At 70.5% G+C, this 53,600-nt stretch carries 59 protein-coding genes, 1 rRNA gene and 1 pseudogene (1 of these 61 running past the window's edge); 22 read left to right on the forward strand and 39 right to left on the reverse strand.

What is annotated here, in order from left to right; all coding sequences use genetic code 11:
- Positions 1-159 precede the first annotated feature (159 nt).
- Positions 160-276, forward strand: a 5S ribosomal RNA gene (gene rrf / locus ACWDEN_RS01930).
- Positions 277-323: 47 nt separating this feature from the next.
- Here rrf and ACWDEN_RS01935 read toward each other — a convergent pair.
- Positions 324-875 (reverse strand): cysteine hydrolase family protein, encoded by a 552-nt coding sequence (locus ACWDEN_RS01935; protein WP_351615014.1) that lies wholly within the window; start codon positions 873-875, stop codon positions 324-326.
- A 54-nt stretch (positions 876-929) separates the two neighbouring features.
- On the opposite strand from ACWDEN_RS01935, the gene ACWDEN_RS01940 reads away from it, so the two are divergent.
- Complete coding sequence (locus tag ACWDEN_RS01940; protein ID WP_351615017.1) at positions 930-1,496, forward strand: GNAT family N-acetyltransferase; 567 nt, start codon at positions 930-932, stop codon at positions 1,494-1,496.
- A 33-nt stretch (positions 1,497-1,529) separates the two neighbouring features.
- Here ACWDEN_RS01940 and ACWDEN_RS01945 read toward each other — a convergent pair whose 3' ends face one another.
- The 8 genes from ACWDEN_RS01945 to ACWDEN_RS01980 form a co-directional block, all read right to left on the reverse strand.
- Positions 1,530-3,038 (reverse strand): type IV secretory system conjugative DNA transfer family protein, encoded by a 1,509-nt coding sequence (locus tag ACWDEN_RS01945; protein ID WP_351615020.1) that lies wholly within the window; start codon positions 3,036-3,038, stop codon positions 1,530-1,532.
- Between the two features lie 41 nt (positions 3,039-3,079).
- Positions 3,080-4,492 carry an ATP-binding protein gene (locus tag ACWDEN_RS01950; RefSeq protein ID WP_228626652.1) on the reverse strand — a complete coding sequence of 471 codons (1,413 nt, stop codon included), beginning with the start codon at positions 4,490-4,492 and terminating at the stop codon, positions 3,080-3,082.
- A 14-nt stretch (positions 4,493-4,506) separates the two neighbouring features.
- Complete coding sequence (locus tag ACWDEN_RS01955) at positions 4,507-6,066, reverse strand: SCO6880 family protein (RefSeq protein WP_351615022.1); 1,560 nt, start codon at positions 6,064-6,066, stop codon at positions 4,507-4,509.
- On the reverse strand, positions 6,063-7,397 hold the full coding sequence (locus tag ACWDEN_RS01960; protein WP_351615025.1) for a hypothetical protein: 1,335 nt from the start codon (positions 7,395-7,397) through the stop codon (positions 6,063-6,065). Before ACWDEN_RS01960 ends, ACWDEN_RS01955 begins: the two co-directional genes overlap by 4 nt.
- Complete coding sequence (locus tag ACWDEN_RS01965) at positions 7,387-8,214, reverse strand: hypothetical protein (protein WP_351615028.1); 828 nt, start codon at positions 8,212-8,214, stop codon at positions 7,387-7,389. Before ACWDEN_RS01965 ends, ACWDEN_RS01960 begins: the two co-directional genes overlap by 11 nt.
- Before the next feature lie 108 nt (positions 8,215-8,322).
- Positions 8,323-8,631 (reverse strand): hypothetical protein, encoded by a 309-nt coding sequence (locus ACWDEN_RS01970; RefSeq protein ID WP_351213614.1) that lies wholly within the window; start codon positions 8,629-8,631, stop codon positions 8,323-8,325.
- A 736-nt stretch (positions 8,632-9,367) separates the two neighbouring features.
- On the reverse strand, positions 9,368-10,729 hold the full coding sequence (locus tag ACWDEN_RS01975) for a S53 family peptidase (RefSeq protein WP_351615031.1): 1,362 nt from the start codon (positions 10,727-10,729) through the stop codon (positions 9,368-9,370).
- A gap of 261 nt (positions 10,730-10,990) precedes the next feature.
- Positions 10,991-11,605, reverse strand: coding sequence for a TetR/AcrR family transcriptional regulator (locus tag ACWDEN_RS01980; protein ID WP_351615034.1), 615 nt, complete (start codon positions 11,603-11,605; stop codon positions 10,991-10,993).
- A gap of 62 nt (positions 11,606-11,667) precedes the next feature.
- Between ACWDEN_RS01980 and ACWDEN_RS01985 the strand changes: the two genes are divergently transcribed.
- From ACWDEN_RS01985 to ACWDEN_RS02000, 4 genes are all read left to right on the forward strand, one after another.
- Positions 11,668-12,570, forward strand: a complete 903-nt coding sequence (locus ACWDEN_RS01985; protein WP_450856709.1) for an oxidoreductase — start codon at positions 11,668-11,670, stop codon at positions 12,568-12,570.
- A gap of 247 nt (positions 12,571-12,817) precedes the next feature.
- Entirely contained in the window at positions 12,818-13,588 is a 771-nt protein-coding gene (locus ACWDEN_RS01990) for a trypsin-like serine peptidase (RefSeq protein ID WP_351615040.1), read from the forward strand.
- A 711-nt stretch (positions 13,589-14,299) separates the two neighbouring features.
- On the forward strand, positions 14,300-15,256 hold the full coding sequence (locus ACWDEN_RS01995; RefSeq protein ID WP_351615114.1) for a bifunctional lytic transglycosylase/C40 family peptidase: 957 nt from the start codon (positions 14,300-14,302) through the stop codon (positions 15,254-15,256).
- A 246-nt stretch (positions 15,257-15,502) separates the two neighbouring features.
- Positions 15,503-16,207: a phosphatase PAP2 family protein gene (locus ACWDEN_RS02000; protein WP_351615042.1), complete on the forward strand. Its 705-nt coding sequence runs from the start codon at positions 15,503-15,505 to the stop codon at positions 16,205-16,207.
- Between the two features lie 30 nt (positions 16,208-16,237).
- Here ACWDEN_RS02000 and ACWDEN_RS02005 read toward each other — a convergent pair whose 3' ends face one another.
- Positions 16,238-17,794 carry an FAD-binding oxidoreductase gene (locus ACWDEN_RS02005; protein WP_450856712.1) on the reverse strand — a complete coding sequence of 519 codons (1,557 nt, stop codon included), beginning with the start codon at positions 17,792-17,794 and terminating at the stop codon, positions 16,238-16,240.
- 352 nt (positions 17,795-18,146) lie between these two features.
- Here ACWDEN_RS02005 and pstS point away from each other — a divergent pair, with 352 nt between their 5' ends.
- The 4 genes from pstS (at position 18,147) to pstB (ending at position 22,319) form a co-directional block, all read left to right on the forward strand.
- Positions 18,147-19,280 carry a phosphate ABC transporter substrate-binding protein PstS gene (gene pstS, locus ACWDEN_RS02010; RefSeq protein ID WP_351615117.1) on the forward strand — a complete coding sequence of 378 codons (1,134 nt, stop codon included), beginning with the start codon at positions 18,147-18,149 and terminating at the stop codon, positions 19,278-19,280.
- A gap of 116 nt (positions 19,281-19,396) precedes the next feature.
- Positions 19,397-20,407: a phosphate ABC transporter permease subunit PstC gene (gene pstC, locus ACWDEN_RS02015; RefSeq protein ID WP_351615047.1), complete on the forward strand. Its 1,011-nt coding sequence runs from the start codon at positions 19,397-19,399 to the stop codon at positions 20,405-20,407.
- On the forward strand, positions 20,404-21,465 hold the full coding sequence (pstA, locus tag ACWDEN_RS02020; protein WP_351615050.1) for a phosphate ABC transporter permease PstA: 1,062 nt from the start codon (positions 20,404-20,406) through the stop codon (positions 21,463-21,465). The genes pstC and pstA overlap by 4 nt, the downstream gene beginning before the upstream one ends.
- Before the next feature lie 77 nt (positions 21,466-21,542).
- Positions 21,543-22,319, forward strand: a complete 777-nt coding sequence (gene pstB / locus ACWDEN_RS02025) for a phosphate ABC transporter ATP-binding protein PstB (RefSeq protein WP_351615054.1) — start codon at positions 21,543-21,545, stop codon at positions 22,317-22,319.
- 133 nt (positions 22,320-22,452) lie between these two features.
- Here pstB and ACWDEN_RS02030 read toward each other — a convergent pair.
- The 4 genes and pseudogenes from ACWDEN_RS02030 to ACWDEN_RS02045 form a co-directional block, all read right to left on the reverse strand.
- Positions 22,453-22,755: pseudogene (locus ACWDEN_RS02030) on the reverse strand (hypothetical protein); the annotation flags it as partial.
- Positions 22,752-23,006, reverse strand: coding sequence for a hypothetical protein (locus tag ACWDEN_RS02035; protein ID WP_450856715.1), 255 nt, complete (start codon positions 23,004-23,006; stop codon positions 22,752-22,754). The pseudogene ACWDEN_RS02030 and the gene ACWDEN_RS02035, both read right to left, overlap by 4 nt.
- A 55-nt stretch (positions 23,007-23,061) precedes the next feature.
- The gene (locus ACWDEN_RS02040) at positions 23,062-24,060 is read right to left on the reverse strand and encodes an inorganic phosphate transporter (RefSeq protein WP_351615059.1); all 999 of its coding nucleotides are present in this window, start codon (positions 24,058-24,060) and stop codon (positions 23,062-23,064) included.
- Between the two features lie 7 nt (positions 24,061-24,067).
- Positions 24,068-24,688: a DUF47 domain-containing protein gene (locus tag ACWDEN_RS02045; protein ID WP_351615062.1), complete on the reverse strand. Its 621-nt coding sequence runs from the start codon at positions 24,686-24,688 to the stop codon at positions 24,068-24,070.
- A 229-nt stretch (positions 24,689-24,917) separates the two neighbouring features.
- On the opposite strand from ACWDEN_RS02045, the gene ACWDEN_RS02050 reads away from it, so the two are divergent.
- Positions 24,918-25,223, forward strand: a complete 306-nt coding sequence (locus tag ACWDEN_RS02050) for a metal-sensitive transcriptional regulator (RefSeq protein ID WP_020940900.1) — start codon at positions 24,918-24,920, stop codon at positions 25,221-25,223.
- 77 nt (positions 25,224-25,300) lie between these two features.
- Here the strand turns inward: ACWDEN_RS02050 and ACWDEN_RS02055 are convergent, their stop codons facing one another.
- The 9 genes from ACWDEN_RS02055 to mshD form a co-directional block, all read right to left on the reverse strand.
- The gene (locus ACWDEN_RS02055) at positions 25,301-25,462 is read right to left on the reverse strand and encodes a hypothetical protein (protein ID WP_351615119.1); all 162 of its coding nucleotides are present in this window, start codon (positions 25,460-25,462) and stop codon (positions 25,301-25,303) included.
- Positions 25,463-25,563: 101 nt separating this feature from the next.
- The gene (locus tag ACWDEN_RS02060) at positions 25,564-26,412 is read right to left on the reverse strand and encodes a hypothetical protein (protein ID WP_450856718.1); all 849 of its coding nucleotides are present in this window, start codon (positions 26,410-26,412) and stop codon (positions 25,564-25,566) included.
- A 300-nt stretch (positions 26,413-26,712) separates the two neighbouring features.
- The gene (locus ACWDEN_RS02065; protein ID WP_351615067.1) at positions 26,713-27,120 is read right to left on the reverse strand and encodes an NUDIX hydrolase; all 408 of its coding nucleotides are present in this window, start codon (positions 27,118-27,120) and stop codon (positions 26,713-26,715) included.
- A 19-nt stretch (positions 27,121-27,139) separates the two neighbouring features.
- On the reverse strand, positions 27,140-28,366 hold the full coding sequence (locus tag ACWDEN_RS02070) for a CHAD domain-containing protein (protein WP_450856720.1): 1,227 nt from the start codon (positions 28,364-28,366) through the stop codon (positions 27,140-27,142).
- Positions 28,347-30,701: an RNA degradosome polyphosphate kinase gene (locus tag ACWDEN_RS02075; RefSeq protein WP_450856722.1), complete on the reverse strand. Its 2,355-nt coding sequence runs from the start codon at positions 30,699-30,701 to the stop codon at positions 28,347-28,349. Before ACWDEN_RS02075 ends, ACWDEN_RS02070 begins: the two co-directional genes overlap by 20 nt.
- A 128-nt stretch (positions 30,702-30,829) precedes the next feature.
- Positions 30,830-31,846: an ABC transporter permease gene (locus tag ACWDEN_RS02080; RefSeq protein ID WP_450856724.1), complete on the reverse strand. Its 1,017-nt coding sequence runs from the start codon at positions 31,844-31,846 to the stop codon at positions 30,830-30,832.
- Positions 31,843-32,739 carry an ABC transporter ATP-binding protein gene (locus tag ACWDEN_RS02085; protein ID WP_450856726.1) on the reverse strand — a complete coding sequence of 299 codons (897 nt, stop codon included), beginning with the start codon at positions 32,737-32,739 and terminating at the stop codon, positions 31,843-31,845. Before ACWDEN_RS02085 ends, ACWDEN_RS02080 begins: the two co-directional genes overlap by 4 nt.
- Positions 32,736-33,122, reverse strand: a complete 387-nt coding sequence (locus ACWDEN_RS02090; RefSeq protein WP_351615081.1) for a GntR family transcriptional regulator — start codon at positions 33,120-33,122, stop codon at positions 32,736-32,738. The genes ACWDEN_RS02085 and ACWDEN_RS02090 overlap by 4 nt, the downstream gene beginning before the upstream one ends.
- Positions 33,123-33,214: 92 nt before the next feature.
- A complete protein-coding gene (mshD, locus tag ACWDEN_RS02095) occupies positions 33,215-34,141 on the reverse strand; it encodes a mycothiol synthase (protein ID WP_351615084.1) in 927 nt (308 codons plus the stop codon).
- A gap of 261 nt (positions 34,142-34,402) precedes the next feature.
- Between mshD and ACWDEN_RS02100 the strand changes: the two genes are divergently transcribed.
- On the forward strand, positions 34,403-34,795 hold the full coding sequence (locus tag ACWDEN_RS02100; RefSeq protein WP_450856729.1) for a hypothetical protein: 393 nt from the start codon (positions 34,403-34,405) through the stop codon (positions 34,793-34,795).
- Here ACWDEN_RS02100 and ACWDEN_RS02105 read toward each other — a convergent pair.
- Together ACWDEN_RS02105 and ACWDEN_RS02110 are read right to left on the reverse strand one after the other, a co-directional pair.
- Complete coding sequence (locus tag ACWDEN_RS02105; RefSeq protein ID WP_351615087.1) at positions 34,792-35,505, reverse strand: PH domain-containing protein; 714 nt, start codon at positions 35,503-35,505, stop codon at positions 34,792-34,794. The genes ACWDEN_RS02100 and ACWDEN_RS02105 overlap by 4 nt on opposite strands.
- Positions 35,506-35,656: 151 nt before the next feature.
- The gene (locus ACWDEN_RS02110) at positions 35,657-36,547 is read right to left on the reverse strand and encodes an NmrA/HSCARG family protein (protein ID WP_450856731.1); all 891 of its coding nucleotides are present in this window, start codon (positions 36,545-36,547) and stop codon (positions 35,657-35,659) included.
- A 130-nt stretch (positions 36,548-36,677) separates the two neighbouring features.
- Here ACWDEN_RS02110 and ACWDEN_RS02115 point away from each other — a divergent pair, with 130 nt between their 5' ends.
- On the forward strand, positions 36,678-37,166 hold the full coding sequence (locus ACWDEN_RS02115; RefSeq protein WP_450856733.1) for a MarR family winged helix-turn-helix transcriptional regulator: 489 nt from the start codon (positions 36,678-36,680) through the stop codon (positions 37,164-37,166).
- Positions 37,167-37,203: 37 nt separating this feature from the next.
- Here ACWDEN_RS02115 and ACWDEN_RS02120 read toward each other — a convergent pair whose 3' ends face one another.
- The 6 genes from ACWDEN_RS02120 to ACWDEN_RS02145 all read right to left on the reverse strand — a co-directional run bounded on the left by ACWDEN_RS02120 (position 37,204) and on the right by ACWDEN_RS02145 (position 43,125).
- Positions 37,204-38,700, reverse strand: a complete 1,497-nt coding sequence (locus tag ACWDEN_RS02120; RefSeq protein WP_450856735.1) for a sensor histidine kinase — start codon at positions 38,698-38,700, stop codon at positions 37,204-37,206.
- Positions 38,697-39,431: a response regulator transcription factor gene (locus ACWDEN_RS02125; RefSeq protein WP_351615098.1), complete on the reverse strand. Its 735-nt coding sequence runs from the start codon at positions 39,429-39,431 to the stop codon at positions 38,697-38,699. Before ACWDEN_RS02125 ends, ACWDEN_RS02120 begins: the two co-directional genes overlap by 4 nt.
- 356 nt (positions 39,432-39,787) lie before the next feature.
- The gene (locus ACWDEN_RS02130; RefSeq protein WP_351615101.1) at positions 39,788-40,027 is read right to left on the reverse strand and encodes a hypothetical protein; all 240 of its coding nucleotides are present in this window, start codon (positions 40,025-40,027) and stop codon (positions 39,788-39,790) included.
- 48 nt (positions 40,028-40,075) lie between these two features.
- Positions 40,076-41,074, reverse strand: a complete 999-nt coding sequence (locus tag ACWDEN_RS02135; protein WP_351615104.1) for a S1C family serine protease — start codon at positions 41,072-41,074, stop codon at positions 40,076-40,078.
- Between the two features lie 108 nt (positions 41,075-41,182).
- On the reverse strand, positions 41,183-42,208 hold the full coding sequence (locus ACWDEN_RS02140; protein WP_351615106.1) for a LacI family DNA-binding transcriptional regulator: 1,026 nt from the start codon (positions 42,206-42,208) through the stop codon (positions 41,183-41,185).
- A gap of 128 nt (positions 42,209-42,336) precedes the next feature.
- A complete protein-coding gene (locus ACWDEN_RS02145; protein ID WP_351615109.1) occupies positions 42,337-43,125 on the reverse strand; it encodes a response regulator transcription factor in 789 nt (262 codons plus the stop codon).
- 195 nt (positions 43,126-43,320) lie between these two features.
- On the opposite strand from ACWDEN_RS02145, the gene ACWDEN_RS02150 reads away from it, so the two are divergent.
- From ACWDEN_RS02150 to ACWDEN_RS02160, 3 genes are read left to right on the forward strand one after another with little or no spacing between them, the layout of a single operon-like run.
- A complete protein-coding gene (locus ACWDEN_RS02150) occupies positions 43,321-44,181 on the forward strand; it encodes an alpha/beta hydrolase family protein (RefSeq protein WP_351615110.1) in 861 nt (286 codons plus the stop codon).
- A gap of 47 nt (positions 44,182-44,228) precedes the next feature.
- Positions 44,229-44,483: a MoaD/ThiS family protein gene (locus ACWDEN_RS02155; RefSeq protein WP_351615112.1), complete on the forward strand. Its 255-nt coding sequence runs from the start codon at positions 44,229-44,231 to the stop codon at positions 44,481-44,483.
- 1 nt (position 44,484) lies between these two features.
- A complete protein-coding gene (locus ACWDEN_RS02160; RefSeq protein ID WP_450856740.1) occupies positions 44,485-45,654 on the forward strand; it encodes a hypothetical protein in 1,170 nt (389 codons plus the stop codon).
- Positions 45,655-45,734: 80 nt separating this feature from the next.
- On the opposite strand, the gene ACWDEN_RS02165 is transcribed toward ACWDEN_RS02160, so the two are convergent.
- From ACWDEN_RS02165 to ACWDEN_RS02185, 5 genes are all read right to left on the reverse strand, one after another.
- Positions 45,735-46,421, reverse strand: a complete 687-nt coding sequence (locus tag ACWDEN_RS02165; RefSeq protein ID WP_450856742.1) for a hypothetical protein — start codon at positions 46,419-46,421, stop codon at positions 45,735-45,737.
- 389 nt (positions 46,422-46,810) lie between these two features.
- Positions 46,811-47,101: a DUF1416 domain-containing protein gene (locus tag ACWDEN_RS02170; protein ID WP_004000115.1), complete on the reverse strand. Its 291-nt coding sequence runs from the start codon at positions 47,099-47,101 to the stop codon at positions 46,811-46,813.
- A gap of 57 nt (positions 47,102-47,158) precedes the next feature.
- The gene (locus ACWDEN_RS02175) at positions 47,159-48,004 is read right to left on the reverse strand and encodes a sulfurtransferase (protein ID WP_351601815.1); all 846 of its coding nucleotides are present in this window, start codon (positions 48,002-48,004) and stop codon (positions 47,159-47,161) included.
- Positions 48,005-48,133: 129 nt separating this feature from the next.
- A complete protein-coding gene (locus ACWDEN_RS02180; protein WP_350751515.1) occupies positions 48,134-48,214 on the reverse strand; it encodes an Ms5788A family Cys-rich leader peptide in 81 nt (26 codons plus the stop codon).
- A gap of 198 nt (positions 48,215-48,412) precedes the next feature.
- Entirely contained in the window at positions 48,413-49,156 is a 744-nt protein-coding gene (locus ACWDEN_RS02185) for an LmeA family phospholipid-binding protein (protein WP_351601812.1), read from the reverse strand.
- A gap of 119 nt (positions 49,157-49,275) precedes the next feature.
- On the opposite strand from ACWDEN_RS02185, the gene ACWDEN_RS02190 reads away from it, so the two are divergent.
- Complete coding sequence (locus ACWDEN_RS02190) at positions 49,276-49,539, forward strand: DUF3099 domain-containing protein (RefSeq protein WP_351601810.1); 264 nt, start codon at positions 49,276-49,278, stop codon at positions 49,537-49,539.
- Between the two features lie 4 nt (positions 49,540-49,543).
- Here ACWDEN_RS02190 and ACWDEN_RS02195 read toward each other — a convergent pair whose 3' ends face one another.
- The 3 genes from ACWDEN_RS02195 to ACWDEN_RS02205 are packed head-to-tail and all read right to left on the reverse strand — an operon-like array spanning position 49,544 to position 50,405.
- On the reverse strand, positions 49,544-49,906 hold the full coding sequence (locus tag ACWDEN_RS02195; protein ID WP_450856745.1) for a DsrE family protein: 363 nt from the start codon (positions 49,904-49,906) through the stop codon (positions 49,544-49,546).
- Complete coding sequence (locus ACWDEN_RS02200) at positions 49,903-50,151, reverse strand: hypothetical protein (protein WP_351601805.1); 249 nt, start codon at positions 50,149-50,151, stop codon at positions 49,903-49,905. Before ACWDEN_RS02200 ends, ACWDEN_RS02195 begins: the two co-directional genes overlap by 4 nt.
- On the reverse strand, positions 50,148-50,405 hold the full coding sequence (locus ACWDEN_RS02205) for a hypothetical protein (protein WP_450856747.1): 258 nt from the start codon (positions 50,403-50,405) through the stop codon (positions 50,148-50,150). The genes ACWDEN_RS02200 and ACWDEN_RS02205 overlap by 4 nt, the downstream gene beginning before the upstream one ends.
- Before the next feature lie 174 nt (positions 50,406-50,579).
- On the opposite strand from ACWDEN_RS02205, the gene ACWDEN_RS02210 reads away from it, so the two are divergent.
- The 5 genes from ACWDEN_RS02210 to ACWDEN_RS02230 form a co-directional block, all read left to right on the forward strand.
- Positions 50,580-51,422 carry a helix-turn-helix domain-containing protein gene (locus ACWDEN_RS02210; protein WP_450856749.1) on the forward strand — a complete coding sequence of 281 codons (843 nt, stop codon included), beginning with the start codon at positions 50,580-50,582 and terminating at the stop codon, positions 51,420-51,422.
- Positions 51,404-51,676 (forward strand): DUF397 domain-containing protein, encoded by a 273-nt coding sequence (locus ACWDEN_RS02215; RefSeq protein ID WP_450856751.1) that lies wholly within the window; start codon positions 51,404-51,406, stop codon positions 51,674-51,676. The genes ACWDEN_RS02210 and ACWDEN_RS02215 overlap by 19 nt, the downstream gene beginning before the upstream one ends.
- A gap of 70 nt (positions 51,677-51,746) precedes the next feature.
- Positions 51,747-52,481, forward strand: a complete 735-nt coding sequence (locus tag ACWDEN_RS02220) for a hypothetical protein (protein ID WP_450856753.1) — start codon at positions 51,747-51,749, stop codon at positions 52,479-52,481.
- Positions 52,478-53,305, forward strand: a complete 828-nt coding sequence (locus ACWDEN_RS02225) for a hypothetical protein (protein WP_450856755.1) — start codon at positions 52,478-52,480, stop codon at positions 53,303-53,305. The genes ACWDEN_RS02220 and ACWDEN_RS02225 overlap by 4 nt, the downstream gene beginning before the upstream one ends.
- A protein-coding gene (locus ACWDEN_RS02230) for a hypothetical protein (protein WP_450856757.1) crosses the window boundary here: on the forward strand, positions 53,302-53,600 show its 5' end (the start). It continues 586 nt past the right edge of the window; the window shows 299 of its 885 coding nt (coding positions 1-299); its start codon is at positions 53,302-53,304; its stop codon lies beyond the right edge, outside the window. Before ACWDEN_RS02225 ends, ACWDEN_RS02230 begins: the two co-directional genes overlap by 4 nt.

Below are 53,600 nucleotides of genomic sequence, written 5' to 3' on the forward strand. Positions count from 1 at the left end.
GTTGATAGGCCGGATCTGGAAGCCAGGTAACTGGTGGAGGTGACCGGTACTAATAGGCCGAGGGCTTGTCCTCAGTTGCTCGCGTCCACTGTGTTGGTTCTGAAACCACGAACAGCCCCGCCCGGTGAGGGTGGTGCGGCGTTCACAGTTTCATAGTGTTTCGGTGGTCATAGCGTGAGGGAAACGCCCGGTTACATTCCGAACCCGGAAGCTAAGCCTCACAGCGCCGATGGTACTGCAGGGGGGACCCTGTGGGAGAGTAGGACACCGCCGAACAATTCTTGGGAAAGGCCCACGCCGGAAGGCGTGGGCCTTTCTGCATTTCAGAAGGTGACTTCGGCTGTTTTGACGATTCCGCCCCGGCGGCCGGGTGCATTCTGGCCGCTCCAGTAGAGGTTGGTGTGGGCGATGACCTGTTCCGGGGCCGGCGCCCCGTACTCGGTGAGGTCCTCCGTGGTGTGCGCGTCGGCGACCAGCGTGGCGTCGTAGCCCCGCACGAGGGCGCCGTGCAGGGTGGAGCGGATACAGAAGTCGCTCTGGGCCCCCGTGACGACAAGGCGGCCCACTCCGCGCTGTGCGAGGACGGACTCCAGGTCGGTGTCCTCGAAGGAGTCCCTGTAGCTCTTGGCGACGAGGGGCTCGGAATCGAGGCGCTTCAGTTGCGGGACGTACTCCCAGCTCTCGGTACCCGGCGCCAGGTCCTCGTCCTGGTGCTGCACCCAGATCACCGGGACGCCCGCCGCGCGGGCCCTGTCGACGAGGGTGCTGATGTTGGCGATGACGCCGTCGCGGTGCGGTGAGCTCGGCACCATCACGCCGTTCTGGACGTCGATGACGAGCAGGGCGGTGTGCGGGCGTTGGGACAGTGTTGTCATGACTGGCACAATATGGGATGCCGCTGACAACGGGCCGGCACTACGGTGGCCCCCATGAGCACCTCGACCATCGGTGACTACGTCATCCGAGCCATACGACCCGACGACTGGCCCCGAGTGAAGCAGCTGCGGCTGGAAGCCCTGCGGGACCCGGTCGCGCACCTCGCCTTCCTGGAGACCTACGAGGAGGGCGCCGCCAAGGCGGACTCCTTCTGGCAGGACCGGGCCGTCGGTTCCGGTGAGGGGTCCACGGCGGCGCGGCAGTTCATCGCCGAGGCCTCCGACGGGACCTGGGCCGGCTCGGTCACCGTACTCATCGAGGAGGCCGGGACGAAGGACTGGGCCGGGCTTGCCGTCGAGCGCCGGCAGGGGCATGTGGTCGGGGTGTACGTCCGGCCCGAGCACCGGGGGAACGGGCTGATCAAGGCCCTGCTCGACGCCGGTGTGGAGTGGGCGCGGGAGCGGGGCTCGGAGCGCGTACGGCTGCTGGTGCACGAGGACAACGACCGGGCCCAGAGCGCCTACCGCAAGGCGGGGTTCGTGCCGAGCGGGGTGATCGTGCCGTTCGTGCGGGACCAGGTGCAGCACGAGGTGGAGTTCGTGCTGGAGTGGCGGTCCTAAGACCTGTCCTGGGAAACCCGTCCTGGACCTGTCCTAGACCGGTAGTTCCTGGTGCGGCCAGCGGGAGCGGGCCTGTTCGCGGGAGCGGAGCAGGGCGAGGGCGGGCAGGCCCTGGTCGGTGCCGGTGGCCAGCAGCTCGGGGAGCTGCGGGATGGGGGCCACGGCCGCGATGTCGTCCAGCACGAGGGTGAGTGGTGGGTCGAGCCGACCGGAGGATGACCGTTCGGCCATGCGCCGGCCGCGCTCGACCACGCTGGAGACGAGGGCCGTCAGGAGCGGCATCGCGCCGGGGTTGCTCCGGGGGTCCTCGATGGATTCACCGACCACATAAAGCGTGCCCCCTTCGTGGACGAAGGAATCCAAGGCGAGCGCATCAGTTCGGCTGGGGGTGCAGGCCTCGCGGATGTTGACGGTGAACAGGGCCGAGAGGGCTCGGCTGGTCAGCTCCTGGGCGATGTCGCGGCGTTCGGGGTGTGCGGTGAGCGCGGCCTCGAGTTCGCCGGCGGCGCCGGGGGCGGCCTTGGGGTGGGTACGGAGGGTCCGTACGGCGTCCTGGACCTGGTTGCCCTGGGACCAGCGGTGGACGTGGCGGATGGTGCGGTTCTCCAGGGCGGCGGCGTGGAGGTAGCTCCGCAGGAGCGTCACTGCGGTGTCGGCCACGGCCTGGTCGATCCTGGCCGTCGGCTGTACGGGTCCGAGGAGGGCGGTGGCTCTGCTCAGCGCGGTCTGTTTGTCCTCGCAGCCGGTGGTGGGGGACCAGTGGAGGCGGGCCGGGGTGTCGCAGAGGTGGGTGGGGTCGTAGAGGAGGGTGGGGCCGAGTTTGGCTCTGGCGTCCTTCGTCTCGGACCAGAGGGCGGGGTTGGAGGTGACGACCAGGGCGGGGCCTTCCGCGTCGCGTACGGCTTGCGCGGCGGCCGTGCGGCGGGCCGCGGGTGGGGCGTAGAGCACCGGGCCTTCGGGGCGAGTGGTTTCCCAGCCGTCCACCCTTTCACCGTCGGCTTCACCGTCGGCCGAGAGGGGGGCCAGGGGCTTCTGCGGTGCCGGGTCCGGCGGGGTCGCCCTGGGCTGCGGGGCCGGGAGGGCCTGCGTCGGCTCCGGCTCCGAACGCGGTACCGGCACCTCGTACCGCCGTTCCGGAGCCGTCGGCATCGCCTTCTGGGCCCGCGCCCGCGCTCTGCCCGCCCGCCATCTCGCCACCGCTCCCATCACGAACACGGTGAGGACGAACAGGACCATCAGCTGGCCGATGAACAGGCCCCAGAACAGGCCCCAGCCGGAGAGCCGGGCGGCGGGGGTGTCGGGCCAGGCGCCGGTGATGTCGTGAGGTGCGCCGATGAGGTGGCGCATGGCGAGGGGGGTGCGGGTGAAGGTGACGCCGTGCGGCCAGGCGCCCTTGGCGAAGAGGGCGGCGAGGCCCGTGGCCGTCCACACCAGCACGGTCATGCCGAGGAGGAAGGCGAGTACGCCGACCAGCAGGCCGTCGGGGATGCCGCCCTGGCCCTCCCGGCGATCCTCGCGGCGGTCGCGAGCGTCCGGTCTCACCCGTTCCTCCCCTGCCTCTGCCCCGGCTCCGGCCCCTGCGCCTACGCCACCGTCGACTCGGAGTCGCCCAGGTGCTGTTCCACGAAGGCCGCCGCCCGCTGCTCGGCCTCCAGTTCGGCGGCGCGCAGCGCGTCGTCGGCCGTGAGGTCGCTGGAGGACTCGGTCATCGCGCGGTCGGTGAAGACCAGCGGGCGTTCCGTCTCCGTGACCAGGTGTTTGACCACCTGGACATTGCCGTTGACGTCCCATACGGCGATGCCGGGCGTCAGTGTCGGGATGATTTCCACGGCCCACCTCGGCAAACCCAGCACCCGGCCGGTGGCCCGGGCCTCGTCGGCCTTCTGGGCGTAGATGGTCCTGGTGGAGGCCATCTTCAGGATCGCCGCCGCCTCCTTGGCCGCGGCGCCGTCCACGACGTCGGACAGGTGGTGCACCACCGCCACGAAGGAGAGACCCAGCCGGCGGCCGAACTTCAGCAGGCGCTGGAACAGCTGGGCCACGAACGGGCTGTTGATGATGTGCCAGGCCTCCTCGACCAGGAAGATGCGCTTCTTGCGGTCGGGGCGGATCCAGGTGTGCTCCAGCCACACGCCGACGATCGCCATGAGGATGGGCATGGCGATGGAGTTGCGGTCGATGTGGGAGAGGTCGAAGACGATCAGCGGGGCGTCCAGGTCGATCCCCACGGTCGTCGGGCCGTCGAACATGCCGCGCAGGTCACCGTCGACCAGGCGGTCCAGGACCAGGGCGACGTCCAGGCCCCAGGCCCGTACGTCGTCTATGGCGACGTTCATCGCCTCGGCCGACTCCGGCTCGGGGTGCCGTAGCTGCTCGACGATGTCGGAGAGGACCGGCTGGCGGTCGAGGATCGACTCGTTGACGTAGGAGTGGGCGACCTTGAGGGCGAAGCCGGCACGTTCGTCCAGGCCGTGGCCCATCGCGACCTCGATGATGGTCCGCAGCAGCGCGAGCTGGCCGGTGGTCGTGATCGCCGGGTCCAGGGGGTTGAGCCGGATTCCGTGGTTCAGGGCGGCCGTGGGGTCGAGCCGGATGGGAGTTATCCCCAGCTCCTCCGCGATCAGGTTCCATTCGCCGACCCCGTCCTCGCCCTGGGCGTCCAGGACGACGACCTGGCGGTCCCTGAAGCGCAGCTGGCGCAGGACGTAGGTCTTCTCCAGGGCCGACTTGCCGTTGCCGGACTCGCCGAGGACCAGCCAGTGCGGGGCGGGGAGCTGCTGGCCGTAGAGCTGGAAGGGGTCGTAGATGTAGCCCTTGCCGGAGTACACCTCGCGGCCGATGATGACGCCGGAGTCGCCGAGGCCGGGCGCGGCCGTGGGCAGATAGACGGCCTGGGCCTGGCCCGTGGAGGTGCGCACCGGCGGCCGGGTCGTCTCGACCTTCCCGAAGAGGAAGGAGGTGAAGGCGTCGGTGAGGACGGACAGCGGATCCCGCATCGGTGAATCAGCCCCTACCTTCGGATGCCGGTGGCGAAGGGAAGTGTGTTCACGAAGGCGCGGTGGTGCTCTCGGTCGCACCACTCCAGCTTGAGGTACGACTTGCCGGCGGAAGCTCTTATCGTGCGCTTGTCGCGGTTGAGGGCCTCCGGGGTACGGGCGGAGACGGTGATGTAGCCGACGAGGTTGACGCCGGCGGCGCCGCTGGCGAGGTCCTCGCCGCGCTGGTCGATGCGGTTGTGCGCGGCGACGTCGCGCGGGTCGACGGTGCGGTTCATCTTGGCGGCGCGGGAGGCTTCGGCCTCGTCGTTGGTCTTCTCGGTCAGCATGCGTTCGATGGCTACCTCGGTGGGTTCGAGATCCATCGTCACCGCGACCGTCCGGATGACGTCCGGGGTGTGGACGAGGAGGGGTGCGAGGAAGTTGACGCCCACCGGGGTCATCGGCCACTCCTTCACCCAGGCCGTGGCGTGGCACCAGGGCGCGCGGGTGGCGGACTCCCTCGTCTTCGCCTGGAGATAGGTGGGCTCCATGGCGTCGAGCTCGGCCGGCCAGGCGTTGCGCTTGGTCATCGCCTGGATGTGGTCGATGGGGTGGTCCGGGTCGTACATGGAGTGGATGAGGGAGGCGAGCCGGCCCTGGCCCAGCGGCTGGCGGACCCGGATGTCGGCCTCCTGGAGGCGGGAGCAGATGTCGGTCAGCTCACGGGCCATGACCACCGCGAGCCCCGCGTCGCGGTCGACCTTGCCGCCGCGGGCGCGGACGGCACGGGCCATGGCGTGTGCCTCGGCGGCCAGTTCCCGGTTGTAGGTCATACAGGCGACGAGGTAGGCGCGGTGCTGCTCGCTGCTGGTGGACACCATGGACTGCAGCTGGTCGTACGACTGCTGGAGCCAGCCGGGGGAGCGGGTGTCACCGCGCTGGGCGACGTCCTTGGCGTGGGCGTCGGGGTCGGCGGGCAGGGTGCGGGCGAGCATCTGCAGCCGGGTCACGAACCCGTCGCCGTTGGCGACGTGCTTGAGGAGCGTGCCGAAGCGGTCGACCAGGGCCTCCTGGTCCTCGGAGTCGCGCAGGCCGACGCCGGGACCTTCGATCTCGATGGCGGCGGTGACGGTCTTGCGGTCGGCGTGCAGCAGTACGGCGATCTCGTCGGGCCCGAAGGGGGCGGCGAGCCAGGTGATGCGGCCGATGCCCGGGGGCGGGCCGACCTCCACCTCCCGCCCGTCGAGCCGCGTGCCCGCCTCCATGACGCCGGAGCGGTAGACGGCTTGGCCGCCCTTGACGGCGCGCTTGTAGCTGCGGTTGATCTCGAACCACTTGTAGAAGGTGCGGCGCTTGTACGGCACGTAGACCGCGGCGAGCGCGAGCAGCGGGAAGCCCGTCAGCAGCACGATGCGCAGGGACAGGACCGGGACGAGCAGGCCGCACATCATGCCGAGGAACGCGCCCGCGACGATCAGCGCGATCTCGCCGGACTCGCGGTTCCGGCCGATGATCGCGTTCGGCCGGGCGCGGCCGATGAGATACGTACGGCGGGGCGTGACCGGATGGGACAGGTGGGACTCGGTCGTCAACGCCCTTCACCTCCCGTGCGGTTGATATTGCGGGTGTTGCCGGCGTGCGGGGTGTTGGCGGGGCTGGGCGCGCGGGGCGCGGGCGCGGCGGAGGGGACGGCTCCGCCGCCGGTGGGGGTACGGCTGCTGTGGGCGGCGACGCCGCCGGTGGCGGGGTTGGCGGGGCGCGGGGTGCTGCCGCCGGTCTGTCCTCCGCCGGCTGCGTTGTTGTCGGCGCGGGAGCTGTGGGTCTTGATGCCCTGGGCGACGAGGGTGGCGGGGGAGCTGATGACGGCGGCGGCCTTGCTCTCGGCGCCCTGCATGATGCGGTTGTTGCGGCCGTTGGCGATCTCGTCGCCGAAGCCGGGGACGAAGCGGTAGATCATCGCGCTGGCGAAGATGGCGAGCAGGATGATGGCGAGGCCGGAGACGACGGCGGAGAAGGAGTCGGGGCCGTTGCCGCTGGACAGGGCCCCGGCGAGGCCGAGCACGATCACGATGACGGGCTTGACGAGGATCACGGCGATCATGATCCCGGCCCAGCGGCGGACGTGCCCCCACAGGTTCTTGTCGACGAGGCCGGCGTAGACGACGGTGCCGAGGAGGGCGCCGACGTAGAGGAGCGCGGCCCTGATGACGAGCTCCAGCCAGAGGACGCCGGCGGCGAGGATGCTGACCAGGGAGACCACGATCAGCATGATCGGTCCGCCGCCGATGTCGGTGCCCTTGCCGAGGGCGCCGGAGAAGGTGCCGAAGAACGTGTCGGCCTGGTCGCCGGTGGCCTTGGCGAGGACGTCCGTGACGCCGTCAGTGGCCGACACGACCGTGTACAGGATCAGCGGGGTGAAGGCGGAGGCGAGCACCGTCAGCCACAGGAACCCGACGGCTTCCGAGATGGCGGTGGTCAGCGGCACGCCGCGCACGGCCCGCTTGGCCACGGCCAGGAGCCACAGCAGGAGCGTGAGGATCGTGGACGCGGCGAAGACGATCGCGTACTGCTGCAGGAACTTGGGGTTGGTGAAGTCGACGTTGGCGGTCTCCTTCACGGCCTTGCTGAGCTTGTCGATGGTCCAGGTGGCGGCGTCCGCGCAGCCCTTCGCCAGGGAGGAGAGGGGGTCGAGGGTGTCGGTGAGGGGGTTGTTGGTGGGCCCGGTCACGCCGGACTTGGAGCCGCCGCCGTCGTTTTGGCAGTACTTCTTGGCAGGCCCGGCGATTAGCGAACAGGGGTCGTTGCTCTTGGAGGGTGTCGGGTTGGGGGCTGCGGCGGCGCGTGAGGCCAGGAGTACGACCGTGGTCTGTACGGCGGCCACTAGGCCGGTGAGCTTGAGCGTGCGGTGCTGGCTACCGGGCATAGGTGAAGCCTCCGAACTCCTGGACCGCCTTGCTGATCTCGTCGGCCCCGGACACAGGGTTGTCACCGGCGACGGGGGTGGGACCGGTTTTCTGGGTGGATTCCAGGACCTTCCAGTCACTGTTGATCCAGCGCAACTTCATGGCCACGGTGAACCAACTGCTGGTCACCGGGTTGGTTGAACCTTCGCCGGCGATGCCGAAGAGGCCGTTGCACCAGACCTCGACCGTGACGGCGCCGCTGTTGTACGACGTCACCTTTGTGCCGACCGGCATCGTGCGATCCACGAACGTGCTGCCCACGGGTGCACTGCCGTCGTTGTTGAGCCCGATCTTCCTCAGGAACGCAGCCGAGTAGTCGGCATCGAATCCCGACTGGAGACTGTTCACGGTGCTGGGATCGGCGATGGTCTGCACGATCTGGTGCCGCCGGACGTTGTTGAACATACCGTCAGAGCCGAGGAGCGTCGCATAGTTCGCCGCCGCACTCTCCGCCCCTTGCTCCGTATGCGCGAAGCCCGACGGGATACCGCCGGTCTTGGCGTCCACCGGTCGCGTGCCCGTGGCGGCGGTGGACGACGTGTGTGGCTGGGAGCCCTTGGCCGTCGACCCGCCCCCGGACGATTGGTCCCCCCGGTTGGCGAAAGCGATCGCTGCGATGAGGAGGACGACTACGCCGACGACCGTGATCAGGGAGCGGGAGGAGGAGCGGGTGGGGCGGCGGGGGGCGCCGCCGTAGGGGTCGGTTTCGGGGAGGCGGGTGCGGGTGTGGCCCGTGTCGCCGTAGTCGGTGTAGGCCTGGTCGTCTCCGGAGGTCATGGCGTGCGCGCTCCCTCACCCTCGTAGGCGTACGACGGTAGCCGTGCTGGTTGCCGCGCGGGCGCGGTGTGGTGACTCGACATCAGGGAGACGCAACCTTCAGGGGACTCAGACCGCCATGCCGTACACGATCGTGAACAGGGTGCCGAGGGAGCCGATGATGAAGACCCCGGTCAGACCGGCGATGATGAGGCCCTTGCCCTGCTCGGCGCTGAAGGTGTCCCGGAGGGCCGTGGCGCCGATGCGCTGCTTGGCGGCGCCCCATACCGCGATGCCGAGGCAGAGGAGGATGGCGACCGCCATCACCACCTCGATCATGACCTTCGCCTCGTTGCCCAGGCTGCCGAAGGGGCCCCAGTCCGGAGCGATTCCGCCGATGATGGTGTTGATGTTTCCCTTGTCGGCCGCAAAGAGCATGTAAGTCACCGCCCCTGGTGGGTAGTTCCGTTGGTCCCCTGCGGTGTGCAGAGGTCAGGCCTCATTGTCGCCGACAACCTCGCCAACGCATGTCGACTTGACGTCATTGACTGGCGGGTTTCGTACGAATGGCACGTACGGTCACTCTGTGTATCACGGCAGGTCACGCCGGGCAACGAGGTCCGACCGGAACCTGTCGTGTGGTTCGGTCGTTGTCGTCCTTTACGACCTGGCACGATTTCTGACGGCTGGTCGGGTGAGGCGTCGAGATGATGTTCTCATGGGCGGGGGCGGGAAACCGGACACAGCCCCGGCCGCCGGGTCGGCCACCGCCGAGGCGTCGGCGATCGTGCGCTTGCCGCGGCCCGTGTCCGTCGGCAGGCCGGCTCGGCGTCGTACGCCGAGCGGCCGGAGTCTTCGGTGCTGCTCGTCCTTCACGCGTCGTACGACGTGTCCGACGACGCCTCGGAGCCGCCGTAGCCGCCGTAGCCGCCGCAGCCGGTGGAGGCGTTTGGAGACGTTGGAGACGTACTTCGCGCCCAGGCCGACTGGAGGCCGGTGGGGTTCGACTCGCAGGTCACGCTCAACTCTCGGGTCACGCGCCGGGAGTTGGACAGGGAAGACGGGCCGCGGCCGGCTGCCGTGGCCCGTCTTCCTCTCCGTGCCGCCGAGGGGACCCCACGTCCCCCTCATTCGGCGGCTCCCCGTGACCCGACGGGGTGGTCGTGCGGGTGGATCAGCTCGCGGAGAAGGCGCTGGTGCCCTCCGGGGTGCCCCAGCCGGTCGGGCCGTCGTAGCCGGACCCGGCGGTGCAGAAGTAGTCCGTGTCGCAGGTGCCGTTGCTGCCGCTGGTCACGTCGTTCAGGGCGGAGGTGCCGGCCGCGTTGTACGGGTACTGGGCCGGGTAGTCAGTGCTGCCGGGCGTGCCGGCGAGGGCGTAGACCGAGGCGATGATCGGCGCGCTGGCGCTGGTGCCGCCGTAGGTGTTCCAGCCGGTGCCGTCGGAGCCGTAGGTGTCGTAGACGGAGACGCCGGTGGCGGGGTCGGCCACGGCGGACACGTCGGCGATCATGCGCTTGGCGCAGCCGCTGTCGGTCTGCCAGCTGGGCTTGGCGTCGTAGGCGGAGCAGCCGGAGCCGGTGCCCTCGGTGCTGGAGGTGTTCCAGACGGACTCGGTCCAGCCGCGGCTGTCGGAGGAGGTGGACAGGCTGGTGCCGCCGACGGCGGTCACGTACCGGGAGGCGGCCGGGTACTCGGCGCCGTAGCCCCCGTCGCCCGCGCTGGCGGTGATGGCGACGCCCGGGTGCTTGTAGTACGAGGTGTCGTACGACGTGTCCGACGACGACTCCGAGCCGCCGTAGCTGTTGGAGACGAACTTGGCGCCCAGCTTGACGGCCTCGTTCACGGCCGTGCCCAGGTTGGCGTCGGACGCCGACTTCGCCTCGACCAGCAGGATGTTGCAGTTCGGGCAGGTCGCGCTGACCATGTCGAGGTCGAGCGACTCCTCACCGGCCCAGCCGCTGTCGGCGGAGGGGAGCGAGGTGGTGGAGCCGGTCTGGCCGACCTTCTTGAAGCAGCCGTTGCCGGTGGTGCAGTCCGGCAGGCCGTAGTACGACCGGTAGGCCGCGAGGTCGGACTCGGCGTTCGGGTCGTCGTAGGCGTCGACGATGGCGACGGTCTCGCCGGAGCCGTTCGAGGACGCGGCGGAGGTGAGGCCGTACGCCGACTGGATGTCGCTCGGGCCGTAGCCGGTGGGGGAGTCGGAGGCGGCCTTCGGGGAGACGGTCTTCGGCGTCATGCCCTTCAGGGCCGCCTGCTTCTCCATGAAGGCGGTGGTGCCGCCGGTGACGCGCAGGGCGTCGCAGGCGGCGAAGCCCTTCTTCGGAGTGGCGCCGCACGCCTTCTCGTAGCGCACATGGGCCTTGGCGACCTGGGCGGCGACGGCCTTGGCGCTCACCTTGTGGGGTGCGGTGGCGGCTTCGGCGTGGGCCGCGGTGGTCACACCGGCGGCGAGGAGCGCGGCGGTGGCCGCGGCGGCCGACCCGACGCGGCGCCATCTGCCGCGTATGTGGGGGGAGGTGGGGGTGGTCGTACGCAAGGTACAGCCTCCTGGAAGTGGTGGACAGAGGCCTGCGGGTGTGGGGGTCCACCGGTGGGTGACCGGTGGGGGCGGCGGCCCGCGACGACCATCGCCTTGTTGAGTACGCGACAACAAGTGGCTTTCGGAATTCTGACTCCCGCGTTACTCAAGGCGGTTGGGGGATTGCTGATCAATGGCTGTGTGCTGGCGCTGTGCTGGGGGCCGCTTGACCCGGGGCACAGGTCCCGTACAGAGGGGGAACGGCCGGCCCGGGCGGGCTCACCGGGGCTTGAGGCCGTGGAGCAGCAGGTGGACGTGTTCGTCCAGGCCGCTCATGGCCTCCTCGGCGTCGAGCGCGCAGGCGGCGATGAGGGCGGCCAGGCCGTGCAGGCTCGCGGCGGCGATCATGGTGATCCGCTCGGGGTCGCCGGCGACGATCTCACCCTGCTCCTGTGCCTCCGCGATCATCCGGGCGAAGGAGCCGAGGGACTCGTCGACGGCGGCGGCGAGCTGGGCGGAGCTGTCGGGCGCGTGCTTGCGCGCGAACATCAGCTCCAGCAGCTCCGGGTTCTCGACGGAGAAGCCGAGGTAGGCCCGCGCGAGCGCCGCCATGCGTCCCTCGAAGGTGAGGCCGGGCCGTGCCGCGGCGGTGCCCAGGGCCTGGTTCAGGCGCTCGTACCCGTCCAGTGCGAGGGCGTCTATGAGCGCCTGCTTGTCCTTGAAGTGCCGGCCGGGGGCCGCGTGGCTCACCCCGACGTCCCGGGCCAGCTCGCGCAGCGAGAGCGCGCCGACGCCCTTCTCGCGCAGGGTGCGCTCGGCGCTCTTGAGCAGGGCGGCGCGCAGGTCTCCGTGGTGATAGGGGCGGTTCGTCGGTGACGGGGACAGGCGCGGCATGCGGACCATCGTACCCCGATGTTGTCATTGACATCATTGTTGTCGATGCCTACTTTGGAGCCATGAGCGATAAATGGAACGCGACCCAGCTCCCCGACCTGACCGGCCGTACGGCCGTCGTCACCGGCGCCAACAGCGGCATCGGCTTCGTCGCCGCCGAGGCGCTGGCCCGCGCCGGAGCGCATGTGGTCTTCGCCGTACGGGACCTCACGCGGGGCGGCGCCGCCGCGGCGAAGGTGAGCGGCAGCACCGAGGTGCGCCGCCTGGACCTGGCCGATCTGGACTCGGTGCGGGAGTTCGCGGCCGGCTGGGACCGCCCGCTGGACCTGCTGATCAACAACGCGGGTGTGATGATGCTGCCGGAGCAGCGCACCAAGCAGGGCTTCGAGATGCAGTTCGGCACGAACCACCTGGGCCACTTCGCGCTGACGAACCTGTTGCTGCCGCATGTGACGGACCGCGTGGTGACGGTGTCCTCCAGCCTCCACCGGGGTGGCGACGGAGTGATCCACTTCGAGGACGTGAACCTGCGGGGCCGCTACACCCCCACCCGCGCCTACGCCCAGTCCAAGCTGGCGAACCTCCTGTTCACCCTGGAACTCCAGCGCCGCCTCACCGAGGCCGCCTCCCCGGTGCGGGCCCTGGCCGCCCACCCCGGCTGGGCCGCCACGAACCTCCAGAGCCACCACGCGAACCCCCTGATGAGGGGTGTCATGGAGATCGGCAACAGGCTGTTCGCCCAGAGCGACAAGGCCGGCGCCCTGCCGACCCTGTACGCCGCGAGCCAGGACCTGCCCGGGGCGGCGTACGTCGGCCCCGGCGGCCTCGGGGAGATGCGCGGCGCCCCCACGCTCGTCGGCCGCAGCCGGGCGGCCGGTGACGCACAGGCGGCCCGGCGGCTGTGGACCCTGTCGGAGGAGCTGACCGGAGTGGAATGGAGCCTGAAGCCGGCCGGCCGACTGTGACGTGCTTGTCCATGCCGAGCTGCCGCCATGACGGCTTTCTGATCGGCAGTCACGGGTGTCCCACCCTCCTTGTCACCCACATGGCGCAGTAACCCCCCGCACCATCCCTGTTGGAGGCGACGGAACGTAATCGCGGCTGGTCGGAGCATGATTGCGGGCACGCCGGGCGCCCAACGGGAGGTTTCACAGGAAAATCTCAGTTAAGTCGCAGCGGGATTCTCACGTTCGTGGGGGACAGTGAGCACTGATGAAGCGCATCTCACGCATCACGGTCACCTCGCGTCCCGCGCTGCTCGGGGCCGTGGTGATGCTCGCCCTGACCTCGGCGTCCGTAGCGGCCGCCGATGACGGGCCGGGGCCCCTCGGGGTCACCGCCGATGCCGCCGCGACCCGGCACACGGCGCGGATCGGCGCGCTGTTCGGCGCCGACCGGGCCGACGACCTGTCCGGCGGTCACTTCTGCACGGCCTCGGTCGTGCACAGCCCGCGGGGCAACCTCCTCGTCACCGCCGCGCACTGCGTGGGCGAGGCCGACAGCGATCTGGTGTTCGTGCCGGGCTACCGGGACGGACAGGCGCCGTACGGGGTGTGGAAGGTCGAAAAGCGCTACCTGCCCGACGGCTGGTCCAAGGACCAGGACGAGGACAGCGATCTGGCCCTCGTCACCGTCGACGACCTGGACGGCAGGCGGATCGAGGACGTCGTGGGAGGGAATCGGTTCACCCCCGGTACGGCCACCGGGGCCACCGCCGTGACCGTCACCGGCTACCCCGACTCCCGCGAGGTACCCGTCAGCTGCACCAACAAGCCGACCGCGCACAGCAGCACCCAGCAGCGCATTGATTGCCCCTCCCTCACCAGCGGCACCAGCGGCAGCCCCTGGATCAACGGTGACCAGCAGGTCGTCGGCATCCTCGGCGGCCACGAGGAGGGCGGCTCGACCGACGACGTGTCGTACAGCGTGGTGCTCGGCAGCCGGGCGGCCGAGTTGTACAAGGACGCGATCGGCGATCCTTGAAGTGCGGGCGGTGGGAAAGCGGCTGCTGCCGGGGGTGCACCTGGGGTCAGCCGCAGTCCGGCCGGCCTGCCGTTCGGCCAGCGGATCGCCGCCAATGGAGTCGTCTTCCCGTCCGTCTCTTCCGTCGCACTCACCGCCGGCCTCTCGGCCGCCGCCTTCGTCGCCGCTGCCGCCGCCGCGCGCTGGGCGACCCGGCGCCGGCACAGGCTGCTGAAGCATGCCGGCCGGGACGACACCGGTCGGCGCGGAGAGGGAGAACGCGGTGGGCGGGACGACGTCCCTGAAGGGGACACCGCTGAGCGGGCCGAACGGGCGTCGATGACCGAGGGGGCGCTGTAGGCCCACCGCACCAACAGGGAAGACGGGGCAGCGGCCCTTCCGGGGCCCTGGCCCGGCCCCGGCGCGAGGCGGAGACGGCACGGGCGGTCCGGAGTGCCTGTGGGCCCAGCCTGATCGACCCTCGTCGGACAGACAGGAGCGGCAGAGTCCTCACGCGGGAACACCGGGTGAGGACCGGCTTCCGGGGCAGGTACCGGACCCGCAGTGGCACCGCATCCGCACACCCGGCGACAGCGGCAGCGTCATGTGCGTCGGGTTCGCTGTGAAATGACGCCACATCACGCCGAATCCGCCTTGAACCGTCGTCGCATGGGGGAAAGTTGAACCGTGCGGAAGGTATGGGTGATCGGTGGGGCGGCCGTCGGGCTCGGCATGGGCTTCGTCATGCTGCTCGTCATCGGGGTGTACGTCGTCGCCGGGAACCTCGTCAACGGAGTCACCTCGGGAGGCCGGGGGCTCGCCAAAGGTGCCGTACCGGCCGCCTACAAGTCGCTCGTGCAGAAGTGGGGCAACCTGTGCCCGGCGCTCACCCCCGCGCTGCTCGCCGCCCAGCTGTACCAGGAGAGCGGCTGGAACCCGACGGTCGTCAGCCCGGCCGACGCGCGCGGCATCGCCCAGTTCATCCCCAGCACATGGGCCACGCACGGCATCGACGGCAACGGCGACGGCAAGCGGGACATCTGGGACCCCAACGACGCGATTCCGTCGGCCGCTTCGTACGACTGCGAGCTGGCGAAGTATGTGAAGGACGTGCCGGGCAACGTCTCCGACAACATGCTCGCCGCCTACAACGCCGGTGCCTATCGCGTGATAAAGGCCGGCGGGGTTCCCCCCATCACCGAGACGCAGGACTACGTCAAGCGGATCCGGAGCCTGTCGCAGAGCTTCGCCGCGCCCGTGAGCCGCATCGATCCCACCCAACAGGCCGCCGGTGCCATCGCGTTCGCGCAGAGCAAGCTGGGGACGCTCTATCTGTGGGGTGGTGAGGGGTCGGCCGAGCAGGGCGGGCGGTTCGACTGTTCGGGGCTGACGCAGGCCGCGTACGCGAAGGTGGGCATCGATCTGCCGCGCGTGGCCAACGACCAGTACAACGCCGGTCCGCATCCCTCGCGGGACCAGCTCCTCCCGGGTGACCTGGTGTTCTTCTCCACCGACCGCAGCGATTCGCGGGCCATCCACCACGTGGGGATCTATGTGGGCGGTGGGTACATGATCGACGCGCCGCGGACCGGGGCCGTGATCCGGTTCGATCCGATCGACCTGCCGGACTACTTCGGCGCCACGCGCGTCACCGAAGATGGCGCAAAAGCGCTCCCCACGACGGTTTGACAGGATGTGACCCAGCGTGAAACACCCACCTGAGCTGCGATGATGAGTCTCTCTTCGATAACGTCTGCGTGATCATTCAGTGGAGAGTGGAACGTATTGATGGGGACCGTGCGTTCCTGTTGACGTAGCCGAGCAGACGTCAGTACGGGCAGTGCGGCAGTGCAGCGGAAGCGGATCTACGAACCACGGGGGTAGGAGCGGCGCACACGAGGTGCGTCCGGTAGCCGACGAAGGGGCCGCAGCACCATGGCTGTACTCGCCGAATCCGGATCGAACCCCGACGTCGAGCTGCTCTACGACATCAATGGCCTGGCCAAGGACGCGCCCCACTGGTTCGACCGGGTCATGGAGTTCGTCGGCGAGTACGGACTGCTGGTCGCCATGGTGCTGCTCGTGCTGTGGTGCTGGTGGTCCGTGCGGCGCCGGGGCGCCGAGGATGCCGCGTCCTGCGTCGCCGCGCTGCTGTGGGCGCCGCTCGCGGCCGGCATCGCGGTGCTGGTCAACATCCCGATCCGCGGCTTCGTGGAACGTCCCCGCCCCTTTGTCGAACACCAGGGGCTGGACGTCCTCGTCCCCGGCAAGACCGACTTCTCCTTCGTCAGCGACCACGCGACCATCACCATGGCGCTGGGCGTCGGCCTCTTCGTCGCCAACCGCCGCTTCGGCGTCGCCGGGATCGGGCTCGCCCTGCTGGAGGGCTTCTGCCGGGTCTACATGGGCGTGCACTACCCGACGGACGTCGTCGGCGGCTTCGCGCTCGGTACGGCCGTCGCGCTGCTGCTGTCCCCGCCGGCCATGGCGCTGCTCACCCCGCTGATGCGGGCGGTGGAGCGGTCGCCCCGGGCCGGGTGGATCGTACGGCGGCGGGCGGCGACGCCGGCCGGCCGGGACGCGGTGCTGCCGAGCACCCGTTCCTCGCTGGAGTCGGAGGAACGGGACCTGGCGGCGTAGGGCTGCCGAGGAGGCACCCCTTCCCAGCGGCTACAGCCCCTGCGCGTAGGAGAAGAACCGCTGCGGGTCGTACTGCTTCTTCACCTGGGCGAGCCGGGTCGCCGCGTCCCCGTAGTAGGCCTTCTTCCAGTCCCGCAGCGTCGGGTCGGCGTAGTTCTGGTACGCCGCACCGGAGGCGTACGGGGCCATCGCCTGGTGGGCCGAGGTCAGCCAGGACTGGGCCGTGCCGCCGGAGGCTCCCGCGCCCCAGGACGCGATGTACTGGGCCAGCATCCGGGAGCGGCGGTGGACGAAGGCCGTCGCCGTGGGGGAGACACGGTTGACCGCGCCGCCGAGGGCAGTGAAGGCGATGCTGCCCGCGCCGCCCCGCACCGAGCCGATCTGCCGCAGCACGGTCTGGATGCCCGCCGCCGACAGCGAGCGGTCGAAGAAGTCCGAGCGGGCCGCGTACGTCTCCCGGCCCAGGCGGCCCTGGGGGGAACGGCCGGGGGTGGAGCCCGGCAGGTGGCACTGGGCGTCCGCGGAGAAGGAGGAGCAGCCGGCGTAGATCTCCATCGCCTCCTCGTAGCCCCGGCGGCGCAGGGTGACGGAGGAGGCGTTCGCGCCGGCCGCGTGGGCCAGGCGGTCCACGGCGTTCTGCAGTTCGCCGTAGGTGCCGAGGGAGAAGCAGGCCACGGAGATGCTGGGGGTGCGGCCCGGTGAGCACTCCAGGTGGAGGGAGGACCAGATCTCGTCCGGCTGGCCGGGGCCCCACTCCTGCCAGGCCTTCAGCACGCCCGCGGCCTTGGACCAGGGCCATGTCATGTACGCCGTCACCGCCTGCGGCGCCGGGTGGGTCTTGAACTGCAGCTCGGTGACGACGCCGAAGTTGCCGTTGCCCGCGCCGCGCAGCGCCCAGAAGAGGTCGGAGTGGGTCGAGGCGTTCGCCGTCACCTGGGTGCCGTCGGCCGTGATGACCGTCGCCTGGGTGAGGCTGTCGCAGGTCAGGCCGTAGGCGCGGGAGGCGACGCCGTGGCCGCCGCCGAGCACCAGGCCGGAGACGCCGACGGTGGGGCAGGAGCCCGCGGGGATGGTCGCGCCCTTCGCGGCCAGCGCCCGGTAGACGTCGATCAGCTTGGAGCCGGCGCCGACGACGGCCTGGCCGCCGGAGACGCGTATGCGGTTCAGCCGGGACACGTCGAGGATCAGGCGGTTGTCGCCGGAGGAGTAGCCCGCGTAGGAGTGGCCGCCGTTGCGTATGGAGACCCGCACGCCGTGGGCCTGGGCGTAGGCGAGGGTCGTACGGATGTCGTCGGCGTGGGCGACGTAGGCCACCGCGGCGGGCTTCAGGGTGTCGAAGCGGGTGTTGTACAGCTGGTGGGCCGTCGTCCAGGTCGCCTCGTCGGGCCGGACCAGGGTGCCGTCCAGGTCATGGGCGAGAGCCGTCCAGTTCGCGGCGGCGTTCTCGCTGGTGGTCTTGAGAGACGTGAGCGAGGATGAGCCCGTGCTCGCCGAGGCGGTGGACCTGCCCGCGCCCGAGCTGCAGCCGGTCAGTGCGGTCGCGGCCAGTACGGCCGTGCCGCCCGCGATGAACGTACGCCGTTCCATGCCCATCGTCCCGTGTCGCCTTTCCGTGGACCCCCTTGGTCCTACGTGGGGTGAGACGGCCGTGCGGGTACGTTGGTTCGTAACAGTTCGCACACAGGGAATCGAACGTCGAAGACGTGTGCGCGTAACCCGGGCGTCGGAACCTCTGCGTGCCCTCCCCGTGAGCATTCCGTGACCTAACCGGGCCGACGGCAGGGGTTCACCCGCCGTTCACTTCCGGCCATCGGCGGCTTCACCTGTTCTGCCTAATTTCGGCCGTGCACGGTGCGGAGCGCGGCCCTATATGCGCTCGCGCTCCTCCATACCTCGCACGCCGCCGGACAGCGGCGGCTCCTGGAAGGAACTCCTGAAAGTGATGCTTCAGCGCAAGAACCGGCTGCGCGCCCTTTCGCTCGGTGCGATCGCCGTGACCGGCACCCTGGCCCTGACGGCGTGCGGCTCCAACGACAACGGTGGCGGTTCGAAGGCGTCGGGCAACCCGTCCGGCTCCACCAACGCCTCCTCCATCAAGTGTGACAACGCCAAGGGCCAGCTGCTCGCAGACGGCTCCTCCGCGCAGAAGAACGCGATCGACGCCTGGGTCAAGGAGTTCTCCCAGGCCTGTGGCGTGCAGATCAACTACAAGGGCGGCGGCTCCGGCGCCGGTGTCACCTCCTTCACCCAGGGCCAGCTGGCCTTCGCCGGTTCCGACTCCGCGCTGAAGCCGGCCGAGGTCACCGCCTCCAAGCAGGTCTGCTCCGGCGGCCAGGGCATCGACCTGCCGATGGTCGGCGGCCCGATCGCCCTCGGCTACAACGTCCCGGGTGTCGACAACCTGGTCCTGGACGCCCCGACCATCGCCAAGATCTTCGACAGCAAGATCACCAACTGGAACGACCCGGCGATCAAGAAGCTGAACCCGTCGGCGAAGCTTCCCGACCTGAAGATCCAGGCGTTCCACCGCTCGGACGAGTCCGGCACCACGGACAACTTCACCAAGTACCTGATCGCCACCACCCCGGACAACTGGAAGTACTCCGGCGGCAAGGCCTGGCAGGCCAAGGGCGGCCAGTCCGCTCCGCAGTCCGCGGGTGTGGCCCAGCAGGTCAAGCAGACCTCCGGCGCCATCGGCTACTTCGAGCTGTCCTACGTCAAGGACGGCCTGAAGGCGGTCTCCATCAACACCGGTGCCAGCAAGCCGGTCGCGCCCAGCACCGACTCCGCCACCGCCGACATCGCGGCCGCCAAGGTCGTCGGCACCGGCAAGGACCTGTCGCTGAAGCTGGACTACGCCACCAAGGCCGAGGGTGCCTACCCGATTACCCTGGTGACGTACGAGATTGTCTGTGACAAGGGCAACAAGGCGGACACCCTGCCCGCCACCAAGGCCTTCCTGCGCTACATCGCCAGCGAGGACGGCCAGAAGATCCTCTCCACGATCAACTACGCGCCCGTTCCCGACGCGATCATCAGCAAGGTCCGCACCACCGTCGAGGGCCTGAGCTGACCTGATCCGAAAGTGCGGCCCGTGCCCGACAGGGCCCGGGCCGCACCGTCCGGTGCACCGCCGCCAGGAGCCGCCGCCCCGCCAGGGGCGGCCGGCTCAGCAGACCGGAGAACCCGATGGACATATCGACCAAGAAGACGGACACACCTCCTCCCCCCACGCCTCAGCCCACCCTGGCCGAGCAGAAGCGCAACGCCCGCGGCGCGACCCGCGCGGGTGACCGCCTCTTCCTCGGCCTGTCCCGTGGGTCCGGCATCCTGCTGCTGGTGATCATGGCCGCGATCGCGGTCTTCCTCACCTACCGTGCCTCCCTCGCGATCGGCAAGGACCACGGCAACTTCCTGACCACCTCCGAGTGGAACACCAACCTCATCCCGCCGACCTTCGGCATCGCGGTACTGGCCTTCGGCACGATCGTCTCCTCGGTCATCGCCATGCTGCTCGCCGTCCCGGTCGCGGTCTCCATCGCGCTGTTCATCACGCACTACGCACCGCGCCGGCTCGCCGGTCCCGTCGCGTACGTGATCGACCTGCTCGCCGCCGTGCCGTCCATCGTGTACGGCCTGTGGGGCGCGCTGATCCTCGTCCCGCACATGAACGGCCTCTACGGCTGGCTCAACGACTTCTTCGGCTGGACCGGCGTCTTCTCCTGGGACCAGGGCGCCCCGCGCTCGATGCTCACCGTCGGCATCCTGCTCGCGATCATGATCCTGCCGATCATCACCAACGTGAGCCGCGAGGTCTTCCGCCAGGTCCCGCGCATGCACGAGGAGGCCGCCCTGGCCCTCGGCGCCACGCGCTGGGAGGTCATCCGCATGTCCGTGCTGCCCTTCGGCCGCTCCGGCGTGATCTCCGCGTCGATGCTCGGCCTCGGCCGCGCGCTCGGCGAGACGATGGCCGTGGCCACCGTGCTCTCCCCCGACTTCATCATCCACGCCAGCCTGCTCAACCCGGGCGGCGGCACCTTCGCCCAGAACATCGCCAGCAAGTTCAGCGAGGCGACGGAGTTCGGCCGGGACGCGCTCATCGCCTCCGGTCTGGTCCTGTTCGTCATCACCCTGCTGGTCAACGGCGCGGCCCGGCTCATCATCGCCCGCCGTGCGGAGTACTCGGGGGCCAACGCATGAGCACCGCAGCCGTCACCGACAAGCGCCCCAGCACCCTGCGCGGCGCCAGCCTGCCCAAGTGGTCGCCCTGGGCGATCGCCGCGGGCTCCCTCGCCCTGGGCGTCGGCATCTCCCTGGCCGCCGGCCTGGACAGCAAGATCCAGTGGGGTCTGATCGCCGCGGTCCTGTTCGTCCTCGGTACGTACGTGATCGCCGCGCGCGTCGAGGGCCGCCGGCAGGCCAAGGACCGCATCGCGACCAGCCTCGTCTGGGTCGCCTTCGTGCTCGCCGTGGTGCCGCTGGTCTCCCTGATCTGGGTGACCGTCGCACGCGGTGTGAAGGTCCTGAACGTCTACTTCCTCACCCACTCCATGGGTGTCGTCGCCGACACCGAGCCCGGCGGCGGCATCTACCACGCCATCATCGGCAGCCTGGAGCAGGTCGGCCTCGCCACCCTGATCGGCGCCCCGATCGGCGTGCTGACCGCGATCTACCTGGTGGAGTACGGCCGCGGCCGGCTCGCCAAGGCCGTCACCTTCTTCGTCGACGTGATGACCGGTATCCCGTCGATCGTCGCGGGTCTGTTCATCCTGTCGCTGATGCTCATCTTCAAGATGCAGCCGTTCGGCTTCGCCGGTTCGCTGGCCCTGGCCATCCTGATGATGCCGGTCGTCGTCCGGTCCACCGAGGAGATGCTCAAGCTCGTCCCGAACGAGCTGCGTGAGGCGTCCCTGGCGCTCGGCGTGCCGAAGTGGCGCACCATCCTGAAGGTGGTCCTGCCGACCTCCCTCGGTGGCATCACCACCGGCATCATGCTGGCGATCGCCCGCATCGCCGGTGAGACCGCGCCGGTTCTGCTGCTGGTCTTCGGCAACCCGTTCATCAACAACAACCCCTTCGAGGGTGCGCAGGCGTCGCTGCCGCTGTACATCTACCAGCAGTTCGCCAACAGCGCGGGTTCCGGAGCGGCGTACGACCGTGCGTGGGCGGCCTCCCTGACGCTGATCGCCTTCGTGATGATCCTCAACCTGGTGGCCCGCAGCATCGCTCGCTGGAAGGCTCCGAAGACCGGTCGCTGACCGTATCGATTTGCGGCTACCGCCGCGTGGCGGCCAACCCCGGCGGCTGACAAGACTTATCTGGAAGTGAAGTAGACATGGCCAAGCGAATCGACGTAAGCGGACTGACCGCCTACTACGGCTCCCACAAGGCGATCGAGGACATCTCGATGACCGTCGAGCCGCGTTCGGTGACGGCGTTCATCGGCCCCTCCGGCTGCGGCAAGTCGACGTTCCTGCGCACGCTGAACCGTATGCACGAGGTCACCCCCGGTGGCCGCGTCGAGGGCAAGGTGCTGCTGGACGACGAGGACCTGTACGGCGCCGGGATCGACCCGGTGTCCGTCCGCCGCGAGGTGGGCATGGTCTTCCAGCGCCCGAACCCGTTCCCGACGATGTCGATCTTCGACAACGTGGCGGCGGGCCTGCGCCTGAACGGCAAGTACAAGAAGAGCGAGCTGAACGACGTCGTCGAGAAGTCGCTCAAGGGCGCGAACCTCTGGAACGAGGTCAAGGACCGCCTGAACAAGCCGGGCTCCGGGCTCTCGGGCGGCCAGCAGCAGCGTCTGTGCATCGCGCGCGCGATCGCGGTCGAGCCGAAGGTCCTCCTGATGGACGAGCCCTGCTCCGCCCTGGACCCGATCTCCACCCTCGCCATCGAGGACCTGATCGGGGAGCTGAAGGAGCGCTTCACGATCGTCATCGTGACGCACAACATGCAGCAGGCGGCGCGTGTCTCGGACCGTACGGCGTTCTTCAACCTCGCTGCGGTGGGCCAGCCCGGCCGCCTGATCGAGATCGACGACACCGAGCGCATCTTCTCCAACCCGTCCGTCCAGGCGACCGAGGACTACATCTCGGGCCGCTTCGGCTGACCGGCGCGCCGGCTTCGGCTGAGCCGAGGCCGGTGTCCCAGGACCCCTCGCGGTGCTGCATGGCGGTGCCACCGCGAGGACGCAGGAAGGGCCCGCCCCTGGCTTCCGGGGGCGGGCCCACTGCGTTCGGCCGCTACGGATTGAGGTCCAGCACACGCACCGGCTCGCCGATCCACCGGTCCGGGGTGGTGGTGGCGACGATCGCCCCGTCGGGACGGTCCGGGGTGGGCTGAGCAGCGTACTGACAGTGCGCCGCGGCCCACGTGTTCTGCCGGGCGACCGCCAGGGCGGCGGGCAGGTCCAGGTCCAGGACGATGATGCCGGGAAGGGCGGCGAGATGTTCTGCCGTGCCGGGGCGGGACCGGTCGCCTTCGACCAGTGCGCACGCCGGGGCGTACAGGTACCAGCCGGTCTCCACGTGGGCGCGGTGGATCAACCCGCCGTCCGGGCCAATCGGCGGTCCAGCTCGCTGTCGAGGTCCCGTTCCTCCGCGGGACTGGGCGCGTAGCCGGTCCACTCCGTCAAGGCGGCGCGGGCCTGCTCGGCCCGCTCGGCCCGCTCGGCGGGCGTGAGCAGGGTTTCGGCCAGCCGCACCAGGTAGGCGCGCAGCGACATCCCTTCGGCTGCCGCTATGGCGGCGAGCCGGTCCCGGGCCTCCTCAGGGATACGGATGTTGGCGTCGGACATCTCGGACTCCTCTGCACACCACGGGTACGGGTACGTACCCGTGCCCCACCAAGGGCTACAGCACCGTCAGTTTCAGCACGCCGAAAGCCAGCGCAGCGACCAGCCCTGCTGCCGGCATCGTGATGAACCAGCCCAGGACGATGTTCTTGGCCACGCCCCAGCGGACGGCGTTGACGCGCCTGGTCGCGCCGACGCCCATGATCGCGGAGGTGATGACGTGGGTCGTGGAGATCGGCGCCTTGAAGAGGAACGCGGTGCCGAACATGATCGAGGCGCCGGTGGCCTCGGCCGCGAAGCCCTGCGGCGGGTCCAGCTCGATGATCTTGCGGCCCAGGGTGCGCATGATGCGCCAACCGCCCGCGTACGTGCCGAGGGACAGCATCACCGCCGAGACGATCTTCACCCAGACCGGGATCGGCTCGCCGAACGTCTCGTGGCCGGAAATCACCAGTGCCATCACGACCACACCCATGGTCTTCTGGGCGTCCTGGAGGCCGTGCCCGAGGGCCATGCCCGCCGCCGAGACCGTCTGCGCCATACGGAAGCCGCGCTTGGCCTTGTGCGGGTTGGCCCGGCGGAACAGCCACATGATCGCCAGCATGACGAGGTAACCGACGATCAGACCGACCACCGGGGACAGGAACATCGGGATGATGACCTTGTCCAGCACGCCGTTCCAGTACACCGCCGTACCGCCCGCCAGGGCCGCGCCGACGAGGCCGCCGAACAGGGCGTGGGAGGACGAGGACGGCAGGCCGAAGTACCAGGTGATCAGGTTCCAGGTGATCGCGCCCAGCAGGGCCGCGAAGAGGATGCCCATCCCCGTCGAGCCCGAGGGGGTCTCGATCAGGCCCTCGCTGACGGTCTTGGCGACCCCGGTGCCGAAGAAGGCACCGGCCATGTTCATGACCGCGGCCATGGCGAGCGCCGCCCGCGGGGTCAGCGCCCGTGTCGACACCGACGTCGCGATCGCGTTCGCCGAGTCGTGGAAGCCGTTGGTGTACGTGAAGAAGAGCGCGACCGCGATGGTCACGACCAGGGCGAAGGTGTCCATCGACGCCTCAGGACTCCTTGACGGCGATGGTCTCCACCGTGTTCGCCACGTGCTCGAACGCGTCCGCGGCCTCTTCCAGGACGTCCACGATCTGCTTGAGCTTGAGCACCTCGATCGCGTCGTACTTGCCGTTGAAGAGGTGGGCCAGCAGCTTGCGGTGGATCTGGTCGGCCTGGTTCTCCAGCCGGTTGACCTCGATCCAGTACTCGGTGAGGTTGTCCATCGTGCGGAGGTTGGGCATGGCCTCGGCGGTGAGCTCCGCCGCCCGGGCCAGAACCTCGATCTGCTGCTCGACGCCCTTCGGCAGTTCCTCGACGTTGTAGAGGACGACCAGGTCGACGGCCTCCTCCATGAAGTCCATGATGTCGTCGAGGGACCCGGCGAGGGAGTAGATGTCCTCGCGGTCGAACGGCGTGATGAACGAGGAGTTCAGCTGGTGGAAGATCGCGTGTGTGGCGTCGTCACCCGCGTGTTCCGCGGCCCGCATACGCTCTGCGATCTCGGCCCGGGCAGGTCCGTCCGCCCCGAGCAGTTCCATCAGGAGTTTCGAGCCGGTGACGATGTTGTCCGCGGAGGCGGCGAACATGTCGTAGAAGCTCGTCTCCCTGGGGGTCAGACGAAAGCGCACGTGGGGTCCTCGGGGTGCTTCGGTTTCGGTCAGGCTGATGCTAGGCGCATCATCCGGCCACGGCTAATGGGCCGCATCCCAGTGTCGCCCATCGGGCAGAGTGATCAGCACGGGGGCGTACCAACGGCTCCTTACCCCGGAAAGTTGGTTACCATATACCCAGTAGGGGTATGTATCCCCGGTTGTGTCCGTAGCTAGTCCGCAGCTCGTCCCGAGATGGAGGCCCGCGATGACGACGACCGAGGCCGGCGCCACGCACGGCTACCACAAGCAGAAGGACGAGCACCTCAAGCGGCTGCGCCGGATCGAGGGGCAGATCCGCGGCCTGCAGCGGATGGTGGACGAGGACACGTACTGCATCGACATACTCACGCAGGTCTCCGCCTCCACCAAGGCCCTGCAGTCCTTCGCGCTGCAGCTGCTGGAGGAGCATCTGCGGCACTGTGTCGCCGACGCGGCCTTGAAGGGCGGCGACGAGATCGACGCGAAGGTCGACGAGGCGACGAAGGCGATCGGCCGGCTCCTGCGCACCTGAGCCCGGCTCCCTGCGCACCTGAGCCCGGCTCTCCCGCGCACCTGAACCCGGGGCGCTGAGACCCGTCGCCGGGTGGCTCAATCCGACTGCCGCTCCTCGGCCACCCGCAGCACCGCGTCGATGCTCTCCAGGCTGAGCCGGTCCTCGGCAGCGGAGGCCGCGATGATCAGCTCTCCGCACAGCTCGATCTCGGCGAGGGCCACGTGGTCCTGCACCGCCGTACCGCCGACCGGAGCCACCCGCCTCACCTCTTCCCTGCCGTCACCGACTTCCTAGAGTAGGCAGCGCTCTACACACCGCGCATGGCACGGACGGGCTACTTACGGGGTGGTGCCGCGGACTAGTTGCCGTCCTCGGCGATACGGCCCGCGTAGATGTCCGCCGAGCGCGGCAGCCCTACGTCGGCGGGGGCGCCGAAGTCGTAGAGGAGGGTGGTCGAGGCGACCGCCACGGGGGTCTTCTGCCGGCCGTTGACGAAGCTGAAGCGCTGCCTGAGCTTGCGGATGCGGCCCTGGTCGTCGAGGTAGGCGTCGAACGGCACTTCGGCCGTGGCGAACCCTTTCGCCGCCGCGGCCAGGGGTGCCCTGTTCTCGGCGGAGGCCCGGTGGGCCGCGCTGCTCAGATCCGCCGTGCCCCGGTAGTGCCGCACCGCGGTCCCGCCGACCTCGGTCCTGCCGACGTAGCTCGCCGTCCGCGTCCCGCGCAGCACCTCGGCCGCCGCGTACGGGTCGGTCGCGCCGCCGGTGACCAGGTTGCCGTCGGACAGTGTGGCGGTGTCCACCCGGACCCATTTGTCGGGGGGCACGCCCGCGCCCCGGTTCTTCATGAACAGGGCGCCGGGGGCGAGGAGTTCGGTGATCGGCTGGTGCTCGGAGGTGCCCGCCGGGTCCTCGGGCAGGACGACGGTGAGCCGGCCGAGCCGGTGCCGGTAGTCGTAGACGCCCTGGCCGCGGATGGTGACCCGGGTGCCGCCCGTGGCCATCTCCATGGAGGTGGTCGCCTTCGAACTGCCCGCGCCGCCCAGGGTGTCGGCGGCCCGTTGCAGCACGGCGACCGGATCGCCCCCGCCCTTGACGTCCTCGGCGGCGGCCCCGCTGCCGGAACAGCCCGTGGCACCCGCCCCGAGACCGAGCATGATGCCCACCGCGACGACCGTCCTGCCCGCGTTCCTGTGCTGCCGCCGAAACATCGCCTGCCTACCCCCAGCCGGTACGTCCGTCACGGGCCCCCTACACGTCCGGTTAACGACGGGTAGGGGGCGTCGTCACGCGCCGCCGGGGGTGGGGGAAGACAGACGAGCCCTTTTCGACCGCGGTGTCGGTAACGTTGTCGGTGTGGCGCAGCAGGAGGGGCCGGAGCGAGTCCGGCAGGGGCAGGAGCACCTCACCTCTACGACGGAACAGGGCCGCTTCTGTGTGGCCCGCTGTACCTGCGGCTGGCGCGGTCCGGCCCGCCGGGCCCGCAGTCAGGCCCGTACGGACGCGGAGGCTCACGCGGCGGATCTGTGAAGCGCGTCGACCAGCTCGCGGTCGCGGGGCTGGGTGAGGCGGCTGCGGGCCGCGGCGGGGGAGAGCCACAGGATCCGGTCCACCTCGGCGCTCGGCACGAAGTGCCCGCGGACCGCCTCGGCCGCCCAGTAACGCACCTGCTTGGGGCGGCCGTTCGCCATATACCGCAGGGTCGGCAGCTCCTCGCCGGGCGCGGCCGTGTACCCGGTCTCCTCCGCGACCTCCCGAAGGGCGCCCGCGAGCGCGTCCTCGCCGCGCTTGAGCTTGCCCTTCGGGTGCGACCAGTCGTCGTACTTCGGCCGGTGGACCAGACAGATCTCCAGGTCACCGGAGACCGGCGAGCGGCGCCACAGCACGCAGCCGGCCGCCCGCACCAACGTCTCGCTCACACCGCCTCCTCGGCAGAACTCAGGGTGTGCTGACGGTCTGCTTCTGCCAGGCCTGCTGGAAGGCGAACCTGGCGGCCTCCACCTCGTGCCGCTGGTCGGCGTGGAGCACGCCGAGCGCGTACGCCGTCGCCGGGGCGATCCGGGGCGTACGGGCGGCCTGGGCCGCCGCCGCTGCCGCCTCCGAGGCGTCCCGGTGCCGGTTCAGGGCCTGGCCGGCCGCCGACAGCCGTGCGTCCACGGCTGCTCCTCCAGGCTCTCGGCTCGGCTCGAGCTGGGAGCTGCCCCCGTCGGCGTGCAGCGCCTCCTGGGCGTACCGGTGCAGGCGCAGCAGCAGCCGGACCTGGTGCCAGGGGCCGTCCTGGGGGTGCGGGGACGGGTCCGGGGACAGTCCGTGCACCAGGGCCTCCGCGTTGTACGGGTGGCCCGCGACGACCAGCGGGAGCGCCGCGATCGCGTCTGTCAGCCGTTCCTCCGCAGCGGCTGCCAGGGGGCGCAGATCGGTGGTGGGCGCGGTGGGCGTGAGGGGGACCTCGCTGGCGAGTACGGCGACCTTGTCCGCGACGGCGTGGAAGCGGGACGAGCCGAGGGCTTGCAGCGCCGTGGAGTGGGCCCGGGTCCGGGCCAGGGTCAGCTGGCGTTCGAGCAGGGCGCCCGCTTTGGCCGCGCCCACCGTGAGGTTGCCGCGTTCCTGAGTCGCCGTCGGGTCGGCCGGGCCGCTGGAGTGGGAAGGTGCCGCTTTCAGCGGGACGGGCGCCGCCCCGGCGGCACGGCTGCCCGCGCCCACGGCGCCGACCGCCTGGGCGGGCAGGACCGTCGCCCCCGACAGCCGGTGCAACGCCAGCAACAGCCGTTCCAGCCGGGCCTCGTACGCGTGCTCCAGGCCCAACGTGCCGGACAGCCACGCCAGTTCGGGGCGCATCTCCTCGGACCAGCCGGGGTCGAGCAGCGGGCGGAAGGTGTGCAGGCTGCCGCTGATGCGGCGGGCCGAGCGGCGCAGCAGGCGTGCCGCGTCGACGGACTCCTCCGCGCCGCCCTCCCGCACGCTCGCGTACTCCCCCGCTCTCGGCTTCGCTCGGGCGGGGGCGCCCCCATGCGCGGGGGCACCGCCGCCGTTGCCGCCGGTCTCGCGGTGCAGGCGCAGGGCGCGGAGGAACTCCGTGGCCTGGGCGCGCAGATACGCCGCGAGGGCGTCCCCCGTCACCACCTCGGCCGTGGGGTCCGTCGGGTCAAGGTGTTGCTGTGCCACGCCGGCGCCTCCGGGCGTCTATGAGCATCTCCTGGACGTTGCGCAGGGGTTGGCCGTCCGCGTCGGTCGCGTGTCGCGTCCACTCGCCGTCCGGACCGAGGTGCCAGGAGGAGGTCGAATCGGACATGCCGGTGTCGAGCAGCCGGTTGAGGGCAGCCCGGTGTGCGGGGTCGACGACCCGCACCAGGGCCTCTATCCGGCGGTCGAGGTTGCGGTGCATCATGTCGGCGCTGCCGATCCACACCTCGGGCTCGCCGCCGTTGCCGAAGGCGAACACCCGGGAGTGCTCCAGGAAGCGGCCGAGGACCGAGCGGACCCGGATGTTCTCGGACAGGCCGGTGACGCCGGGGCGGACGGCGCAGATGCCGCGCACCCAGATGTCCACCGGCACGCCCGCCTGGGACGCGCGGTAGAGGGCGTCGATGACCGCCTCGTCGACCATCGAGTTGACCTTGAACCGGATGAACGCCGGCCGGCCCGCGCGGTGGTGCTGGACCTCCTTGTCTATCCGCGCTATCAGGCCGTCGCGCAGGGACTTGGGGGCCACCAGCAGGCGGCGGTAGGTCTCCCGGCGGGAGTAGCCCGACAGACGGTTGAAGAGGTCGGAGAGGTCCGCGCCGACCTGCTGGTCGGCGGTGAGCAGGCCCAGGTCCTCGTACAGGCGTGCCGTCTTCGGGTGGTAGTTGCCCGTGCCGACGTGGCTGTAGCGGCGCAGGGTCTCGCCCTCCTGGCGGACCACCAGGGACAGCTTGCAGTGCGTCTTCAGGCCGACCAGGCCGTAGACGACATGGCAGCCGGCCTCCTCCAGCTTGCGCGCCCACTTGATGTTGGCGTGCTCGTCGAAGCGGGCCTTGATCTCGACGAGGACGAGAACCTGCTTGCCGGACTCGGCGGCGTCGATGAGCGCGTCGACTATCGGGGAGTCGCCGGAGGTGCGGTACAGGGTCTGCTTGATCGCGAGGACGTCCGGGTCGGCCGCCGCCTGCTCCAGGAAGGCCTGCACCGAGGTGGAGAAGCTGTCGTACGGGTGGTGCAGCAGCACGTCCCGGGTGCGCAGGGCGGCGAAGATGTCCGGCGCGGACGCCGACTCGACCTCGGCGAGGTCACGGTGGGTGCCGGCGATGAACTTCGGGTATTTCAGCTCGGGCCGGTCGAGGCTGTGGATGCGGAAGAGGCCGGTGAGGTCGAGCGGGCCCGGCAGCGGGTACACCTCGGCCTCGGAGATCTTCAGCTCGCGGACCAGCAGGTCCAGCACCTCGCGGTCGATGGACTCCTCGACCTCCAGGCGCACCGGCGGGCCGAAGCGGCGCCGCATGAGCTCCTTCTCCAGGGCCTGGAGCAGGTTCTCGGCGTCGTCCTCCTCGACCTCCAGGTCCTCGTTGCGGGTGAGGCGGAAGGTGTGGTGCTCCAGCACCTCCATGCCCGGGAACAGCTCCTCCAGGTGCGCGGCGATGACGTCCTCGATGGGGACGTACCGGCCGGGGCTGCTCTCCAGGAAGCGGGACAGCAGCGGCGGCACCTTCACGCGGGCGAAGTGCTTGTGGCCGCTGACCGGGTTGCGTACGACGACGGCCAGGTTCAGGGAGAGGCCGGAGATGTACGGGAAGGGGTGCGCGGGGTCGACGGCCAGCGGGGTGAGGACCGGGAAGATCTGGTGCCGGAAGAGCGTGAACAGGCGCGCCTGCTCCTTGTCGGTCAGCTCGCTCCAGCGGACCAGGTGGATGCCCTCCTCCGCGAGCGCGGGGGCGACGTCCTCGTGGTAGCAGGCGGCGTGCCGGGCCATGAGCTCGCGCGAGCGGGCCCAGATCATCTCCAGCACCTCGCGCGGCTGCAGCCCCGAGGCGGAGCGCGTCGCGACCCCGGTGGCGATACGGCGCTTCAGACCGGCCACCCGGACCATGAAGAACTCGTCCAGGTTGCTGGCGAAGATCGCGAGGAAGTTCGCGCGCTCCAGCAGCGGCGTGTTCGGGTCCTCGGCCAGCTCCAGAACGCGTTCGTTGAAGGCCAGCCAGCTGCGCTCACGGTCGAGGAATCGGCCCTGCGGCAGGGGGGTGCCCTCGGCCTTCGACTCTTCGTACGCGTCCAGGTCCGCGTCGAGGTCGGGTTCGAGGTCGGACACCGCGCCCTGCGCGACATGCGTGCGGTGCGCGGCTATGGAGCCCACGTCGGGCTGGATGCGCTGGACCTCTGCCTGGGTGTCTGGCTGACTCATGACCCCATTCTTCCGCGCCACGGGCATGACGGGCGCGTCGGAACGTGCGGGCGGGAGCGTCACGGCCCCGTTCCCCGCGGGCCCCTCGGGGGGCGGCGAAGGCTCTGGCACGACGGGCTTCATTGGCCGAGCGTCGCAAGTCTGGCTGAATCAATGGTTACGGAGACATGACGTGCGGGATAGCGCGGGGCGGCTCCCGGGGGACGTGCCCCGCGCCTGAACGGGCGCGGGGGCCGGAAATCCAGCGGTGATCAGGGGGTGACGAGGGAGCCCTTCGCCTCCCCGGCCGTCCCGGCCGTCCGCAGCGCTCCGGTCTGCCGGCGCAGCGCCAGGCAGGAGGCGAGCGCGAGCAGCGCGGTGACCGCCAGCAGCAGCGCGCTGGTGGTGAGCTGGAGCGGCCAGTAGTGGGAGTAGGGGTGGTAGACGCTGTAGTAGCCGGAGGCCTTCGCGAAGGCCGCGTCGCACGCCGCCTCGCTGGTGCAGTTCGGCATGGGCAGGTGGGCGCCGGACCTGGACACCAGCCCCTGGTCGAGCACGATGGCCGCGCCGATGCCGCCCTGCTTCAGCGTGGTGACCTGGGTGACCGTGGGCCACAGGTGGGGCATCAGTTGCTGGGCCAGGACCGCCACGCCGGTGGTGACCAGCGCGCCGAGGACCAGCGCGGGCAGTGTACGGCGCAGCAGCAGGCCCGCCAGGGTGCCGGCCGCGAGCCCGGCGAGGGCCAGGGCGGCGATGGTGGGGCCGTTGGCGTGGAAGGTGACGAGGTCGTACCAGCGCGGGGCGGTGTCGATGCGGCCCTGGGCCGCCGCCCAGGCGCGGTGGTGCAGCCAGACCAGCAGACAGGTGGCGGCGGTGACGAGGGCCGCGGGGAGGACCAGGCGGACCGTGAGCCAGCGGGCCGGGGATATGCCCTGGGTCCAGGACAGGCGGGCGGTGCCGGTCTCCAGCTCCCGGCCGGTCAGGGCGGCGCCGGCCCAGGCGGCCAGCAGGAAGGGCAGGGCGTCCAGGGCGAAGGTGGCGTAGTTGTAGTAGTCCTTGTAGCGCAGGATCGCGGCCTGGTCGTAGGAGCAGACGCTCGTGTGGCAGGCGTTGAACTGTCGCCAGCCCTCGGCCGCCGCATCGGCCAGCGGGCCGGCCAGGGCCAGCTCCAGGCCGACCAGGACGATCACCAGGGCGGCGAATCCGTACACCGCCGGGCGGTGCAGGCGCAGCAGCCAGCGGACCGTGCGCGGCCGGACGGCGGTCGGGGCGGTGATGGCGAGGGTCACGCGGCACTCTCCTGGGTGACGGCCGGAGTGGTGGTGAGGGCGGGGGCTCCGGGATTGCGCAGGTGGGCGAGGACCAGTTCCTCCAGCGTGGGCGCCGTGGCGCGCCAGTCGGCGGGGAGCGGTCCGGCCGGGCGGATCAGCGCGGTCAGCTGGCGGCCGGTGACCCGGGACTCGACCACGGCGTGCGCGTCGAGCCCGGCGGAGTCGGCGGCGCCGGTGACCCGGACGTGGGCGGCGAGCAGGTCGTCGATCTCGCCGGCCAGCCGGATCCGGCCGCCGCCGACGAGCAGCAGATGGTCGCAGGAGTCCTCCAGTTCGGCGACGACGTGGGAGGACATCACGATGGTGGTGCCGTACTGGGCGGCCTGGGCCATCAGCGTGCCCATCAGTTCGTGCCGGGCGAGGGGATCGAGGTCGGCCATCGGCTCGTCCAGGAGCAGCAGGTCGGGCCGCTTGCCGAGGGCGAGGGCGAGCGCGACCCGGGTGCGCTGACCGCCGGAGAGGGAGCGGATGCGCGCCCTGGGGTCCAGGTCGCCGCCCGCGACGACGTGCTCGGCGGCGGCCGGGTCCCAGTGCCCGGGGTTGAGGTCGGCGCCCATGCGCAGCATCTCGGCGATCGTGAGCTGTGTGTAGAGGGGCTTGTCCTGGGCGACGTAGCCGACCCGTGGGCGGGCCGTGGCCGGGCCGGTGCCGAGCACCCGCACCTGGCCCTCGGTGGGCGGGAGCAGTCCGGCGGCGAGGGTGAGCAGCGTCGACTTGCCGGCGCCGTTGGGTCCGACGAGGGCGCACACCCGCCCGGCGGGCAGCCGGAAGGCACAGTCGCGCAGCGCCCAGCCTCCCCGGCGCCCGAAGCGCTTGCCGAGGCCGGTCGCCTCGATCGCCGTGTCGCTCATGAACGTTCTCCCTGGAAGTGCGTGTCGAGTACGGCGGTGAAGAGTGCGGCCACGTCGTCCCGTGCCAGCCCGGCTTCGCGTGCCCTTGCGGCCCATGCCTCCAGTTCGGTACGGAGGGAGGGGTCGGCCGGGGTGGTGCCGAGCGAGCGCCGCACGAAGGTGCCGAGCCCGCGGCGGGCCTCCACCAGCCCCTCCCGCTCCAGCTCCCGGTACGCCTTCAGGACGGTGTTGGGGTTGATCGCGGTGGCCTCCACGACCTCACGTGCGGTGGGCAGCCGGTCTCCCGGCTCGAGCAGGCCCATGCGCAGGGCCTGCTTGGTCTGCTGGACGATCTGGACGTAGGTGGCGACCCCGCTGTGCCGGTCGATGCGGTATTCGACCACGCGTTGAACCACCCTTTCACTAATTGAGTAGTGAAAGGGTGGTGCAAGGAAGGGGCGGTCGTCAAGCCGACCGCCCCTCGTCCCGGCGTGGGTCAGGTTTCCGTGCGGTACATCAGGTCCGTCTCGTACGTCGTGAAGCCCAGCCGCTCGTACACCGACACCGCCGCCTGGTTGTCGGCGTCGACGTAGAGCATCGCGGTCGGCAGCTGCTGGCCGGCCAGGTGGCGCAGGCCGATCGTGGTGAGGGCCTTGCCGAGGCCGCCGCCCTGTTCGCCGGGGCGGACCCCGAGGACGTACACCTCGCCCAGGCCCTCCTCGGCGTGCACCTTCGTCCAGTGGAAGCCGACCAACTCCCCGCGCCTCTCGGCGAGGAAGAACCCGGCCGGGTCGAACCACGGCTCGGCCTTGCGGTCGTCGAGGTCCCGCTGGGTCAGCGAGCCCTGCTCGGGATGGTGGGCGAAGGCGGCCGAGTTGACCGCGAGCCAGGCGGCGTCGTCCTTGCCGGGCACGAAGGTGCGCACGCTCACGCCCTCCGGCAGCATCGGGTCGGGCAGCTGCAGACCGGTCAACGGCCGCCGCATCTGCCGCAGTTCGCGGAACAGGGTCAGGCCGAGCACCTGGGCGAGATGCCGGGCGGCGGCATGCCCGCCGTGCGCCCACACCCGAAGCCGTTTGCCGGAGGCGGCGAGCAGCGCCGCGCCGAGCGCCCGGCCGTGGCCGTGCCCGCGGTGTGCGGGGTGGACGGCGAGTTCGGCGGCCGGTGCCTCCACCGGGTCGGTGTCCTCCAGCTGGGCGTAGCCGACGAGTTCGCCGTCGACGGTCAGCAGCAGATGCGAGACGCCCTCGCGGGCACCGCCGCGCAGTTGCAGCCGGCCCTGCTCGGACACCGGCTGCTGTCCGTCGACCGCGGCGGCCTCGGCGAGCAGGGCCCGCACGGCATCGGCCTGGTCCGGGGTGAGCGCGGAGTGGGTCTCGATGGAGCGGGAGGGGAAGGCCCGTACGGTGTCGTCGCTGCTCATGCGTAGAGGGTACGGCAGCCGTCCCGTAAAACCCATGTGAATGGCGCCGCGGTTTCCGAAATCACCTGTGAATTACCCACGGCGCTCTTCAATTCAGGCGGCGCTGGAATTGACTTTTTCCTGGCTCCGGAATGCCGTCATGCATTCGGTGTCGGGATTCACCGGAGAAAACCGAAGGGGACGGAATGCCGCCGTGCCCACGGCTGTGGTAAGTCCGCCGGTTCTGGCCGCTGACCCGCGCGGGACCGCAGGTGGCTCGGCGTGATCACCGTCTGCGTGGTCGTGGCCGCGCTCGCCGCGCCGGTCGGTTTTCTCGGGTATTTCCTGGCCACCTGGACCGCCGAGAGATTCGTGCCGCGAGTGCGCGCGGCCGTATTCCGGCATGTGCGGGACCTGCCCCGCACCTCGCGCCGGCCGGCTTCGTACTCGCGCCCCTCTTCCCGCTCGCCGCGCGCCGCTTCTCCGGAGCCGCTCGGCAATGCCGTCCTCACCCAGGCGTACTACAGAGATCTGACGTCCGCCACCCCGACGCCCCCGGCGCATCCCTCCTCCGGAACCACCGAATTCACCGCGCTCCCCGACGGCTACGACACCCTGATCGCCCCCGGTGCCGACGGGCGACGACACGCTGATGCTGCGCCGGTGAGGCCTTAGCGCGGCAGTCGCAGGGCGCGGGTGGCGCAGTACCGGGCGAGCAGGAGCCCGAGCAGGGCGAAAGTGGTCAGCGGTATCACCAGGAGCAGCAGGCAGAGGTTGGCCGGCGTCCCGGCGACGTCCTCCGCCAGCGCGACCACGAGCATGGCGGCGAACACCACCACGGCCGCGACGCTTGCCCACTGCCAGCCCTGTCGCCGCCCGGCCTGCCGCAGGATCCGTTCCTCGGTCTCGGCCCGCAGGCCGTAGGGCATCCCGTACCGCCAGGCGGCCTCGCGCAGGGCCGCGACCTCGGCGTAGGGATCGTCCAGCTGCCACTCGTTGATCTGCGGGAGCAGGAAGCGGCGGCCTTCGGAGTCGTACAGGTGGGCGGGCCACCGGGGATGGACGTTGAGGCGCTGGTTGCCGGTGTTCTCGATCCGGATGTCGTACACGGTGGACCAGGCCCAGGTGCGCGCCCGCAGGGGGCCCTGGCGGGTGATTCCCCGGGCCGTCACCACGGTGTGCGCCCGCCACTCCGACAGGGCGCCCCAGACGCCGACCGCCACGAGAGCGGCGAGGGCGACGGGGGCCCACCAGATCGGCAGGTCGTGTCGGGTGCGGATGGTCTGCAGCACGGCGTTGCCCAGGAAGAGGAACGGCAGCAGCGCGGCCTGCCGGGGCCGTCTTCGCTGCCTGCGGTACACCCGTGCCGACCCGCCCTCGTCCATGGAGATCCCCTCCCCGGCGCACCGGAAGGGCGCGCGACCGAGGAGAGGCTAGACCTCGTGTGCGGGGCGGTGCGGAGGGGGTGGTCCTGATCGCGGCCTTCAGCGAGGTGCCGCGGTACTCGTCCGCCGGTGTCCCGGTCGTGGACGGCTTTCATGCGGGGGCTCCGTCGATGCGGGCTGCGCTCAGCAGGGCGGGCCAGTCCTGCCCGGCCGCCCAGCCCGCGAAGGTGTGCCAGCCGACCTCGGGATACGTGCGGCGCACGGCCTGGGCGTCGACGTCGAGGCCGGTGGTGGTGAAGTAGGCGAACATGGCCGCGAGGTCCGCGGAGTGGGTGCGGACGACGTCGAGGCCGACCTCGTGGTGGCTGATCGGACAGCCGGTGGCGGTGGTGAGCGCGGCCGCGATCTGCTCGGGGGTGCGGGTGTCGGAGGCGATGTCGATACGGCGGCCCAGGAATGTGCTCCGGCGGGTGAGGGCGAGTGCGGCGAACGCGCCGATGTCGGCGGCGGGGATCAGGGCGAAGGGGCGGTCGGCGGGCATGGGCCAGCCGAAGACACCCTCGCGCAGGCCGGAGAGGGTCCAGCCGTCGGCGTGGTTGTCCATGAACGCGGCCGGTGCGATCACCGTCCAGGGCAGGCCGGACGCGTACAGGTACCGTTCGACCTGGTGCTTGCTGTCGTAGTGCGGGACGCCGGTGCCGCGGTCGGCGTGGGCGGCGGAGGTGAGGACGACGTGTCCGAGGCGGGCGGCCGCGGCGGCGTCGACGAGGGTCCTGCCCTGGCGTACCTCGGTGTCGGTGTCGGTGCCGAAGGGGGTGGTGACCGCGAAGAGCGCGTCCGCGCCGGTGAGGGCCGCGTCGAGGGAGGCGGGGTCGTCGAAGTCGGCGTGGCGGATCTCGGCGCCGAGGGTGTGCAGGGCCCTGGCGGCCGGTGAGTCCGGGCGGCGGGTCAGGGCGCGTACGCGGTGGCCGGCGGTCAGGAGGGCGCGGGCGGTGGCTCCGCCCTGGGCGCCGGTGGCGCCGGTGACGGCGACGGTGAGCACGGGTGTCCCCCGGTGGATAGGATGGCCGGCAGATGATTACTGTGTGACGCAATGGTTGCGCCACGCAGGAGACTAGCGAGACTAGCCGAGTTTTGCTGCGCCGTGCAGTGTTTTTTGGGAGGCGAGCCACGTGACGGACGCGACCGACCCGCGCCGGGCCCGGCTGTACGAGGAGTTGTCGACGGAGTCGCGGCGCTACCACGCGGCGTACGTGCTGTTCAACCAGGCCGTCGCCGACCACCTCGGCCTGCACCCCACCGATGTGCAGGCCCTGAGCCTGCTGACGATCGAGCCCGAGCCGCTCACGGTCCGCCAGATCGCCGACCTGACCGGCCTCACCACGGGCTCGGCCACCCGGCTGGTGGACCGGCTCGAATGCGGCGGCTATGTGGCCCGTACGCCGGATGCGCGGGATCGCCGGCGGGTGCTGGTCACCCCGGTGCCGGAGCGCATCGCCCGCGTCACCGCGGTGTGGGACGAGCTCGGCCGTACCTGGCAGACCCTGCTCGACGACCACAGCGAGGACGAGCTGCGGGCGATCACCCGCCACATGCGCCGCGCGAACGAGCTGAGCCGCACCCAGATCCAGCGTCTGCGCGCCCTGCCGAAGCGGGACTGAGCCGGGGTCCAGACCGGCCGCTTCCGGGAACCCCCGCTCAGCCGGCCGGCGTCTCCGGCGTCTCCGGTGTCTCCGGTGTCTCCGGTGGTGGTGTCGGTGCGCCCGGCAGGCGTACGGTCGCCACCGTGCCGCCGCCCTCCGCGCGGGACAGGGTGACCTCGCCGCCCGCCTGCCGGACCGTGCGGGCCACGATGGACAGACCGAGGCCGGAGCCGGGGAGGGCGCGGGCACTGGGGGAGCGCCAGAAGCGGTCGAAGACGTGCGGGAGTTCGTGCTCCGGGACGCCGGGGCCGTGGTCGCGGACGGTCAGGACGCCGTTGCTCAGCTGTACCTCGACCGTGCCGCCCTCGGGGCTGAACTTCACCGCGTTGTCGAGGACGTTGACGACCGCCCGCTCCAGCGCGGAGGGCTCCGCCCGGACGTACCAGGGTTTCAGGTCCGACGTGATCGTCAGCTCCGGACCGCGCAGGCGGGCGCGGCGCAGCGCCGCCTCGACCGTGTCCTCGAACGACACCACCTGGACCCGCTCACCGTGCTGCCCCTCCGAGCGGGACAGCTCCTGCAGGTCGCCGATCAGCGTGGCCAGTTCGGTCATCTGCGCCTTCACCGAGGCGAGCAGCGCCTTGCGGTCCTCCGGCGGGAGTGGACGGCCCGTCTCCTCGCTGCGGGTGAGGAGTTCGATGTTCGTGCGCAACGACGTCAGGGGCGTACGGAGTTCATGGCCGGCGTCGGCGATCAGCTGCTGCTGGAGATCGCGGGAGCTGGCCAGGGAGGCGGTCATGGAGTTGAAGGACCGGGAGAGCCGGGCGATCTCGTCCTCGCTGTCGTCCTCCACGGGGATGCGGATGGTCAGGTCTTCTGTCCGGGCCACGTGCTCCACGGCCTCCGTGAGCTTGTCGACCGGACGCAGGCCGGCCCGGGCGACGGCCAGGCCGGCGGCGCCGGCGCCGACGACTCCTATGCCGGAGACGAGGAGGAGGATGAGGGCGAGGTCGTTGAGGGTGTCCTGGGTGGTCTTGAGAGGTGAGGCCACCAGCAGGGCGGTGTTCGGGTACAGCTGGGGCGGGGTGGCCACGCCCTCGTTGACCACCAAGGGCATGGTCAGCACGCGAACGGCGTCTCCGTTGCTGTCCGTCCCGTTGCGGAGGAGGCCCTTGCGGCTGTCCACCGTTCTCGCCACCTCCTGGTCGCTGGAGACGGTCTTCACGGCGCCCGCGGAGTTCGAGAAGACGCAGGCGGTGCCGTCCGCCTTGACCAGCTCGAAGTAGTAGTTGCCGCGCGCCCGGAACCCGAAGGCCGACTCCGACGGGGCGTGGGGGCAGGTGGACAGCAGCGTGGTGACGTCGTCCGCCATCTGGGGCCCATGGGTCGCCTTCTGCAGGTCGGTGTCGACCTGGTCGTACAGCTTCCCCTGCACGATGAACCAGCACGTCACCGACACCGCCGCCACCGCGAACGCCACCGCCGCCGCGACCAGCATCGCCAGCCGGGCCCTGATCGGGAGGGCGTGGTAACGCCGTACGAGCCTGCTCACTCCGCGCCGCCCTGCCGCAGGACGTACCCCACGCCCCGCACCGTGTGCACGAGGCGTGGCTCGCCGCCGGCCTCGGTCTTGCGGCGCAGGTACATGACGTAGACGTCGAGGGAGTTGGAGGAGGGCTCGAAGTCGAAGCCCCAGACCGCCTTCAGGATCTGCTCGCGGGTGAGGACCTGGCGCGGGTGCGCCATGAACATCTCCAGGAGGGTGAACTCCGTGCGGGTCAGTTCCACCTGCCGGCCGCCGCGGGTCACCTCACGGGTCGCGAGGTCCATGCGCAGATCGCCGAAGGTCAGCGCCTCGTCCTCCTGGGCCTCGGCCGACACCGCGACCGCGTACGAGCTGCGGCGCAGGAGGGCGCGGATACGGGCGAAGAGTTCGTCCAGCTCGAAGGGTTTGACCAGGTAGTCGTCGGCGCCGGCGTCGAGGCCGGTCACCCGGTCGCCGACGGTGTCGCGGGCCGTGAGCATGAGGATCGGGGTGGTGTCGCCCGCCCCGCGGATGCGGCGGGCCGCGGTCAGGCCGTCCATGCGCGGCATCTGGATGTCCAGGACGACCAGGTCGGGCTTGTAGGCGGTCGCCTTCTCGAGCGCGTCCGCGCCGTCGACCGCCACCTCCGTGTCGTACCCGTCGAAGGCGAGGCTGCGCTGGAGCGCTTCGCGTACGGCCGGCTCGTCGTCGACGATCAGGATGCGCTGGGGGTCACGGTCGCCTTCGGCGGGGCTCATGGCTCGCGGTTCCTCGGGGTGCGGTGGTTGGGCTGGCGGGGGTGTCTGTCTCTCGGCTGCGTCTCGGCTGCGTCGCGGCTGCTTCTCAGCCTGCCACGACGGGCGGGCCGGAAGGCAGATCCGCCGACGGTCGGCCCGGCCGCCCGGAGCGCCTTGGGAGGCGCTCCGGGCTCGGCCCCGGAGGGGTCAGCCCCGCCCCGGGAGGTCAGTCCCACCCGGCGGGGTCAGGCCCGACCCGGAGGGGTCAGTCCCACCCGGGGTCAGGCCCGACCCGGAGGGGTCAGCCCCAACCCGGGAGGTCAGGCCCAACTCACAGGGTCAGGCCCAACCCACGGGGTCAGGCCCAACCCCGGCCGTCAGGCCCGTACCGCGGTGAGCCGGTTCAGTGGGACCTTGCGGCGGTGGGTGCGGACGGGGGCGGTGCGCAGGCCCATCAGTTCGGGGACCGGTGTGACGACCACCTCGGGTGCGCGGGGCGCCGGCTCGGGCTTGCGGGGTGCCGGGATGGGCACGTGCAGGTCCTGGGACACCGTGAGGGCCAGGGCCAGGTCGGCGGGACCGTGGTCGGCGATCTGGTGCGAGACCTTGGTGATCATGACGTACTCCCTGCTGACTGGTGCTGTGCGGTGCGGACGGCCGGCTGCCTAGCTGTGGTTGCCCGCCCGCAGCTTGGCCAGGTCGGACTTGACGGTGTTGACGGGGATCGCGAAACCGAGGCCGATGCTGCCCGCGTCCGAGGACGACGAGGACTGCTGACTCGACGAGTACATCGCGGAGTTGATCCCGATGACGTTGCCGCTCGCGTCGATCAGCGCGCCGCCGGAGTTGCCGGGGTTGAGCGAGGCGTCCGTCTGGATCGCCTTGTACGTCGTCGTGGACGACCCCGTGTCGCCGTTGAACTGACGGCCGCCGAACTGGAACGGCCACTGTCCGTCGCCGCCCTGCCCCTGGCCCTGGTTCTCGTCGGTCGAGACGGTCACGTCACGGTTGAGCGCGGAGACGATGCCGCTGGTGACGGTGCCGGTCAGGCCCTCGGGGGAGCCGATCGCGACGACCGTGTCACCGACCTGGACGCCGGAGGAGTTGCCGAGGGAGGCGCGCTTCAGACCCGACGCGCCGCGCAGCTTGATCAGCGCGAGGTCCTTGGAGCTGTCGGTGCCGACGACATCGGCGGTGTAGCTCCTGCCGTCGCTCGTGCGCACCTTGATCGACTGCGCGCCGGCGATGACGTGGTTGTTGGTGACGATCTCGCCGTTCGACGTGATGACCACGCCGGAGCCGGTGGAGGAGCCGTTGCCGAGGCTCGCGTTTATCTCGACCACGCTCGGGCTGACCGCGGCGGCGATCGCGGCGACGTCACCCCTCTTGCCGGTCGGCACCACGTTCGTGGTCGTACCGGCGGAGGAGACCGTGTCCTTGCCGGTCAGCTCCTGGAAGCCGTACGCCGTGGCGCCGCCGACCGCCGCCGCCACGATCGCGACGGCCGCGAGGAGGGCGACCGGACCCCGGTTGCGCCTCTTCTCCCGCTCGGGTGCCACTGCCGTCACCGGCTCGTACGGCGGCGGGGGCGGCCACTCGGGGTTCACGGGAGCGGAGTAGCTGCTGCTGGGCTGCTGGGGGTGGGACCCCTGGCTCTCGGTCATGACTAGAAGCCTCCCCTGTCACCATGAGAGCTTCCTGAGTGCTCGCTGAGAAGCCCGGCAGAACCTCGTTTGCCGGATATAAAGACCCCTTCGGTGAGGCTCAGGCCCTCAGGTCCCACAACCGCAGCTCGTCCGTACCACCAGCCGGGACGGGAACGTCTTCAGCCGCTCGCGCCGCGACCCCGCCACCCGCAGCCCGTCGTCCAGCACCAGGTCGACCGCCGACCGGGCCATCGCCGAGCGGTCGGAGGCGACCGTGGTCAGCGGCGGGTCGGCCAGCGCGGCCTCCTTGATGTCGTCGAAGCCGGCCACCGCCAGCTTGCCGGGCACGTCGATGCGCAGCTCGCGTGCGGCCCGCAGCAGGCCGATCGCCTGGTCGTCGGTGGAGCAGAAGATCGCCGGCGGCCGGTCGGGGCCGGAGAGGATGTCCAGGGCGACCTGGTAGGCGTCGTAGCGGTTGTACGGCGCCTCGAACAGCCGGCCCTCGGTGGACAGGCCCGCCTCGTCCATGGCCCGCTTCCAGCCCTCGACGTGGTCGGAGACCGGGTCGCCGACGGCCGGGGTCTGGGCCGTGCCGCCCATACAGGCGACGTACTCGTAGCCGTGCTCCAGCAGGTGGCGTACGGCGAGCTGGGCGCCGCCGAGGTCGTCCGTGACCACGGCGACGTCGTCGATGGCCTCGGGGCGCTCGTGCAGCAGCACCACCCGGGCGTCCCAGGCGTCGATCTCGGCGGCGGCGAGGTCGTTCAGCGCGTGGGAGACGAGGATCAGGCCCGAGACGCGCATGCCGAGGAAGGCGCGCAGATAGTGGACCTCGCGTTCACCGATGTAGTCGGTGTTGCCGACCAGGACCATCTTTCCGCGCTCGGAGGCGGCCTGCTCGACCGCGTGCGCCATCTCGCCGAAGAAGGGCTGGCGGGCGTCCGGGATGATCAGGCCTATGAGATCCGTGCGCCGGGACGCCATCGCCTGGGCGACCCGGTCGGGGCGGTACCCCAGTTCCTTGATCGCAGCGAGGACACGCTCGCGCGTGGCCGGGGCGACCGGCCGGGGTCCGTTGTTGATGACATAACTGACGACGGCGGTGGAGGTTCCAGCCAGCCGTGCCACGTCATCCCGAGTCACCTTGGCCACGCGCGGAGTCTACGCGGATTGACCCGTTCTGGGCAGGGCGTATCGGTGCTTGGATGTGCGGAAGCAATGCCCCGGCCGGGCGGCCGTCACACCTGCCCGGCTGGAACCCGTCGGTAACTTCCCGGGAACTAGGCGTCCGCGTGGACCTCGGAGCCGTCACGGACGGCGGACGCATCCGCATCCTCCGCCTTTGCCCGCTCCGCCCCGGCCTTGGCCTCCTGGCCGGCCCGGTCGGTCTTGTCGGCCTTCTCGGGCGTAACGAATCGATAACCGACGTTCCGGACGGTGCCGATCAGCGACTCGTGCTCCGGGCCGAGCTTGGCGCGCAGCCGCCGTACGTGGACGTCGACCGTCCGGGTGCCGCCGAAGTAGTCGTAGCCCCACACCTCCTGCAGCAGCTGGGCGCGGGTGAAGACCCGGCCCGGGTGCTGGGCGAGGTACTTCAGCAGCTCGAACTCCTTGAAGGTCAGGTCCAGGACCCGGCCCTTGAGCTTGGCGGAGTAGGTGGCCTCGTCCACGGACAGGTCGCCGTTGCGGATCTCCATGGGGGAGTCGTCGTTGACGATCTGCTGGCGGCCCATGGCCAGCCGCAGCCGGGCCTCGACCTCGGCCGGGCCCGCGGTGTCCAGCAGCACGTCGTCGATGCCCCAGTCGGCGGTGACGGCGGCGAGGCCGCCCTCGGTGACGACGAGGATCAGCGGACAACCCGGACCGGTGGAGCGCAGCAGCTGGCACAGGCTGCGCACCTGGGGCAGGTCGCGGCGGCCGTCGACGAGGATGACGTCGGCGCCCGGGGTGTCGACCAGGGCGGGGCCTTCCGCCGGGGCCACCCGCACGTTGTGCAGGAGCAGGCCGAGGGCGGGCAGCACCTCCGTCGAGGGCTGGAGGGCGTTGGTCAGGAGCAGCAGAGAACTCATATGTCTGGTTCCTCCTCGGTCCCTGCGCGGCTGTGCGGACGGGCACTGCTCTGCGATCCCGAAGGCCCCGTACACCGTGGTCCCTCCCCGGCGCCTTCACCTGGGGTTTCCCACTTCGTATACAACGCTTCCGAAAGCACAAAAGGACCCGGGGGCTGCGCTGCCCGAGTCCTCATGCCCAGCAGAATAGCCCACATGAGGAACCGTTCGGCAGGTCAAGTGGCGCATTCCACCGTTCGTCCGAATCGCGAGACGCGCAGACGGGCGCCTATCCGGACGTTTCTGTGCACCGCCGACGGAATTCCGATCGATTCCGTATACGATCCCGGCGCCGTTGTATACGAAACCTCCGGATCCGATCCGGATGCCCGCCGTTCGCCTGCCCGTGACCTGGTGTTCGTCGTCGCCCACGGGTTCACGGGGGACGCGGACCGGCCGCATGTGCGACGGGTGGCGGGCGTGCTGCGCGGTTACGGCGCGGTCGTCACCTTCTCCTTCCGTGGCCACGGGCGCTCCGGCGGCCGGTCCACGGTCGGCGACAGGGAGGTCCTGGACCTCGCCGCGGCCGTCGAGTGGGCCCGCGGCCTCGGGCACGCGCGCGTGGCGACCGTCGGCTTCTCCATGGGCGGCTCGGTGGTCCTGCGGCACGCCGCCCTGAACCCCGGCACGCTCGGCGCGGTGGTCTCGGTCAGCGCCCCGGCCCGCTGGTACTACCGGGGCACGGCCCCCATGCGCCGCCTGCACTGGCTGGTCACCCGCCCCGAGGGCCGCCTGGTCGGCCGCTACGGCCTGCGCACCCGCATCCACCACCGCGACTGGGACCCGGTCCCGCTCTCCCCGACGGAAGCCGTCCCGGCGATCGCCCCCACGCCCCTGCTGATCGTGCACGGCGACCGCGACGGCTACTTCCCCCTCGACCACCCCCGGATGCTCGCCGAGGCGGCCGGTGACCACGGCGAACTCTGGGTGGAGGCGGGCATGGGCCACGCCGAGCACGCGGCGGGCGACGCACTGCTGCACCGGATCGGGGAATGGGCGGCCGCCAGGGCGGGCTAGCCTGACAGCACTCTTGATTTCTTTCTTGCCGTCGATAGAGGAAACAGATGCCCAAGGTCACGGTGCGCTATTGGGCCGCCGCCAAGGCCGCGGCCGGTGTCGCCGAGGAGCCGTACGACGCGGAGACGCTCACCGACGCGCTGGCCGCCGTGCGTGCGCGACACCCCGGTGAACTCACGCGCGTGCTGCGGCGATGTTCCTTCATCGTCGACGGTGACCCCGTCGGGACCCGCGCGCATGAGACGGTACGGCTGGCCGAGGGCGGCACGGTCGAGGTGCTCCCGCCGTTCGCAGGAGGGTGAGATGAGCGACCAGCCGTATCAGGGCCACGGGCCCCACGAGGGCTATGAGGGCTACGAGGGCTACGACCCCTATCAGCAGCAGTGGCCCCAGCAGGACCCGTACGCCGGGTACGGGCAGCAGCCCGGCCACGACCCCCAGCACACCCAGCAGTGGCAGGGGCAGACCTGGGACTCGCAGACGCACGCGTCGCTGCAGATGCCCGCGCAGGCGGCGCAGGCGGCCCAGGCCGCGTATCCGCCGCAGCAGACGTACGAGGGGCAGTACCAGCAGCAGTACGCGGCCGCTCCGCAACCGGAGCCGCACGCCGCACCCGCGCCCGCGCCCGCGCACGCCCACGCCCCGGAAGCCGGAGCCGGGTCCGCGTCGGAGTCCGAGCCGGACTACGGCCCCGCCACCGTCGCCGGGAACGCCCGGATCACGGATGCCCAGCGAGCGCGTCTGGAGGGCCGTTCGCCGATCATCGAGCCCGGTATGCAGCCGGCGCTGCTGACCGCGCTGCTCGGCCTGCTGCTGGCCGCGACGGCGCCGGTCGCCTCGTACGCGCTCCTCGTGCCGCTCGTGGTGCTCCAGGGTGTGACGGCGGCGGGCTGGTTCCGGCTGAACGGCATGTGGCCGGCCCGGCAGGGCATCGCGCTGGCCTTCCTGGGCGGGTTGACGGCCGACGTGGCGGTCCTGGCCGCCGGCCGCGACCACGCCCCCGCGGCCATCCTCGGCCCGCTCGGCGTCTGGGTCCTGCTGGCCCTGGTCCTGCAGCTGCGCTCGCACGCCTCGCCGGACGAGCGGATGTACGGCCTGATGGCGACGGTCGTCTCGTCGGCCCTGTCGGTGCTGGCCACCGGGTACCTGGGCGCCGACGCGCACGCGGTGTCCGTGGGCGCCGCGGCGGTGGCCGTGGCGGTCCTGGCCCGTGCCCTGCCGCTGCCGACCGCGGCCTCGGCCGTGGTGTCGCTGCTGGCGGCGGCGGGTGCGGGGATCGCCGTGGGCGGGATGACCGGGCTGGGCGCGAAGGGCGCGCTGCTCGGCGCGGCCGCGGGCGCGTGCGCGCTGATCGGTCACCGCGTGGCCAGTTACGACTACCCGTCCCGGTTCGTGCACTTCACGGCCGGCGTGGCGTTGCCGCTGTCGGCGGCGGCGCCGGTGGTGTGGGTGCTGGGGCGGGCGCTCGGTTAGAGCTGTTCTCACGACGGACAAGCCGGAGCCCCGGCCCGATTCCGGCGGGCCGGGGCTCCATTCCTGCAAGGGGTTGTGGGTTACCGGCCGCCGCCGTCGCCACCCCAGCCGCCGTCGCCGCCGCCCCAGCCGCCGTCGCCGCCCCGGCCGCCGTCGCCGCCGAAGCCGCCGTCGCCGCCGCCCCAGCCCCAGCCCCAGCCTTCGGGGCACACCACGCGGAAGCTGCCGACCACGCCGTCCTTGACGTGGATGCCTTCCGTGCGGTGGACGCGCACGCCGTCGCTCTGGCTGTGGGGGCCGACGGTGGCCACGGGGGCGCCGTTGTCGCAGACCGCCCCGCGGAACACCTCGACGACCTTGTGGCTGTCGTTGCGGATGTTCAGGGTCTTGGCGCCCAGGCCGCTGACCACGGTGATGCAGTCACCGGGGTGTGCGGAGTAGGACCGCTCGTTGATCTGGATCCGGCCCTCCCAGCCGCCGCGGAACCCGCCGCGGCCGCCCTCACGGCCCTCGTTTCCCTTGCCGTTGTTGCCGTTGTTGAAGTTGTTGTTGCCGTTGTTGTTGCCGTTACCGTTGCCGTTGTTGTTGCCGGCGCCGCCGGTCGGTGCGGCGGCTGCCGGGGCCGCCGCGGGGGCGGCAGCGGCCGGGGCGGCCGCCGGCGCTGCCTCCGGCGCGGAGGCGGCCGAGGCGTAGGTAACGCCGGTCGCCACCAGAGCCGCGGCTGCTGCGCCGGCGGCGGTGACGACAGTCGAACGGTTGATCTTCATGGTGCTTCTCCAGTCTCTGAGACACCGACGCGTTGGCCGGTCGTTTGGAACGTATTCGCCGATCTCCATGGCTGTCATGTCGGGAATGGCATGAGACTGGGTTTTTGTGCACCAATTGGGGGATTTATGGGATGCGTCCCCTGCGCTTCGTTCCTCGAGAGGATGTCAAATCGGCGCGAAAAAAGGGGAATTGACGCACCGCTAGACCTTTTGGATGATCTTATGACAAGTAGCTACCCCAGCGGCAAGCGTGTCGTTGCTGGCGCAATGCGGCGAGGCGCGCTAGGAGCGGCCGCCGCGCATGCCGAAGGGCCGCACCCCCACTGGCGTCCAACCCCAGGGGTGCGGCCCTTCGACCGTCACTGTGCCGCTGTTTCGCGCAGGCCGGCTCAGACCGCGATGGCGACCTCGGCCAGCGCGCCCTTCTCCGCCACGACGACCGTACGGTCGGCCGTCGCGCCCGGGACGAGCGCCCGGACCGTCCACGTGCCCTCGGCCGCGTAGAAGCGGAACTGGCCGGTCGCCGAGGTGGGAACCTCGGCGGTGAACTCGCCGGTCGAGTCCAGCAGACGGACGTAGCCCGTCACCGGCTCGCCGTCGCGGGTCACCTGACCCTGGATCGTGGTCTCACCGGGCTTGATCGTCGAGGCGTCCGGGCCGCCGGCCTTCGCTCCGCACATGCTGTTTCTCCAGAGGGGTCTGACCGGAAGGCCGGTCGGGATGGGGTACCTGTTGGCTTACTTGTTCGCGCCGAGCTCGATCGGCACGCCGACGAGGGAGCCGTACTCGGTCCAGGAGCCGTCGTAGTTCTTGACGTTCTCCACGCCGAGCAGCTCGTGCAGCACGAACCAGGTCAGGGCCGAGCGCTCACCGATGCGGCAGTAGGCGATCGTGTCCTTGGCGAGGTCCACGTTCTCCTCGGCGTAGAGCTCCTTGAGCTCCTCGTCCGACTTGAAGGTGCCGTCGTCGTTGGCGTTCTTCGACCACGGGATGTTGCGCGCGCTCGGGACGTGGCCCGGACGCTGCGACTGCTCCTGCGGCAGGTGCGCCGGGGCGAGCAGCTTGCCGGAGAACTCGTCGGGCGAGCGCACGTCGACCAGGTTGTGCGAGCCGATCGCGGCGACCACGTCGTCACGGAAGGCGCGGATCGAGGTGTCCTGCGGCTTGGCCTTGTAGTCGGTCGCGGCCCGCTCGGGCACCTCGGTGCCGTCGACCAGCTCGCGGGCGTCCAGCTCCCACTTCTTGCGGCCGCCGTCGAGGAGCTTGACGTTCTCGTGGCCGTAGAGCTTGAAGTACCAGTAGGCGTAGGAGGCGAACCAGTTGTTGTTGCCGCCGTAGAGGACCACAAGGGTGTCGTTGGCGATGCCCTTCTTCGACAGGAGCTTCTCGAAGCCCTCCTGGTCGATGAAGTCGCGGCGGACCGGGTCCTGCAGGTCCTTGGTCCAGTCGATGCGGATCGCGTTCTTGATGTGGTTCTTCTCGTAGGCGGATGTGTCCTCGTCCACCTCGACGATGGCGATGGCCGGGTCGTCCAGGTGCTCCTGCAGCCAGTCTGCGTCGACCAGGACGTCGGTGCGGCTCATGCTCTTTCTCCTCCGGGGCAGTTGCGGCGGGGCGTGCGGGTACGGGGGTGCGCGCGCTCGGGGACCGGGTGGCGCACGGGTGCCCTTCCAGCAGGGCGGCGGTGAGATGCGGAAGTCGCGGACTTTCGCTCAGAAGGGGCGACAGAGCATGGCGGCAACGCGGCACAGGTCCACTGCCCGCCGCTTCGTGAGATCCGCCTGTCGCTTCATGGGCTCGATCGTAGGGACGTCCGGGCGGGCGTGTCACCGGTGTGTCACATGACGAGACACGATCGTCCGTATGGCGGGATGAAAGAAGCGCCCGGTGGCCGCCGAACGGCCTTCCGGGCGCTCCCGCGGGTCTCCGCATCTGCCGTGCGGACTACCCGTCTCGCCAGTCGGACGTTCCCCGTCCGTCCGGCCGTGGTCCTACCCCGCCAGCCTGACGTCCGAACCCTTCACACTGATCTGCACGCCGTCCTGCGCGGCCTGCACCTTGTCCAGCTTGACGCCGCCGGGCAGCTGGTTGATGGCCTGCTGGAAGTCGGTGATCTCCCGGATGCGGTTCTCGGCGATCGCGGCGGCGGCGAGCTTGGGCAGGGAGTCGGCGTGGACCTGCACCCTGTCGTTCTCCACGGTCACGGTGCTGAGCACGGACACCGTCTGGTCGACCGGCAGGGGGCCGAGCGAGCCGGTCAGCCTGGCCGTGACCTTGATCTTGCCGTTGCCGCCGTCGGAGAGACTGACGACCCGGGCCTTGATGCCGGGGACGACCTCGGTCGGCTCGGGCTTGGCGGTCTTCAGCAGTTCGGCGTAGGAGATCGTCGCGGTGCCGGTGGCGCTGGTCGCGGTGGCGGAGCTGTAGTCGCCGGAGAAGGAGACGCCCTTCATGTCGGCCTGCAGGTGGTCGATCCGGATCGTCTTCCCGGCGGTGCCGGTCGCGGCGTCGTAGTCCTTGATACCGACCTCGACGTCGTCGAGCGATCCGCCCGCGACCTGGGTGAGGAACGGGAACCCCTTGATGTTCACGTCCGGCGTCGAGGCCAGGTTCTCCCTCGACTTCAGCTTGTCGGCGGCCTGCCCCTCGGCGAAGTGCACAGCCACCCGGTCCGCGATCAGGAACAGCCCACCCAGGATCACGACGAGGATCAGGAGTATTCGCAGGGCGCGCATGTGGTGTTTCCCCCGGGACGAGAGCGGTCTTCGGCTACGTCACGGTAACCCCACGGGCGCCGGGCGGGCGGCGATTGTGGATCAGTTGTGACAGGTACGACGGCGCCTACCCTGGACCTATGTACGCGCGGCGGCGGCACATCTACTTCGCCATGATGGGGACGTGCATCGGTCTCTTCGTCCTGGCGTGGGGAGTCGTGCGCCTCTGGTCGGTGCCGGCGGCCGTCGGCATGTGCGTCGTGGCGATGATCATCCCGCCGGTGGCCGCGATGATCGCCAACCGGCGGGGCCCCGAGGACCGCTGGTGGGACGACCCCTCCGGCGATCCCCAGTCGGACGAGTGGTGGGACGAGCTGGACGGCAAGAAGCGCCCCAGGCAGTGAGCCGTCAGTACACGAGGGCCTGAGCCTCGTCCGCCAGCGTCTCCTGTACGAACACCTGGGCGCCCGCGATGCGCACGCCCTCGAGGACGTCATTCTCGGTGATGTCGCGCCGGGCGGCACACTGTGTGCACAGCGTGATGCGCCCGCCGGCCAGGATCGACTCGATCAGGTCCGGCAGCGGGGCCGCGTGCGGCAGCTCGAACTCCGCCGCCCGCCCCGGCAGCGCGAACCAGGACGACTCCCCGGTCAGCCACAGCGAGACCTCGACGCCACTGGCCACCGCCACCGCCGCCACGGTGAACGCCTGTGAGCAGCGCTCGGGCGCGTCGGCCCCGGCCGTCACCTTGATCACGAGCTTCTTGGTCATACGGGAAGCGTAGCCGTGAGCACGATCGTCGCGATCAGCGTGGCCACACACAGGGCGGTGAGTACGCCGCTGACGGTGGCGCCGTCGACCGGCCGCCGCGGGCGCCGTCGTTCCCGGGCCTGCTCCGCGAAGTACGGGTGGAAGGGCGGGAGCGCATACCCCGGGGAGATCGGTGTCCGGTCGCCCGGCGGGGCCTGCTCCCGCCGCCGCCTGCATTCCTCGTACGGCAGTCCCTCGCCCCTCATGCGCCGTGCTCCTGCCGCCGGTGCTGGCGGAGCAGCACGTTGGCGTCGGTCTCCGCGCTCCGGTCGTACGCCGCCCGCGCCGCGTCCCGCAGCTCGGCGAGCGTCAGGCAGACCGAGCAGCCGGGGACGGGCCGGGGCGGCCGGCTGAGGTCCTCGGGATCGGGAGGCAGGGCCTGGGCGCGCTGGTTCGCGGCGCGGACGTCGGCGCGGAGGCGTGCGGGGTCGTACAGCGGGGTGGCCGGATCCGTTCCCATGAGGTTTGTTCCCTTCCTCCAAAATCTATACGGAATGCGACAGTCGCACTACTCTGCGTGCTCCTGGGCTGATACGAGGATGGCCCAGCGCGGAGGCGGATACGAGCGGAACGGCCGCAAGTTCCACAGTGGGCGCTCCAAATTCCACAAATTCCACAACCTGGGGAGGGTGCGGTGCCGCAGCGGAGGGTGATCACGGGGCGGAGCCAGGAGCCGAGGGCTCGTTTCGCCGAGGAGCTGCGGTTGCTGCGGGCCGAGCGCGGGGTGAGCCTGCGGGCTCTGGCGGAGGTGGCGGGCTGGGACGCGTCCCTGTTCGGAAAGATGGAGAACGGCCAGACGCTGGGCGGACCGGAGGTGGTGCAGGCGCTGGACCAGTACTACGGCACGCGGAGGTTGCTGCTCACCGTCTGGGAGCTGGCCGTGGCCGACCTGACTCAGTTCAAGGAGCAGTACCGGCGGTACATGATGTTGGAGGCCGAGGCGGTGAGCCTGTGGCAGTACTCAGTGAGTCGACCGCCGGGGCTGCTTCAGGCGGCTGGGTACGCGCGAGAAGCACTTGCTGCGGGAGGCCTCAGCGGGGAGGAGCTGGATCAACAGGTCGGTGCGCGCATCGGACGCCGCCACGTGCTGGAGGGTGACTGTGCACCGTCGTTTCGCGTCATTCTCTCGGAGGCTGTGCTGCGCAACTCGCTGCGTGATCCCGACGGGTGGCGCGAGCAGCTCGAGTACCTCTCGGAGGCTGCGGAGCGCCCGAACATCACCCTTCATGTGCTGCCATTCGGCACCGGCCTGCATGGCATGGACAGCACCGACACCATGTTCCTCCGGCTCCCGGACGGCCGTACCGTGGCTTACGCGGAGAACGATGTGCGGGGCGAACTCATCGAAGAAACAAGCAAGGTTGAGCGTCTGCAGCGCACCTATGATGAGGTGCGTGACCTGGCATTGAGCCCCGCCGAGTCGAGGACGTACATCTTGCGGATGTTGGAGGAAGCGCCATGCGAGTCATCGACCTGAGCACCGTGACGTGGCGCAAGAGCAGCTACAGCAACTCGGACGGCGGCAACTGCCTCGAGGTCTCCGACGACCTCCTCCGTACCGCCGACTGGCGCAAGAGCTCGTACAGCAACCAGGACGGCGGCAACTGCCTCGAGATCGCAGGCAACGTGCCCCCCCTCGTCCCCGTCCGGGACAGCAAGGACACCACCCGCACCCCCCTGCTGTTCGGCGCCGTCGCCTGGGCCGCCTTCGTCGACGAAGTCAAGCGCTGAATCGTTATCAGCTCTCCTACAACTCCATTCTCATGCCATGAGTCTCCTGTGAAACACGTAGGGAGACGTCTTGGAATCACCTGAGAGACCTGAAAGACCCGAGACGCCGGGCCGGGGCCGGACCGCCGCGCTGATCGCGGGGGCCGCCGTGCTCGGTGTCGTCGCGGGCGTCTGCACGGGCTATGTCGTCCAGGCCGGCCGCCCACCCACCGCGTTGCCCTCTCTGTCGCAGCCCGTCGTCCCTCAGGCAAAGGGTGATGTCGAGCCCCTGTCGGCGGCGCAGGACCGCCGGGTGAAGACCGACGGCGACCTGCGCAAGCTGCTGCTGACGCGGCCCAGGGGCGCACAGGACGCCGACTCCGCGGGCGTCGACGGCTGGATGGATCTGGCCGACTACTCGGACACCTTCGAGCAGCCGGCCTCGGCCTTCGGTTACGAGCTGAAAAGCGAGTTCCGGCGTGCGGCCGACGCCAGTTGGCGGATCGGCAGCACGTACGTCGTCGAGACACGGCTCGTCCAGTACCACCAGGTGGCGGACGAGGCGGCCTCGGAGCATGTGCAGGATCAGCGCGCGTTCGCCGAGAAGAAGCCGGACACCAGCAGCCGGCCCCTGCCCGGTACGGGCGACGGCATGGTGTACGTGCACCACACACCCCGGACCAGGAGCGGCTACCTGCCCGAATACGTGGCCGAGGCGATGGCTTCACGCGGTGATCTGGTCATGGAGATCTGGATCACCGACACCAAGCCGGTCCCCGAGGCGGACATCATGGAACTGGCGAAGCGACAGGCGGCCCGGCTGTGAACGAGTTCTCCATACCCGCCGAACCCGCCGAACCCGCCGAACCCGCCGAACCCACCGAATCCGCCTATGCACCCATCCCCCGGCGTAAGAGGCGGATGCTCGCGTTCGGGTTGCTGGCCGTCGCGGTCGTCGGCGGCGTCGGGTTCACCGGTATGCGCGTCGACGGTGCCGACCGTGATCCCGGAAACCCCGTCTGGAGGTTCCCCTCGTACTCCGAGAAGGACCAGGCGGCCCAGGGAAGCAAGGACGCTTCGGGACTGCGTGGACTGCTGCTGCCGTACGACACGATCTCGCGCGGGTACGGCCGGGGGCCCGACATCGGCGAGTTCGGTTCCGATGCCGAGCTCAGCGGGCGCGAGGCCACCGCCCTGCGGAAGGAGGAGATCCGCGACCTGCCGCCCCAGACCCGGCAGAAACTGGAAGGGCTGATCGACAAGGAGCGGATCAAGGGCATGGCGATGCGGAGCTATGCGCCTTTCAACGGCTACGAGGGCGTCCAGCAGCCCTTCACCCTCACCCTCGAACTGGTCCGGATGGAGAACAGCGCCTCCGTGCGCGACATCGCGACCGCCCGGGACGAGTTCTTCCAGGCCCTCCGGATCTTTCCCAAGGGCCCGGCGATCGCGGGCCACAAGAACGCGGCCTGCTTCCTGACGCCCAAGGTGGGCGGCGAGAAGCTCGGCCGCATGTTCTGTTCCGCCTACGTGGGTGACGTACTGGTCACCGTCAACGTGTCCGGAACCCTCCCGCTCGCCACGCATGACATCGCCGACTTCATCGGCAGACAGCTCGACCGCATCAAGGACCCGGGGAAGGCCGTATGACCGAGCAGCAGATTCCCGCACCGGGAGCCGCGCCCGACACGGAGCCCATGCCCGAGGCGGCGCCCCTCACGGTCACTCCCGCCGGTCCCATGGGAGCCCCGGGCTCCGCAGCGCCCACGGACCGCCGGGTCCTGCGGACCGTCCTGCGCTGGACCGCGGCCCTCGTGGTCTTCGCGGCGACCGGCGCGTCCACGGCGTACGGCGTCACACGGATGGAGCGCACCGACCTGCCCGGCCTGGCCACCCGCGCGGACGGCCGCTGGGACTACCCGCAGATCGTCCGGCCGCCGCTGGC

Source organism: Streptomyces sp. NPDC001153 (assembly GCF_053598315.1).

Excerpts from the sequence above, each read along its gene's own strand:
- ACWDEN_RS01935 (WP_351615014.1), bottom strand. The coding sequence starts at position 875 with ATGACAACACTGTCCCAACGCCCGCACACCGCCCTGCTCGTCATCGAC.
- ACWDEN_RS01940 (WP_351615017.1), top strand. The coding sequence starts at position 930 with ATGAGCACCTCGACCATCGGTGACTACGTCATCCGAGCCATACGACCC.
- ACWDEN_RS01950 (WP_228626652.1), bottom strand. The coding sequence starts at position 4,492 with ATGCGGGATCCGCTGTCCGTCCTCACCGACGCCTTCACCTCCTTCCTC.
- ACWDEN_RS01960 (WP_351615025.1), bottom strand. The coding sequence starts at position 7,397 with ATGCCCGGTAGCCAGCACCGCACGCTCAAGCTCACCGGCCTAGTGGCC.
- ACWDEN_RS01965 (WP_351615028.1), bottom strand. The coding sequence starts at position 8,214 with ATGACCTCCGGAGACGACCAGGCCTACACCGACTACGGCGACACGGGC.
- ACWDEN_RS01970 (WP_351213614.1), bottom strand. The coding sequence starts at position 8,631 with ATGCTCTTTGCGGCCGACAAGGGAAACATCAACACCATCATCGGCGGA.
- ACWDEN_RS01980 (WP_351615034.1), bottom strand. The coding sequence starts at position 11,605 with ATGCCGCGCCTGTCCCCGTCACCGACGAACCGCCCCTATCACCACGGA.
- ACWDEN_RS01985 (WP_450856709.1), top strand. The coding sequence starts at position 11,668 with ATGAGCGATAAATGGAACGCGACCCAGCTCCCCGACCTGACCGGCCGT.
- ACWDEN_RS01990 (WP_351615040.1), top strand. The coding sequence starts at position 12,818 with ATGAAGCGCATCTCACGCATCACGGTCACCTCGCGTCCCGCGCTGCTC.
- ACWDEN_RS01995 (WP_351615114.1), top strand. The coding sequence starts at position 14,300 with ATGGGCTTCGTCATGCTGCTCGTCATCGGGGTGTACGTCGTCGCCGGG.
- ACWDEN_RS02000 (WP_351615042.1), top strand. The coding sequence starts at position 15,503 with ATGGCTGTACTCGCCGAATCCGGATCGAACCCCGACGTCGAGCTGCTC.
- ACWDEN_RS02005 (WP_450856712.1), bottom strand. The coding sequence starts at position 17,794 with ATGGAACGGCGTACGTTCATCGCGGGCGGCACGGCCGTACTGGCCGCG.
- pstC (WP_351615047.1), top strand. The coding sequence starts at position 19,397 with ATGGACATATCGACCAAGAAGACGGACACACCTCCTCCCCCCACGCCT.
- pstA (WP_351615050.1), top strand. The coding sequence starts at position 20,404 with ATGAGCACCGCAGCCGTCACCGACAAGCGCCCCAGCACCCTGCGCGGC.
- pstB (WP_351615054.1), top strand. The coding sequence starts at position 21,543 with ATGGCCAAGCGAATCGACGTAAGCGGACTGACCGCCTACTACGGCTCC.
- ACWDEN_RS02035 (WP_450856715.1), bottom strand. The coding sequence starts at position 23,006 with ATGTCCGACGCCAACATCCGTATCCCTGAGGAGGCCCGGGACCGGCTC.
- ACWDEN_RS02040 (WP_351615059.1), bottom strand. The coding sequence starts at position 24,060 with ATGGACACCTTCGCCCTGGTCGTGACCATCGCGGTCGCGCTCTTCTTC.
- ACWDEN_RS02050 (WP_020940900.1), top strand. The coding sequence starts at position 24,918 with ATGACGACGACCGAGGCCGGCGCCACGCACGGCTACCACAAGCAGAAG.
- ACWDEN_RS02060 (WP_450856718.1), bottom strand. The coding sequence starts at position 26,412 with ATGTTTCGGCGGCAGCACAGGAACGCGGGCAGGACGGTCGTCGCGGTG.
- ACWDEN_RS02075 (WP_450856722.1), bottom strand. The coding sequence starts at position 30,701 with ATGAAGCCCGTCGTGCCAGAGCCTTCGCCGCCCCCCGAGGGGCCCGCG.
- ACWDEN_RS02085 (WP_450856726.1), bottom strand. The coding sequence starts at position 32,739 with ATGAGCGACACGGCGATCGAGGCGACCGGCCTCGGCAAGCGCTTCGGG.
- mshD (WP_351615084.1), bottom strand. The coding sequence starts at position 34,141 with ATGAGCAGCGACGACACCGTACGGGCCTTCCCCTCCCGCTCCATCGAG.
- ACWDEN_RS02105 (WP_351615087.1), bottom strand. The coding sequence starts at position 35,505 with ATGGACGAGGGCGGGTCGGCACGGGTGTACCGCAGGCAGCGAAGACGG.
- ACWDEN_RS02125 (WP_351615098.1), bottom strand. The coding sequence starts at position 39,431 with ATGAGCCCCGCCGAAGGCGACCGTGACCCCCAGCGCATCCTGATCGTC.
- ACWDEN_RS02130 (WP_351615101.1), bottom strand. The coding sequence starts at position 40,027 with ATGATCACCAAGGTCTCGCACCAGATCGCCGACCACGGTCCCGCCGAC.
- ACWDEN_RS02135 (WP_351615104.1), bottom strand. The coding sequence starts at position 41,074 with ATGACCGAGAGCCAGGGGTCCCACCCCCAGCAGCCCAGCAGCAGCTAC.
- ACWDEN_RS02145 (WP_351615109.1), bottom strand. The coding sequence starts at position 43,125 with ATGAGTTCTCTGCTGCTCCTGACCAACGCCCTCCAGCCCTCGACGGAG.
- ACWDEN_RS02150 (WP_351615110.1), top strand. The coding sequence starts at position 43,321 with ATGAGGAACCGTTCGGCAGGTCAAGTGGCGCATTCCACCGTTCGTCCG.
- ACWDEN_RS02155 (WP_351615112.1), top strand. The coding sequence starts at position 44,229 with ATGCCCAAGGTCACGGTGCGCTATTGGGCCGCCGCCAAGGCCGCGGCC.
- ACWDEN_RS02160 (WP_450856740.1), top strand. The coding sequence starts at position 44,485 with ATGAGCGACCAGCCGTATCAGGGCCACGGGCCCCACGAGGGCTATGAG.
- ACWDEN_RS02165 (WP_450856742.1), bottom strand. The coding sequence starts at position 46,421 with ATGAAGATCAACCGTTCGACTGTCGTCACCGCCGCCGGCGCAGCAGCC.
- ACWDEN_RS02170 (WP_004000115.1), bottom strand. The coding sequence starts at position 47,101 with ATGTGCGGAGCGAAGGCCGGCGGCCCGGACGCCTCGACGATCAAGCCC.
- ACWDEN_RS02175 (WP_351601815.1), bottom strand. The coding sequence starts at position 48,004 with ATGAGCCGCACCGACGTCCTGGTCGACGCAGACTGGCTGCAGGAGCAC.
- ACWDEN_RS02180 (WP_350751515.1), bottom strand. The coding sequence starts at position 48,214 with ATGAAGCGACAGGCGGATCTCACGAAGCGGCGGGCAGTGGACCTGTGC.
- ACWDEN_RS02185 (WP_351601812.1), bottom strand. The coding sequence starts at position 49,156 with ATGCGCGCCCTGCGAATACTCCTGATCCTCGTCGTGATCCTGGGTGGG.
- ACWDEN_RS02190 (WP_351601810.1), top strand. The coding sequence starts at position 49,276 with ATGTACGCGCGGCGGCGGCACATCTACTTCGCCATGATGGGGACGTGC.
- ACWDEN_RS02195 (WP_450856745.1), bottom strand. The coding sequence starts at position 49,906 with ATGACCAAGAAGCTCGTGATCAAGGTGACGGCCGGGGCCGACGCGCCC.
- ACWDEN_RS02200 (WP_351601805.1), bottom strand. The coding sequence starts at position 50,151 with ATGAGGGGCGAGGGACTGCCGTACGAGGAATGCAGGCGGCGGCGGGAG.
- ACWDEN_RS02205 (WP_450856747.1), bottom strand. The coding sequence starts at position 50,405 with ATGGGAACGGATCCGGCCACCCCGCTGTACGACCCCGCACGCCTCCGC.
- ACWDEN_RS02215 (WP_450856751.1), top strand. The coding sequence starts at position 51,404 with ATGCGAGTCATCGACCTGAGCACCGTGACGTGGCGCAAGAGCAGCTAC.